The following is a 56,880-nucleotide window of genomic DNA, read 5'->3' as shown; positions in this document are numbered from 1 at the left end:
GCGGCAGACCCGTGGGCTCGGGCCCCGGGAGATGACCCGGATGTACGAGCACCACGACGCGGTGCTGCACGCGGTCCGCGAGGGCGTCCTCATCATGGGGCCCGGTCACCGGCTGACACTCGCCAACGACGAGGCCCGCAGGCTGCTCGGCCTTCCTCCCGACGCCGAGGGCCGGGCGGTGACGGACCTCGGACTGGAGCCCGTCATCGCCGAACTGCTCGCCTCCGGCCGGACCGTCACGGACGAGGTATTGCGCAGTGGCAACCGCCTGCTGGCCGTCAACCTCAGACCGACGGACGCGCGCGGCGGGCCGCCCGGCACCGTGGCCACCCTGCGGGACACCACCGAGCTGCGCAAGATCACGGGCCGGGCGGAACTCGTCCACGAACGCCTGCTGCTGCTCTACGAGGCCGGTACCCGCATCGGCACCACCCTCGATGTGACCCGGACGGCCCAGGAGCTGGCGGAGGTGGCGACGCCCGGATTCGCCGACGTGACCACCGTCGACCTCGCCGATCCCGCGTCACCCGGGGAGGAACCGACCGCCCAGTCCGACACCCCGCTGGACATGCGCCGTACCGCCGTCGCCGCCACGGACCCGGATCAGCCCCTGTACCCGGTCGGCCGACTGGTCGGATTCGTTCCCTCCAGGATCCGCGCCATGCGGGTGAACAGCGCGGAGACCGGACTGGGGCCCGAGGTGATCACCCAGCTCGGCTGGCGCTACTGGGATCCCGAGCGGGCCGCCGACATCCTCGACTACGGCTTCCACTCGGTGCTGTCCGTACCGCTGCACGCACGCGGCGTCATCCTGGGCCTGGCCAACTTCTGGCGCGCGGGTGATTCCGAGCCGTTCGACGACGACGACCAGTCCTTCGCCGAGGAACTGGTGGCGCGGGCGGCCGTCAGCGTGGACAACGCCCGCAGGTACACACGCGAACACGAGATGGCCGTGACACTGCAGCGCAGCCTGCTGCCCAGCGACCTGCCCGAGCAGAACGCCCTCGACATCGCCCACCGCTACCTGCCGGCGCGGGCCGAGGTGGGCGGAGACTGGTTCGACGTGATCCCGCTGTCCGGCGCCCGGGTCGCCCTGGTCGTCGGCGACGTGGTCGGGCACGGGCTGCACGCGGCGGCCACCATGGGACGGCTGCGCACCAGCATCCACAACTTCTCCGCGCTGGATTTCGCGCCCGACGAACTCCTCGGACATCTGGACGAAGCGGTCAGCCGGATCGACCAGGGCGAAACCACCGCCGACGGCAGCAGTGCCGAGATCACCGGCGCCACCTGTCTGTACGCCATCTACGACGCGGTCTCCGGCAACTGCTCGGTGGCCCGAGCCGGCCATCCCGCTCCCGCGCTGGTACTCCCCGACGGCACCGTCGAGTTCCCCGAGGTCCCGGCCGGCCTGCCTCTGGGCATCGGCGGCATGCCTTTCGAGGCGGCCGAGTTCCACGTACCCGAAGGGAGCCGGCTGGTCCTGTACACGGACGGTCTCATCGAACCCCGTGACCGCGACATCGACGCCGGACTGGAGCTGCTGCGCGCCACCCTCGCCGGTCGTGACCGGACACCGGAGGAGACCTGTGACGACCTGCTCGACACGATGCTGATCGAGCAGCCGTCCGACGATGTCGCGCTCCTCGTGGCACGTACCCACATGCTCGATCCCGACCAGGTCGCCCAGTGGGACGTCGCCATCGACCCGGCGGCCGTGGCCGGAGTCCGCAAGAACGTCGCCGAGTGGCTCGCCGAGCGGGGTCTGGACGAGGAGGCGTTCACCACCGAGCTGATCCTGAGCGAACTGGTCACCAACGCGGTGCGCTACGGCAGCGGACCGATCGAAGTCCGCCTCCTGTACGACCGCAACCTGATCTGCGAGGTGTCCGACACCAGCAACACCTCGCCGCACCTGCGCTACGCGGCGACGACGGACGAGGGCGGCCGGGGCCTGTTCCTCGTCGCCCAGATCGCCGAACGCTGGGGCACGCGGTACACCGAGACGGGCAAGGTGATCTGGTCCGAGCAGACGGTCGGCGAACCGGAGGAGGAGGACGGGGGGAACGGGAAGAACGGCTGAAGCGTGCTGCGGAAGGCCGTGGGCGTTGTCGCCCGGAGTGCCGACGCGCAGCCGCCGTGACACGCTGAAACGAAGAGGAATGGGGATCTCGCTGACAGGGGGGACGGGGATCCCGTCGGTCCCGGCATTGCCGCCGGAACGACGGTTCTGCCATCCAAGGAGATCGACATGGCCGGTGACACGACCGGGACCGCGGCAAGCCACACGTACCCGAGCCCCACGCACGCGCCCACATCCGGTACCACCGTCCTGGCAGCAGTCCTGATGGTCATCGGTGGAGCCATGGCGATCTTCGAGGGGATCGCGGCCCTTACGAAGGACCGTCTGTTCGTCTTCACGCGCCACTACGTGTTCGAGTTCAGCCTGGCGGGCTGGGGCTGGGTGCACCTCATCCTGGGCATCGTTCTCGTCCTCGCCGGCTGTGCCGTGTTCGGCGGAGCCCTGTGGGCGCGCTTCTTCGGTGTCGCCGTCGCCGGTCTGGGCGTGATCGCCAACTTCCTGTGGCTGCCGTACTACCCCTTGTGGGCCATGGTGCTGATCGCCGTCAACATCCTCGCCGTCTGGGCGCTGTGCATGGGCATGCACCGAGAAGCGCACGCGGGCCCGACCGGCTGACCGGCACGTATCAGGTCCAGGCAGGCCGCAGCATCGCCCGGACGCCGAGCGCCCGCCTTCCGTCCCTGGCGGGGGAGGGGAAGGCGGGCGCGCTCGGGTTCGGGCGTGAGGCGGCGGGACGCGTCAGGCCTGCGGCGCTGCGGCCTTGATCGCGGAGATGTCGAAGTTGAGCTTGACCTTGTCGCTGACCATCACGCCGCCGGTCTCCAGCGCCGCGTTCCAGGTCAGGCCCCACTCGGAGCGCAGGATGTCGGCGCTGCCCTCGAAGCCGACGCGCTCGTTGCCGTAGACGTCGGTGGCCGAGCCGTTGAACTCCAGGTCGATGGAGAGGGGGCGCGTGACGTCCTTGATCGTGAGGTCGCCGGTGATGCGGTAGGCGTCGCCGCCGAGCTGCTCGGCCTGCGTGGAACGGAACGTCATGAGGGGGAACTTCTCGGCGTCGAAGAAGTCGCCGCTGACCAGGTGGCCGTCGCGGTCGGCGATTCCGGTGTCGACGCTGGCGATCTTGACGTCGATCGACGCGGTGGAGTTGGCGGGGTCGTGACCGTCGAGCTTCAGGCTGCCCTCGTGCTCGCCGAAGGAGCCGCGCACATTGGTGACCATGGCGTGGCGGACGGTGAAGCCGATGCTGCTGTGCGCCGGGTCGATCGTGTAGTCGCCGGTGAGGGCGGCCAGAGCCGGGTCCACGGTGGTGGCGATGGTGGCGGACGGGGCGTTGTTGTTCTTGCGGTTGAACAGAGCCATGGCTCCTCCTCGGGGACGTGATCGAGCGGCGGTGAAGTTGTTGTTTAACCTTCAACGAGATTGACTGTAGCGCTACCTAGTTCAAAGTTCAACATCAGGCGTGTGAATTGTTGCGGGAAGGGCCTCGGGTTTCGCCACCCCCTGGCGACGCGCGTAGAACTCGGGCAGTATCTCCCTGCCCCTTACTTGTCATGAGCAGGAGGATCCCCTCATGGTGTCCCGTATGACACTGCGCCCCGTCCTGACCGCCCTCGCCCTCGTCCTCGGCGTCCTCTTCGCCCCCGGCGTCGGCGTCCTCGGCGGCGGTGCCACCCAGGCCCACGCCGACACGAAGCTCACCCACGCCCAGGCCACCGCCCGGTTCAGCTCGTCCGGGATCACCTGGTCGTCCTCCGGCAACTGCTCCAACCGCAACGTGTCCACCTGCACCTCGTTCGACCAGCTCAACCTGGCCACCGCCCAGGGCGCCCAGACCCTCAAGAGCGCCACGGGCTGCGCGCTGAACATCACCGGCGGCACCGAGACCGGGCACGCCAGTGGGACGTACTCGCACTGGAACGGCTACAAGCTCGACTTCGGCAAGTCCACCTGCCTCACGAACTACGTCCACGGCGTCTTCACCTACATAGGGCTGCGCGGCGACGGCGCACCCCAGTACAAGGCCGGTTCCGGCAACATCTACGCGGACGAGGGCAACCACTGGGACGTGACGTACTACAACTGCGGCGGCTGCTGACCGCGTCGTATCCGCTCGCACGGGGTGCCTCGTTCCGCCACGGACGCCGTTGGCCGATTCGGGGTCCGCGTGACCTCGGCCTCCATGACCTGCTCGCGGTCGTGGAGGCCGACGTCGTTGCACGGGAGGAACGGCGAGGTGCAACTCGACACGGACGCGGGGGCGTTCGTCGTGGTCGGCCACGGCGAACGGGCCGGCCGGTCGGCCGGCGGAGAGCCTGTGCCGTCGCCGTCGCCGTCGCCGTCGCCGTCGCCGTCCCTGGCCCGGAGCATGCGATAAAACACTGTGCACGGGGGCCCGAGGCAAGCTAAGGTCCCCGGCATGCACTTCCATCAGATCTACGGCTGACACGAGCGGGCGGAGCCACCGGCTCCTCTCCCGTACGCCCGTGCGTCCCGACGGCAGGACCTCCTCCCGGACGGTGGCGCACCGGTTCGTCGTGTCCGTTTCGCCGTAGACCTGAAATGAGTTGATCCTCCATGACCCGTCGCCGTGCCCACATCGCGATGGTCGGCATCCCTGTCATCAGCCACATCCTGCCGAGCCTCGAAATCATTCGTGAACTGGTGGCCCGCGACCACCGGGTGACCTATGCCAACGACCCGGCGATGGCGGACGTGATCACAGCCACCGGCGCGGAATTCGTCCCCTACGGCTCTGTTCTGCCGGTCGCCGACAACAGCTGGCCGGACGACCCCATGGATGCGATGGGCGTCTTCCTCGACGACGCCGTCCAGGCCCTTCCGCAACTGCGCGCCGCCTACGACCACGACCGCGCGGACCTCTACCTGTACGACATCGGCGCCTACGCCGCGCGCGCCCTCGCCGAGGCACAGGGTCGCCCTCTCATGCAGCTGTCACCGACGTACGTCGCGTGGAACGGCTACGACCAGGAGGTCGCGGCACAGCTGTGGCAACTGCCGGGCGCCGACGCGTACCGAGCGCGGTTCACGCGGTGGCTCACCGACTGCGGGGCGTCCACCACCGACATGGACGCCTTCGGCGGACGCCCCGCGCATACCGTGGCCACGATCCCCCGGGCCATGCAGCCGCATGCCGATCGGGTCGACACCGACACGGTGGAGTTCGTCGGCCCCTGCTTCGGCACGCGGGCGGCCGACGGCGGCTGGACGCGTCCGGTCGATGCCGAGAACGTGCTGCTGATCTCGCTGGGCTCGGCGTTCACACACCAGCCGGAGTTCTATCGCCGGTGCCTGGCCGCCTTCGGTGACCTGCCCGGCTGGCACGTCGTACTCCAGATCGGGAAGCGTACGGACCGGAGGGAACTCGGCGACATCCCGTCCAACGTCGAGGTGCACTCCTGGGTGCCGCAACTCGCGGTGCTGGAACAGGCCGACGCCTTTGTCACTCACGCGGGGATGGGCGGCAGCAGCGAAGGGCTGTTCACCGGCGTTCCCATGATCGCCGTCCCACAGGCCGCCGACCAGTTCCAGAACGCCGACAGGCTCGTCGAACTGGGAGTGGCCCGCCGCATCGACACCGCGGAAGCGACCGCGGCGAACCTGCGGGCCGCTCTCATCGGACTCGTCACCGATACGGCCGTCACGCGGCGTTCGGCACTGCTGCGAGCCGAGGTACGGGGCGAGGGTGGCGCCGCACGGGCCGCCGACCTGATCGAGAACATGCTGGTCCCGCCGGCGTCCCACCAGTAGAACGGGACTGTGTGTGCTGCGCTCGCGGGTTTCCCGCGGGCGCAGCACACGCGTCTGTGGCCCACGGCGGCCGGCCGGTCCTCGTCGTGGGGGACTCAGGCCCCCACGCTCACCGTGAACCGCCGCGGGTTGCCGTCGTTCGCGGCGCCCGAGACGTCCGGCTGCCCGTCGGGGCGCACGTCGTCGTACGGGAAGGCGTAGCCGATCGGGGTGTTGGCGTGGACGACGCGCGACCAGTGGTTGGTCGCCACGCCCTGGTAGTAGTCCGCGGCCGAGGTGCCGTTCGGCTGGTCGGGGTGGGTGAGCATCAGGGAGCGGTTGAAGCCGGCCGCGAGCCGGGCCAGCAGCGCCTTCTTGTCGTCGGGGTCGCCCGGGTTGTTGGCGAACGGGCCGTGGTTGCAGGTGAAGACGTCCTTGGAGGCCGGCCTGGTGAAGGAGTGCCCGCCGTCGAAGGTCAGGAGGTCGCCGCTCACCCGGCCGGTGCGGACACCGCGACCGCCCTGCAGATCGATCCGCAGATCGGTGGAGCGGTACTTCTCCCAGACCTGGTCGATGTAGGCCGTGAACACATCGCGGAACGGCATCTCGTCCGGCCGGTCGAAGAACGGCGCCATCAGGTTCTGCGGCGAGATCACCCGCAGCACACCGCCGTCCGCACCGCGGATCACCAGCTTGTCCCACGGCTGTCCGTCGGCGGCGGCCTGGGCGGTGAGACCGTCGGCGATCCGCTGGACCGCACCGTCCGGGAGCGGGGCCACGGTGTGCGTGCTGTCGCCCTCCAGGGTCAGACCGATCGGCAGAGCGGTGACGAGGTCGACGTAACTGATGTTCGCGTACAGCTGCTGAGGATTGAAGGTGAACTCGCAGAACGACCAGGTCCGACCGTAATTGGCGTCCGTGGACGTGGCGAACGCCGGCTCGACGAGGGCGGGGCCGGGGTTGAGATAGAAGGTGAGGGTGTCGTCGCGCACGAAGTAGACGCGAGCCCCGTACATCTGAGGGAGCGTCAGCACGACCGGTGCGCCGCCCGCCGCGGTCAACGGGATCGCGCAGTCGACCGGCAGTGGCGTCTGCGGCGCGGCGGGGGAGTCGGGACGGTAGACACCGCCGTCGGCACGCAGCAGCACCCAGCGGCCGGTGCCCTGCTCATGGCCGGTGACGTAGGCGTTGACCCTGCCCGGCAACGAGCGGTTCTGCAGGGCGAGTTCGCAGGTCGCGGGGGCGGCGGAGGCGTGGGGGCTCAGGGCGGTTCCCCAGAGGGGGTAGGTGAGAGCGGTCGCCGAGGCTGCGGCGCCACCCGTCAGGAACAGTCTGCGCGAAATCACGAGAGGACTCCCGAGGTGTGTGGGGGGCCACGGACGGGGCGATCGTGCGGGAACGGGGCGGGGCGTCCGCGGTGCGCACCACTCTCGTGTTGGCCGGGACGGGCGTCAAGACTTGTGCTTGAGAGCGCTCTCAAAAATTGGAAGTCTTCACAACTCGACGCTTTGATGCCCCTGGCTGGGCTGCACCGAGTCCAGGGAAGACTCGGGGGGCGGAGGGGCAACCCCTGGGACGCCACCCGGAGGACAACCCCGATCACGTCCCGGTGCCTTCCCTGATTCGCGTCTCACGCGGTTGTGGCCCGGTTGCCACGCTGTCACGTTCGACCAGGGGGCAACCCCCTGTTCCCCTGTGCAGGACCATGGAAAGGACTTCATGCAACCGCTCTTCAGGGCGCTCACCGGAGTGCTCGCCGCTGGAGTACTCGCCGGAGCATCGATGCCGGGCGCGGAGGCGGCGGATGCCGGCCCTCCCGGCAGAAGCCCGGCGACACAGAATGCCATCGACTGGAAACCGTGCCCCAAGGACGCCGCAGCGGAATGCGGGACCCTGCGCCTGCCCGTCGACTGGGCACGCCCGTCGGCGGAGAAGTTCGATCTCGCGGTGGCCCGCCGCAAGGCGACCGATCCGGATCGACGGATCGGCGTGCTGCTGGTCAACATGGGTGGACCGGGCGATTCGGGGGTGGACTTCGTCGTACGGCGTGCCACGTCCCACTTCAGCACGGACGTCCAGGAGAGGTTCGACATCGTCGGGTTCGACCCACGGGGTGTCGGAGGCAGCCAACCGGTCAAGTGCTCAACGAAGTTGCTGGACCAAGCGCCGTCGTCCTACCCCCGCGACCAGGCGGAGTTCGATCAACTCGCCGAGTACAACCGGGCATTACGCCAGGACTGCCGACGGCACAGCGGCCCGGTCTTCGACCACGCCGACACCCTGAGCGTCGTCCGGGACATGGACGCGATCCGCAGGTCGCTGGGCGAGAAGAAGATCAACTACTTCGGCCACTCCTATGGCACGCTGATCGGCGAGCAGTACGCGGAGCAGTACGGCGGCCGGATCCGGACCATGGCCCTCACCGCGAACATCGACCACAGCCTCGGCGCCCGGGAGTTTCTCGTCTCCTCGGCGGCCACGGCGGAGGACTCGTTCCACCAGTTCGTGAAGTGGTGTGATTCCACCAGCTCGTGCGCCCTGAACGGCCGGGACGTCACCGCCGTATGGGACGACCTGCTCGCCAGGGCGGACCGAGGGGAGATACACGATCCGCGGAGCCCCGACCAGGCTCTCACCGCGACCGCGATCGCATTCAAGGCCTTCAAGGAGTACTTCTACGGCCCCCACTGGGACGAGCTGGCCACTTATGTGGCCGGGCTCGACGCACAGGAACGGGAACCGAAGGAAAGGCGGCCGACTCAGCAGCCTCGACCACGGACACCGCAGGGAGCAGAGGAGCAGACCCGCGCGGAACCGTTCTCCGCGGTGTTCTGCCAGGACTGGCGGTTCCGGCCGAAGGACTACAGGGAGTACGCCGGTCTGACCGAAGCCGAACTACGGGCCGCACCGCACCTGCGCGGCTCGCCACGCGTACACCCGGCGGTGGCCGGATGCGTCGGCTGGCCGAACGAGGTGAACAACCCGCAGCACCGTCTGCGCGTCACCGAGGCACCCGAGATCCTCATGCTGCATTCGCTGCACGATCCCGCGAACAACTACGCGTGGGCGACCAATGTGCACCGGCAGACGCGCGGGACGACCGTCCTGCTGCCGTACGAGGGCGCGGGTCACAGCGTCTACGGGCGCAGCGACTGCACACGCGGCGCCGTGGACGACTACCTCATGGAGCGGAAACTCCCGGGCGCCGGGAGCCGCTGTGCCCCCGCCGCGCAGAACTGATCGCGAAGGGACGGGCCACCGGCCGACGACGGCCGAAGGCGGGCGCCTGTGAGCCAGGCGGCTCCCGCGTACCAGTTCGTGAGGGGCGCCTGGAGCCGACCATGTCGGCCCCAGGCGTGTCGATATCGGCTGTCGCCGGATGGCTGCTCAGGTGTGCGTGCCCGAGGACGCGGCCGCCGACGTTCCGTGCGACGATCGCTTCTCCGAGCCTGACGCCCAGCACGGCCGCGGGCTCCATGCACGGATCGATGCAGGTGATCAGGTACAGCTGCTTGAAGGGGATGAACGGGATCCGGGGGACGTCGGCCTGGGCACCGGAGGCCGCGAAAGCCTGGTTGCGCTCCAGGTACGGGGTGAAGTTCGACATGGCCGATTCCTTCAGGGGGCGGTGGCAGCCTGGGCTTGTGGGGCCGGCACCGCGTGCGTGGCGTCGATCTCCGCGATGCGCGAGCCGGCCCGTTCGGCGATGAACCGCAGGCGGGCGGCAGCAAGCCCCCAGGCGCCACCATCGCCCACGAGGGGATCACGTGCCAGGCGGGATGGCCCGGCAAGGGAGAGATGAGCGTCGTGCGCCGGCGGACTTGCCATCAGTGACCGAGTCCCCGGCAAGCGGCTGGACGGCGAGCGACGTGCTCCGCCGGTGGCCCCAGCTACCCTCCGGTCATGGAGCCGCTCGCCGCGTGTTCGGGTGCGGAGGACTCCGGCGACTCCGCGCGGCTGATCGTCGAGGTCGGCCGGTCGAGCCGCCTGGCGATCTCCGCGTGGGTGAGCCCGTCGACGAGTCCGGCCGCGATGCGCTGACGGTCCCGCTGGGTCAGCCGCCCACTGGCATGCCGCCAGTATTGCCTTTGCTTTCACTCATTGCAACGAATCATTGCGTTCGATCGCCGCTCATTGCATCAATTTACTGCACTCTATCTGCGCAAACGCATTTCGAATGATTGACGATTTTCCGAATGCAACGTAGCTTTCGACTTCTGTCAAACACGTGACGTCGCGAGATGAGGCACAGTCATGAGCGAATCCCTCCACACCGTCACGACGCTGCCGACGGAGCGTCAGCCCGGCTGCCCCTTCGACCCGCCGGCAGAGCTGATCGACGCACGTCGGCACGGCCCCATCAGCCGTTGCACCCACCCCGGCGGAAAGCCCGGCTGGCTGATCACTGGATACGACCTGGTCAGGTCGGTCCTGGCCGACTCGCGGTTCAGCTCGCGCAAAGAGCTCCTGAACGTGGTCGACTTCGAGATCCCTCCGGCGCCACCCGGCGAGTTCCTCCTCATGGACGAACCACAGCACGGGCGCTACCGGAAACCACTGGCGGGCAAGTTCACCGCACGGCGGATGCGCGTGCTCACCGAACGCATCGAGCAGATCACCACCGATTGCCTGGATGCCATGGAGAAGGCCGGGCCGCCGACGGACCTGGTGACCGCGTTCGCCAAGCCGATCCCCACCATCATCATCTGTGAGCTGCTGGGGGTGCCGTATCGGGACCGGGACTCCTTCCAGGAACAGATCGACAAGTTCATGAGCGGGGAGACGACCGACGAGGACCTGATAGCGGCCTACACGGCGACCCAGGACTACCTCGCACAGCTGGTGGCCGCCAAGCGTGCGAACCCCACCGACGACGTGCTCAGCGAACTCGCCGACAGCGACCTGACCGACGAGGAACTGCAGGGGATCGGCCTGATCCTGCTGGCGGCCGGGTTCGACACCACAGCGAACATGCTGTCCCTCGGCACCTTCGCGCTGCTGCGGAACCCGGCGCAACTGGCCGCACTGCGCGCCGACCCCGCGCTCACCGACCAGGCCGTGGAAGAGCTGCTGCGGTATCTGAGCGTCGCCAAGACGTTCATGAGGACGGCGCTGGTGGACGTCGAGGTGGGCGGCCAGACCATCGAGGCCGGAACAACGGTCGTCCTGTCGTACAGCACCGCCAACCGTGACCCCGAGCGCTTCACCGATCCCCACCTGCTCGACCTCCGCCGGCAGGACGGCGGCCACCTGGCCTTCGGCCACGGCATCCACCTGTGCCTGGGCCAGCAGCTGGCCCGCGTCGAGATGCGGGTCGCGTTCTCCGCACTGCTCAACCGCTTCCCCACGCTGCGCCTGGCCGTACCGGCTGAAGAAGTCGGCCTGCGCCCGGAGACCGCGGACATCTACGGGGTCAAGAGCCTTCCGGTCACCTGGGACGCATGACCGCGAGAGCCGGTGACGGTCGAGGCCGCTTACGATCGCCCGCCGCCGCTGTGGTTGCTCGCCTGCGGTGATCGACGATGGCTGCGCTCACGTCCGCACCGGCCTCGCCGATATGGCCACGCGATGCGGTGCGGTAGGGGGTCAGCCGGGCCTGCGCCAAGGCGTGAGGTCGAGCCCCGGATACCGCAGCGCCGTCCCGGCCAGCGTCTCCGGTGTCCAGTAGGGATGCCCAGGCGGCGGGAACCCGAATGCCTGGAGCTGGCGCGGGGTGGCCCGCTCGACGAACGTGAACCAGTCCCGCTGTGCGGCGGTGTAGGCCCAGCCCCGGCGCTGACCCCAATGGACCCCGGAGGGACGGAAGTTCAGATGCATGGTGTAGCGGGCGCCGCGCGGCGCGGTCATGGCCGTTGCGCGATGGACGGTGCCGATCTCGAAGGCGACGACTGTCCCGGCCGGACCGGCCGCGGACACCTGCGCTCCGTACAGGTGCGGGCTTCCGCTGCCGTCATGGAAGCGGGTCTTGCTTTCGAGGCCGGGCCGCAGATGCCTGTCGGGCACGGCAGGGAGGTCGGCCGTGTGCTTCCGGGAGACAAGGTGTGCCGGGCCGAATTCCTCGGGCACGTCCGCCAGGTACACGAACATTTCCAGCTGGCGGAAGCCGGGTGCGGTGCTGGGCACCAGGAGGGTGTGGCCCAGGTAGTCGCGGTGCAGGTCCTGGTCGTAGTCGCTGGCGCCGGCGTACTTCGCCCAGGCCTCCGCCCCGTAGATCTGGAAGCCGTCGTCTTCCAGCAGCGTCTCGGCGAGCGTCAGGATCCGGTGGTTCACAGCCAGCAGGCTGATCTCCGTGCCGGCGAACGGGAAGTAGTCGATCCCGGCGAACTGGTCGCCGATGAAGCGCTCGCGTCGCGCATCGGTTGCGTCGTGGAACCCCTCAGCGGACGGGAAGAGCAAGTCCAGTTCGCCCGTCGCGGGCTCCAGCTCATCGGCTGGGATGAAGCCGGGGAGGATGACGAAGCCGTCTTCACGCCACGCTTGTGCCGCTTCTTCGAGGTCCATCGGGCCAGAATCATCGGGTGGGTTGACGCGGGCAAGCGGTTTACCGTCCGAAGTGCCCATCTCTATCGGCCGGTTGGCCAGTCCGCACCTGAGTCGGAATCACTGACGGGTGGGGCGGGTGTCCACCTCAGGGCGTGGCACCGAGGAAGGCGGCCCAGGCGGCAGGGGGAACGGTGAGGACGGGGCCGGTGTGCTGCGCGTCGAGGTCCACGACAGCGGCGACGGGGAGGTGCGCCCCGTCGCCGCGGACCCGGCTCCCGATGCGGAGGGCGGGTGCGGGCTGCTGCTGGTGGCGGCGCTCGCCGACAAGTGGGGTGTGGGGGGACGGGATACCGGCAAGGTGGTGTGGTGCGAGTTCGTGGTGCGTGGACCGGACCCGTGCCCGGAGCCGTACGGGCTCGCCGATGTGCTCTCCGGATGAGGTGACACGGTCACCCCCGAGACCTCCGGCGGTCGGCCGGTCTCTCGCCGCAGGTGGAGGATTCCTGCTGTCCGACCTATTCGGCCGACAGTTGCTGCAATAGGGGATTAATGCCGACCGGGCCGAAGTGGCTGTCGTCGCACAATGAATACCTCACTGTCTCTCTCGGCCCGGCTTGTCTTCCTTGTCGCGTACCGATATCGGGCATCCCGGGCCGACGGTGCCGAAGGCCGGAAGATTTCCCTGCCGCGCGGTTTGCCGCCGGGCCGGGCGGTGTACTACTGGGTTGTTCGACGCGCCACAAGATCGATCACGACCTGTCCACCGCCGTTCATTTCTTGTAATGTTCCTGCCAGTCACCGCGCGTAGAATTCCTGTTGGACACCGAGTCCTGACAGGTAGTCGTTCCGCACCTCCGCGCCCGGACTGCCGCCAGTGCTGGACGGTCGTGGTGTTAGCAGTTGTTCCTGACCTGATCCGGTTGTCAGGGGGCACCCGTACGGCCGGCCGAGAGTATGAGGCACGTTCTGTGAAGGTTCGTACGAGGTGGTCGAGCATCCTCATCGCCGGGGGATTAGCAATGGCGCTGCTGACAGGCTGCGGCTCCGACGATCAGATCTTTGCATTCGACAGCAAGGAGAAGATGGTCGTCGGGATGTCCGACGGCATTCTTGCGACAGATCCGGCCGCGGGGTACGACCCCGGGTCCTGGCTGTTGTTCAACAATGTCTTCCAGTCCTTGTTGAGCTTCCCGCCCGGGGCTTCCATACCTGTGCCGGAGGCCGCCAAGAACTGCGGCTTCTCGGACGGCAGCAGGACCTACACCTGCACTTTGCGTGACGGGTTGAAGTTCAGCAACGGCCACAGCCTCACATCGGAGGACGTCAAATACTCCTTCGACCGGGCAATCGAAATCAATGACCCGGCGGGCCCGGCGCCGTTGCTCTCCACCATTTCGGCGATCAGTGCCCCGGACGAAAAGACCGTCGTCTTCCGTCTCAAGGTGCCCGACGCCATCTTTCCCAGCAAGATCGCATCGGGTGCCGGGTCCATCGTGGACCATAGGGTCTACCCCAAGGACAGGCTGCTTCAGGGCGGCAAGGCGGTTGGTTCCGGTCCCTACATGCTGGATTCGATCGACAAGTCGAAGGCCGAATTCTCGGTCTATTCCGGCTACCACGGCACGGCCGAGGTGAAGAACAGCGGCGTGACGCTGAAACTCTTCCGCGGTGACCAGCAGGCCCTCAAGTCATCCCTGGAGAAGGGCGATGTCGACATCGCCTACCGTGGCCTCACCGCCAAGGCCATAGCCGCCCTGGACATGTCGCCCACCGCGGAGAAGAACGGCATCGAGGTCGTCCAGGGCGACAGCGCCGAGGTCCAGCACATGGTCTTCAACATGGCCGACCCCGTGGTCGGCAAGCTCGGTGTGCGCAAGGCCATCGCCTATCTCGTCGACCGCAACTCCCTGGTCAGCAAGGTCTACCAGTCCACGGCGGCGCCGCTCTACTCGATCATCCCGGCCGGCATCACCGGCCACGGCACGTCCTTCTTCGACACCTACGGCGACAGCGCGCAGCCTCAACGCGCGAAGGATGCCCTGGAGGCCGCCGGGATCACCGACAAGGTGAAACTCACCCTGTGGTCCACGCCGAGCCGTTACGGGCCCGCCACCGACGACGAGTTGCAGACCATCGCCGATCAGCTCAACAAGAGCGGTCTCTTCGAGGCGAAGATGAAGTCCGTCCCGTTCGACCGGTACGAGAAGGACATCGCCGACGGAAAGTACGGGATCTACGTCAAGGGATGGGTGCCGGACTATCCCGACCCCGACAATTTCACTCAGCCGTTCTTCGGCAAGGGCAATGTCCTGTCGAACAATTACGAGAACAGCGAGATAATCAAGCGGATCATCCCGCAGACTTCGTCCGTGACCGACCGCTCGAACACCCGGGAGGAGTTCGGCAAACTGCAGGACATCGTGGCGGAGCAACTGCCGCTCCTGCCGCTGTGGCAGGGAAAGCAGTACGCGGTCGCCCACGAGAACGTCCGGGGCCTGCAGAACTGCCTGGACACGTCGACCGTCTTCCGGTTCTGGGAGCTCGGCACGGCACCGTGAGTCCGGCTGTCCCGCAGGGCTGACGCCAAGCCTGTCGGGTCGGTGATCTCGCCGGTGAGAGGGGCGTGCCCGCGGGGGCGGCGGTTCTCGTCGGTAGCGCGTCAGTGGCTACCCACGTCGTCGCCCTCGTGAGCGGGTTGGTGATCGGCCCCGGCCTGCGTTCTCAGTCCCCACGCCCGGAGATTCTTGCGCCGGGATTCGCCGGGCGTGCCGCCCCGGTCCTCGTGCGGTAGGCCCGTGGTGTGGTGCCCGTCAGCCGGGAGAAGTGGTGGCGCAGGCTCGCTGGGGAGGCGAAGCCGGACAGTGCCGCCACCCGATCCACCTGGCTCGGTCGTGGACGCGGACCCGTTCCACACCGCGGCCGGAGTGCTCGGCGGCCTCGACCTCTGTCTGCACCTGATCACTCTGGACCATGGCGCACCGGTCGCCATCGAGACGGAGCAGGTCTTCATGCAGCTCCACGCACCCGCCGGCGCCGAGGCCGGCCCGGCACCCCGCGACGGGCCGGGCAGCGCCGCCGACCGCCGTGCCGCGAACCGCCCCGCCTGACGGCCGTCCCGTTCCCCGACGGCCCGCCACCACACCGCGGGCGGCGGACACTTACGGCCTGGTGCACGAGAGAGCGGACCAGGCCGTCACCGTCCACTTGGACTTACGCACGGCGGTTGTTGGACTGGAGCGGCCCGAGCCGCCACACGTCGTTGACGGTGTCCGGCCACGGGCACTACGCAGAGCACATGTCACGAAGATTCACTTCGGCGGGCGCTGTCGCCGCCGCCTCAGCCGCCGTCCTGGCGCTGGTGGGGACCGCGCTCCCCGCCGACGCCGCCGCCCCGTCACCCGCCGCAGTCGAGTCGGCCGTGCCCGCGGACGCCACCGTCATCCAGTCCGCGCAGCTTTCGGTCGCCGTCGCCGACGACTTCCCCCGCGTCCTGGCGTACACCGACAGGGCGAGTGGCGGCCGACTGCTCGGCAGCACGCAGCCGGTCACCGCCGTCACCCTGAACGGCACCGCGCACCCCGTGAAGCTCAAGGGCTCGCCCACGGTCACCGGCTCGGTCGTCCGCTACACGCTGACCTTCACCGACCTGCCCGGCATCGAGATCGACGCCTCGCTCTCCGTCTCCGGACGCGCCACCACCTTCAAGGTCACGGCCGTCCGCGACACCGAGGCGTTCCGCGTCGGCACCATCGACATACCCGGACACGACCTGGTCTCCGTCGGCTCCACGGACACCGGCGCCGCCACCGCCTTCACCCGGCTGGACAACGACTCGACGAAGACCGCCGACGTCTTCGCCCCGGTCACCGCGGACACCGCGCCCGACAAGGCACCGGCCGGCGCCTCGTACGCGATCGTCAACACCGGCTCCCTCGCGGCGGCCGTCGAGTCCAACTCCTCGTACGACAAGCCCTCCGGTGCCACCGGCGGCGACGACGCCCGGTTCTGGCACCAGGCGCGCAAGGCGGACGACGGCAGTGTCCGGGTCGGGGTCTGGTCCGGACAGTGGACCTACCGCGGCGACGGCGCGCCGAAGCCCGAGAGCGGGGACGACCTCCCCTGGGCGAAGGTCGTCGTCACCCCCGACGCCAACGGCGACAAGAAGGTCGACTGGCAGGACGGAGCCGTCGCGTTCCGCTCCATCGGCATCAAGGCGCCCGGCAGCGAGGACACCCCGGACCGGGTCATCACCCACATCCCGTTCAACTTCGCCAGCCAGGCCACCCATCCCTTCCTGCGGACCCTGGACGACGTCAAGCGGATCTCGCAGTCCACGGACGGCCTCGGGCAGCTGGCCCTCCTCAAGGGGTACGCCTCCGAGGGGCACGACTCCGCCCACCCCGACTACGGCGGCGACTACAACAAGCGCGCCGGCGGGCTGAAGGACCTCAACGAGCTCCTCAAGGACGGCAAGAAGTGGGGCGCCACCTTCGGCGTCCACGTCAACGCCACCGAGGCGTACCCGGAGGCCAGGGCGTTCGACGAGCAGCTCGTCGACAAGACCAGGCCGGGCTGGAACTGGCTGGGCCAGAGCTACTACATCGACCAGCGCCGCGACATCAACAGCGGCGACCTGGCCAAGCGCTTCCAGCAGTTGCGCGACGAGACCGACCGCAATCTGAGCTTTCTCTACATCGACGTCTACTACACGCACGGCTGGATCGCCGACAAGACCCTCCAGGCCGTGCAGAAGCAGGGCTGGAACGTCGGCAGCGAATGGTCCGACAAATTCGAGCGCGGCACCCTGTGGTCGCACTGGGCCAATGACCTCGACTACGGCGGGGCCACCAACAAGGGCCTCAACTCGAAGATCATCCGCTTCATCCGCAACGGCGAGCGGGACACCTGGAACAACGACCCGGTCCTCGGCCAGACCGCCATCGACGAGTTCGAGGGCTGGACCGGCGAGACCGACTGGAACGTCTTCTACGACAACATCTGGCAGCGCGACCTGCCCGCCAAGTACGCCCAGCAGCAGAAGATCATCCGCTGGGACGGCAACGACATCACCTTCACCGGAGACGTCCGGGGCACGGTCGAGGACGGCAAGCGGACCTTCTACGACCACGGCCGCAAGGTCCTCAGCGGCACCGACTACCTGCTGCCGTGGGACGGCGGCAAGAAGCTCTACCACTACAGCAGGTCCGGTGGCACCAGCACGTGGGCCGTGCCGTCCAAGGGCGCGTACACCGTCTACGAGCTCACCGACAACGGGCGCGTCAAAACCGGCACGGTCAAGCCCGTCGACGGGAAGATCACGCTGACCGCCGAGGCCGGACAGCCCTACGTCCTCTATCCGGACCGGGCGCCGAAGGCCGTCGACGTCCAGTGGGGCCAGGGCACCCCGGTCGACGACCCCGGCTTCAACGACAACGGGCTGAGGGCCTGGTCGAAGACCGGAACCGTCGCCCGTGACACCGACGACAAGGGCCGCAACAGCGCCGAGCTCTCCGGCGGTTCCACCGCGGCGCTCTCGCAGCGCATCGACGGCCTCAAGCCCGGCAAGCGCTACACCGCGTCCGCGCTCATCGAGGTCCAGCCCGGAAGGACCCGGCACACGACGCTCTCGATCGGCGGAGGGTCCGTCGCCGTGGACCGCTCCACCGCGAAGGACCACGTCGCCGCGTCCGACTGGCACGGCACGTACTTCCAGCGCGCCGAGGTCAACTTCACCGCCCCGGCGAACGGCCGCGCCACGCTCCGTATCGAGGCGGCGGCGGGCAGCACGGCGACGGTACGCGCCGACGACGTACGGATCGTCGCCAATGCCCCGGCGACCAGGAAGAACACGGTCGTGTACGAGGACTTCGAGGACGTCGACCAGGGCTGGGGCCCCTTCCTCAAGGGCGACGCGGGCGGCTCCACCGACCCCCGGACCGTCATCTCCCAGCTGCACGCCCCGTACACCCAGGCAGGCTGGAACGGAAAGCTCGTCGACGACGTGATCGGCGGCAAGGAGTCCCTCAAGGCCCACGAGGAGAACGGCGGACTCGTCTACCGCACCGCGCCCTGGACCGTGCCGATGACCGACGGCCACCGGTACAAGGTGGAGTACGACTACCAGTCCAGCCACGCCGGGGCGTACGAGTGGGTCGACGGCTACGACCGGATCACCGCCGAAGGCAAGCCGAGCTCGGTCGAGACCCGCGCCACCCCCATCGGACAGCAGCGCACCACCGGCCACTTCTCCGAGACCGTCACCGCGGGCTGCGGCGACACCTGGACCGGGCTGCGCAAGCGCGGCGACGCGCCCGACGGCGCCGACTTCGTCCTCGACGCGTTCACCGTGACCGACCTCGGCCCGGCCCCGGCCGGTGAGATCGCCGCCTGCGGCACGCTGGCCGTCGACGCGGGCGCCGAGACCCTGGAGCCGGGCGCGGCCAACACCGTCAAGGCGAGCTTCACCAACTACGAGGCCACCGCGGCCACCGGCGTCGCGCTGAGCCTGACCGTCCCCCAGGGCTGGAAGGCGGAGCCCGCGGGCGCCGTCGCCTTCGACTCGGTCGCGGCGGGCGCCCAGGTCACCGGCAGCTGGCGGGTCACCCCGCCGGTGGACGCCAAGTACCAGACCTACGGCCTGAGTTCCGAGGCGTCGTACACGGTCGCCGACGCACGCCGCACGCTCGGCGCGCAGACCTCCGTACGGACCCTGCCGCCGCCGCCCACCACCGACAGCTGGGCCAGCGACCTCGACTGGACGGCCGCCGAGAACGGCTGGGGCCCCGTCGAGCGGGACCTCTCCAACGGTGAGCAGGGCAGCGGCGACGGGACCCCGCTGACCATCGGCGGAACCGTCTACACCAAGGGCCTCGGCAGCCATGCCCCGGCGAGGATCCGCTACTACCTGGGCGGCCGGTGCACCAGCTTCACCGCCCAGGTGGGCGTGGACGACGTACAGACGTCACGCGGCAGCGTGCAGTTCGGCGTCACGGCCGACGGCACCGAGAAGGTGAAGTCACCGGTCCTGAAGGCGGCCGACAACGCCTGGCCGCTGACGGCGGACGTCACCGGTGCCAAGTACGTCGAACTCGTCGTCGGCGACGGCGGGGACGGCAACGGCAACGACCACGCGGACTGGGGTGACGCCCGCTTCCATTGCGGTGGTTGAGATCGCAGGATGCGGGGTGGGTACGCACCGTGCGCACCCACCCCGCATCCCGCGTGCGATGGCGTACCCCCCCGACGACCTGGAGCCGCACATGCCGAACCCGCCCGTATGGCCGCGCCGTACCCTGCTCACCCTCTCGGCCGCCACCGCCGTGGCGCTCTCCCTGCCCGGATCCGGGACGGTCGCCACCGCCGCCGAGGCCGACGAGTTCGACGTCCTGCGCCGACGCTGGGCCGACATCGCGCTCGGCTCGGGCTACGACGCGGCCGCCGAACCCTTCGCCTCCCGCCTCACCGGGACCGGCACGCTCGCCCGGGGATTCCGGACGACGATGAGCCCGGCCACCGGCTCGCTGTGGCCCGGCATCCCGTACGACCCGCCGTCCGGCATCACCCAGAGCTACGGGCGCCTGTGGACGATGACCCAGGCGTACGCCCAGCCCGGCACCGGATCGACCGGCGACGCCGCTCTCCTCGCCGACATCGTCCGCGGCTACGACCACCTGGCGCAGACCGCTTACCACGCCTCCGTCACGCCCTACGGCAACTGGTGGGAGTGGCAGATCGGCAGCCCGCGCATCCTCATGGACATCACGTCCGTCCTGTACGAGCAGCTCGGCACGGCCCGCGTCGAGGCAGCCTGCGCCGCCGTCGACCACTTCGTCCCCGACACCGTGCTCCACGACTACAGCGGCACCTCCACCGGCGCCAACCGCGTCGACCTGTGCCGCTCCGTCGCCCTGCGCGGCGTCCTCGGCAGGGCCCCCGCCAAGATCGCACTGGCCCGGGACGCGCTGTCACCCGTCTTCCCGTACGTCACCGGGGGAGACGGCCTGTACGCGGACGGATCGTTCATCCAGCACACCACCATCGCCTACTCGGGCACCTACGGCCAGGTCATGCTCGACGGCCTCGGCCGCCTGTTCGCGCTGCTCGCCGGATCGAGCTGGGCCGTCACCGACCCGGCCCGTCAGGTCATCCTCGACAGCGTCGAGCGGGCGTACGCGCCGCTGATCTACAACGGCCTGGTCATGGACAGCGTCAACGGCCGTGCCGTCAGCCGCGGACTCCTGAAGAGCGACGAACTCAGGGTGATGCGCGGCGACCACTTCCACGGGCAGGGGATCATCGCCGGGATCGCGCTCCTCGCCGCGGGCGCCTCGGCCGCCGAGCGCGACCGGTGGCACGGACTGATCAAGGGCTGGATCGCCCGCGACCGGACCAGCCCGGTCCTCACCGCCCGCCAGTTCGGCATCGCGGACCTGGCCCGGCTGCACGCCGTCCAGGCCACCGCCGTACCGGCCGCGCGCGAACGGGTGGGCCACCACCTCTTCGCCGGCATGGCCCGCGCCGTGCACCGGCGCCCGCACTGGGCCGCGGGCATCTCCATGGCCTCGGAGCGGATCTCGCACTACGAGTGCGGCAACGGCGAGAATCCGCGCGGCTGGCACACCGGCGCCGGGATGCTCTACTGGTGGCCGGGCGAGAACGAGAACGACCAGTACACCGACTGGTTCTGGCCGACCGTCGACTTCTACCGGCTGCCCGGAACGACCGTGTCCACCAAGCGGCTCGCCGACCGGGCGGGCGGCGAATGGGGCGCGCCCAAGCCCGCGGTGACCTGGGTCGGCGGCGCCACGGACGGCGAATTCGGCGCGGTGGGCCAGCACCTCAAGGGCCTCGGCTCGACCCTGGAGGCCCGCAAGTCGTGGTTCTGCGCCGCCGATACGGTCATCTGCCTCGGCGCCGGCATCACCGCCACCGACCAGGTCCCCGTCGAGACGATCGTCGACAACCGCATGCTCGGCGAGGGCGGCACGCAACCGCTCACCGTCGACGCCTCCACCACCCCCCGCTGGGCCCATCTGGAGGGCCACGGTGGCTGGGTCCTGCCCGGCGGTGCCGAGCTGCGCACCCTGCGCGAGGACCGCACCGGAGCCTGGTCCGACATCAACACCACCAGCTCCACCGAGCGCCGCACCCGCCGCTACCAGACGCTCTGGCTCGACCACGGCACCGACCCCGTCGACGCCGACTACGTCTACCTGCTGATGCCCGGCGCCTCCCGGCGCGCCGTCACCGCCCGCGCGGCCGACCGGAAGTGGCTGACGGTGCACGCCAACACCGCAGCCGCGCAGGCGGTCGCCGTCCCCTCGCTGGGGCTGACCGCCGCCAACTTCTGGCAGCCGGGCGCGGCCGGTCCGCTCTCCGTCACGGCCGCGGCGAGCGTGCTCGTGCGGGAGGGGCGGCGCACCACCACGGTGTGCGTCAGCGGGCCGGACCGTACCGGTGCGCCGGTGGACGTGGTCTGGGACCGGCCGGTGCACGAGGTCGTCACGGCGGACCCGGGTATCGAGGTGCGCGCCACCGGCCGACGGCTGGTGCTGAGGATCCGCCCGGGGACCGAGGGAGGCACCCTGCGGTGTGACGTCCGGTAGACACCGGGTGACCGGAGTGTGTCCGGGGGCTGGGAGCGGTGCTCTGTCCGGCCGGTCCGCACCGGCCCGCGACCCGCTCAAGGGGCTCGCCTCCCGCGGGGCCCAGGAGGAATGGGGCCGCACGGCCGGGGTATTCTCGCCGGATTCCGCCGTGCACGCCGAGGGCGGGGCGGTCGAGAGGCGGATCGGCAGTCGGCTCACCGATCAGCGGGTGCCGCTCCGCCCGGACGTCTCCGACGTCATGCCGGCCGCTGTCCGGGAGGCCTTCCGCGAGGCGGTGCCGCCGACCGTCGCTCACCCCGGCGACCCGGTGCGGCACCGGCTCGAAGGCGTTCGGAAGGTCCCGGACGCCCATCCGGCCGACACCCCGAGGCTGACAGGAATGTGCAGCAGACCACAGTGGGCCTTTGTCGGACCCGGACAAAGACGGACCCGCAGGGGCTGGTACTTCGCGTGCATGTCGCCATGATTCTGTCCGGCTCCACCAGGAAACGGGTCAGGAGACTGTACGGAGTCGACGGCAGGATTTGCTTGCCGGGCTTCGTAGGGTCGGTACATGACCGTTGTGGACGAAACCCCGGGCGAGCCGAGTGACACCCGTGGCCGTGTGGCCGAACTGCTGGCACTGCGCGAGCAGGCCCGCCGCGGACCGAGTGACCGCGCGACCGAGGCGCAGCACGCCAAGGGCAAGCTGACGGCGCGTGAGCGCATCGAGCTGCTGGTCGATCCGGGTTCGTTCAAGGAGGTCGAGCAGCTCCGCCGGCACCGGGCGACCGGCTTCGGCCTGGAGGCGAAGAAGCCGTACACCGATGGTGTCATCACCGGCTGGGGCACGGTCGACGGCCGTACGGTCTTCGTCTACGCGCACGACTTCCGGATCTTCGGCGGCGCCCTGGGCGAGGCCCACGCCACCAAGATCCACAAGATCATGGACATGGCCATCTCCGCCGGTGCCCCGCTGGTCTCGCTGAACGACGGCGCGGGCGCCCGTATCCAGGAGGGCGTGTCCGCGCTCGCCGGATACGGCGGGATCTTCCAGCGCAACACCCGGGCCTCCGGTGTCATCCCGCAGATCAGCGTGATGCTCGGCCCGTGCGCGGGCGGCGCGGCCTATTCCCCGGCGCTCACCGACTTCGTGTTCATGGTCCGTGAGACCTCCCAGATGTTCATCACCGGACCGGACGTCGTGAAGGCGGTCACCGGCGAGGAGATCACCCAGAACGGCCTCGGCGGTGCCGATGTGCACGCCGAGACCTCGGGCGTCGCGCACTTCGCGTACGACGACGAGGAGACCTGCATCGCCGAGGTCCGCTACCTGATCGGGATGCTGCCGTCCAACAACCGGGAGAACCCGCCCACCGTGGCGAGCGACGACCCCGCCGACCGGCGCGGCGACGTCCTGCTGGACCTGGTGCCGGCCGACGGCAACCGCCCCTACGACATGCACAAGGTCATCGAGGAGCTCGTCGACGACGGCGACTACCTGGAGATCCACGAGCGCTGGGCCCGCAACATCGTCTGTGCCCTGGCCCGGCTCGACGGCCAGGTCGTCGGCATCGTCGCCAACCAGCCGCAGACCCTCGCCGGCGTCCTGGACATCGAGGCCTCCGAGAAGGCCGCCCGCTTCGTCCAGATGTGTGATGCATTCAACATCCCGATCGTCACCCTTTTGGACGTACCCGGCTTTCTGCCCGGGGTCGATCAGGAGCACGGTGGAATCATCAGGCACGGTGCGAAGCTGCTCTACGCCTACTGCAACGCCACCGTGCCGAGGATCTCGCTGATCCTGCGCAAGGCGTACGGCGGTGCGTACATCGTGATGGACAGCCAGTCCATCGGTGCCGACCTGACCTACGCCTGGCCGACCAACGAGATCGCGGTGATGGGCGCCGAAGGTGCCGCCAACGTCATCTTCCGTCGGCAGATCGCCGACGCCGAGGACCCGGAAGCCATGCGGACGCGCATGGTCAAGGAGTACAAGGCCGAACTGATGCACCCGTACTACGCGGCGGAGCGTGGCCTGGTCGACGACGTCATCGACCCCGCCGAGACGCGCGAGGTACTGATCGCCTCGCTGGCCATGCTCCGCTCCAAGCACGCCGACCTGCCGTCCCGCAAGCACGGCAACCCGCCGCAGTAGCCCGCCGCCCCCGCGGCGGCCCTGCCGAGCCTGCGAAGACCTGCCGAGAAGACGGAGAAACCACCCATGAGCACTGCCAGCGAGTCCGTGCTACGCGTCGAGAAGGGTCTTGCCGACCCCGAGGAGCTGGCCGCGATAACCGCGGTCCTGCTCGCCCGCGCCGCCGCCAAGCCCGCCGCGCCCCCCGCCCATCGCGGTCGCAGCACCGCCGGATGGCGCCGCCTGGAGCGCACCCCGGGCTTCCGCGCCCCGCACTCCTGGCAGGGCTGAGCCCGCCCGGTCCCAGGACGCAGCGCAACCGGAAGGCCCCGCACTCCCGAAGGAGCGCGGGGCCTTCCGCATGTCCGCCGGGCCCTACCGCAGCCGCGCCATCAGCGCGTGCTCCACGAGCGTGATCAGCGCGCTCTTGGCGTCCGCCCGGTGCCGCGCGTCCGTGGTCAGAATCGGGGTGTCGGGTCCGATCTGGAGGGCTTCGCGGACTTCGTCGGGGGTGTAGGGCTGGTGTCCGTCGAAGCCGTTGAGGGCGATGACGAAGGGGAGTCCGCTGTTCTCGAAGTAGTCGACCGCGGGGAAGCAGTCGGCGAGGCGGCGGGTGTCGACGAGGACGACGGCGCCGATGGCGCCGCGGACCAGGTCGTCCCACATGAACCAGAAGCGGTCCTGTCCGGGCGTACCGAAGAGGTACAGGATCAGGTCCTGGTCCAGGGTGATGCGGCCGAAGTCCATCGCCACCGTCGTGGTGGTTTTGTCCCCGGTGTGCGTCAGGTCGTCGATGCCCGCGGACGCGGACGTCATCACGGCTTCGGTGCGCAGCGGATTGATCTCCGAAACGGCACCGACGAACGTGGTCTTACCCACGCCGAAGCCCCCTGCCACCACGATCTTCGCGGAGGTAGTGGAGCGGGCTGCTCCGCCGCTAGAGCTTGCGAAGTCCACTGAGCACCCTTTCGAGCAGTGTCACATCTGGCTGGCCGCCGGCGGACTCGTCGCCGCCGGGCTGATGGATAGCGACGAGTCCGGCCTCTGCCAGGTCGGCTACGAGGATTCGGGCAACGCCGAGCGGGATCGAGAGCAGTGCCGAAATCTCGGCGACCGACTTGATCTCGAAGCACAGCCGGCAGATCCGCTGGTGCTCGGGCAACTGCCCTTGCAACCGGGACGGATCGGCCGTGGTACTGACCAACGCCTCAATGGCGAGTTGGTAGCGCGGTCGGGTCCGGCCGCCGGTCATGGCGTACGGACGGACCAGCGGATTGTGCGCGGCCGGAGCGGTCGGCTCGGGGGCCTGCCGCGGCTGCACGGGCTGAATGCGGGGCGACGGGGGCGAGTCGTAGTGGTGCGGCCGCTGCGGAGGCCATCCGGGGCCCTGGGGGGAGCCCGGCTGCTGCGGCTGCTGATAGGACTGGTACGGCTGCTGGGCGCCCTGTCCGCTGGGTGCGGAGGGGAAGTTGAAACGGTTGTCCCCGTGCTCACCCGTTACGTTCCGGTCACCGTCGTACCGGTGTCCGCCTGGGGGTGTTGTCACGATTCCTCCTCCGCCTGCCGGTCCCGATTCCAGTAGGTCCGCGCCACCGCACCTTATGGCGCGGTGGCGCGAAACGCACTGTCTGTCTACTAGTTAAGAAGACTTCCCTGAAGTTCGGCACGGAGGTCCGGGGTGAGGACGGTGCCCGCGCGGTCGACGAGAAGGGCCATTTCGTACCCGACCAGACCGATGTCGGCGTCCGGGTGGGCGAGAACGGCCAGCGACGATCCGTCGGAGATGGACATGATGAAGAGGAATCCGCGTTCCATCTCCACAACCGTCTGATTGACGGCGCCGCCCTCGAAGATCCGCGAGGCGCCCGCGGTCAGCGAGGTCAGGCCGGAGGCGACAGCCGCCAGCTGGTCGGCGCGGTCGCGCGGAAATCCTTCGGACATGGCCAGCAGGAGTCCGTCGGCGGAGACCACCACCGTGTGCGACACCCCGGGGGTGTTGTCCACGAAGTTGGTGATCAACCAGTTGAGATTCTGCGCCGCCTGGCTCATCGGGCTCACACTAACGCTCCTGGTTGTAGGTATTACTTGCGTCCGAACCCGCGTTACGTCCCCGCAGCACGCCCCGCCGCAGGTTGCTCAACCTGCCGCGGACGTCCTCGGGGGCGCGGGAGACCTGAGGGCCGTCCTGCAGGGTCTGCTCCGCCGTACCCTCGACCAGGTTGGCCTTGGGCACCCGCCGGGGAAGTCCGGACGGGGTGATCCCGCCCGCCTTCGGCTCCCGGAGCTTCTCGGCCCGCTCCCAGCGCTCGTCGTTCGTCGAGCGCCAGTCGTCGGAGCCGTTTCCGTCCTGCTGCGCGGGCGACTGCTGCTGCGGCAGCTCCTCCTGCTGCGGCTGTGGCTGCTGCGCGGCGACGGGCCGGTTGTTGCCACGGCCGGTGGGCTGCCAGTGCTGCTGACCGCCCCGACGCGGCAGACCGGCTTCGGTCAGCTCGTGGCCGGAGTTCGGGGTGGGTCCCGGACGGTCGAAGCCTACGCGCTCCTGCGGCTCGGCGGGGGTGCTCGGGACAGATTCCGCTTCGACCTGTGCCGACGGCTCGTACACACCCTGGTAGGTGTCTTGATTTGGCCACTCTTCCTGGTGGGACTGGGAAGCGAACTGCTCCTCGTACAACGGCTGCGCGGTCTCGCCGACCCCGTATGCCGCCTCCGCATAGCCACTCTGCGGGGCGTGGCCGGCTGGCTCGGCGAAGCCCTTGTCACCGCGGTGGGCGTCGTAGCCGCCCCCGTACGGCGCCTGCCCGTACGACTGCTGCCCCGGCTCCTGGGCGTACCCGGCCCCGGCATACGGACCGTCGACGGCCTGGTTCCCGGCGTACGGCTCCTGCGTGAACTGCGGGCGCTCGCCGGCCGTCTGGGCCTCCAGCGCCGCCCGGCGCTCCTCACGGACCAGCGAGCGGCCCACCGGGTCCAGCTGCGCGGCGTCCGCCGACCGCTGCTCGTAGCGCGAGTCGTCGAAGCCCAGCTCCGCCGCCGTGCGCATGAGGGGCTGGGGCGCCGGCTGTTCGAAGGTCTGCTGCTGCGGAATGATCGAGGAGACGGTGAAGTCGTCCTGCGCGGAAGCCGGTTCGCCACCGCCACCGTGGGTGATGGCGTCCGGCAGCATGACCAGCGAGGTGGTTCCGGCCTGCTCGCCCGAGGGGCGCAGCTGGACCCGGATGCCGTGCCGGTCGGAGAGGCGGCCGACCACGAACAGACCCATCCGCTGCGAGACCGCGGCGTCCACGGTCGGCGGGTTGGCCAGCCTGTGGTTGATGTCGGCGAAGTCCTCGGCGGTGAGACCGATGCCCTTGTCGTGGATCTCGATCATCACGCGGCTGTCGGGCAGCCGGGTCGCCGTGACCCGCACCTTGGTCTGCGGCGACGAGAAGGTGGTGGCGTTCTCCAGCAACTCGGCCAGCAGATGCACGAGGTCGGTGACGGACTGGCCGTGGATCTCGGTCTCCGGCACCCCGGAGAGCTCGATGCGCTCGTACGACTCCACCTCGGAGGCGGCGGCACGGAGCACGTCGACCAGCGGGACCGGCTGGTTCCAGCGGCGGCCCGGCTCCTCGCCCGCGAGGACGAGGAGGTTCTCGCCGTTACGGCGCATACGAGTGGCCAGGTGGTCGAGCTTGAAGAGGCTGTCCAGCTGGTCCGGGTCGGCCTCGTTGTTCTCCAGGTCGGTGATGAGGGTCAGCTGACCCTCGATCAGCGACTGGTTGCGGCGCGACAGGTTGGTGAAGATCGCGTTGACGTTGCCCCGCAGCATGGCCTGCTCGGCCGCCAGCCGGACCGCCTCGCGGTGCACCTGGTCGAAGGCGCGGGCGACCTCGCCGATCTCGTCCCGGCTGGTGATCGGGAGTGGCTGGACTCGGGTGTCGACCCGTCCCGGATCGGTCCGGGACAGCTGGTCGACCAGCATCGGCAGGCGCTGCTCGGCTATCTGGAAGGCGGCGGTGCGCAGCCGGCGCATCGAGCGGCTCATCTGCCGGGCCATCAGCCCGGCCAGGACGAAGGCGGCCAGCAGCGCGACGACCACGACGGCGGCGTTGACGATGGCGTCCTTCTTGGCACCGGACGAGATGTTCGCGGCGTCGGTCACCGCCTTGTCGACCAGCTCGTTCTCGACCGTGGTGTAGCCGTCGAACTTGGCGGTGGCGGCCGCCATCCAGGTCTCGGGGGTGATGCCCTTGGCGGCCAGCTTCTCGGGGGACTGGCCCTGCCCGATCTGCTGGGCCATGCCGTCGAAGACCGAGCCGTCGACACTGGGCGGCTCGACGAACGGGACGCCCGCCGCGTCGGCCTGCTCCTTGGCCTTCTTCAGCTTCTTCGACCCCTCGGCCGCCTTGGCGGTCAGGACCTCCTTCAGCCGGGCCGCGTCGGCGTCCGTGCCACCGGAGGTGAACTCGCGGAGGGCGATCTGCTCCAGGTAGTTGTACGAGCCGAAGGCCTTGACCTGGGCGTCGAACTTGGCGCTCTGTCGGCTCGGACGCACCAGCAGGTGCATGCCGATGGAGCGCTGAAGCGATTCTGCAGCTTTGGCGAGCTCGATCGCGTAGACCGTACGGCCGTAACTGGTGATGTTGCCGGTGCCCAGACCGAGCTCGTTGCAGAACTCCATCAGGGAGTGCTGCACCTGGACGTAGCCCTCTTCCGTCTTCACCGGGTCCATGGCCTCGGCGAATGCGGCCTTGCGCAGCTCGGGGAGTTTGGGCTCCTCCAGCCGGAACAGCCGGAGCCGCCGCTCCAGACCCTGCTTCTCGGGCAGGTCCTTCACGGCCGTGTCGAACTTCTCCGCGGCGGCGTCGGTGGTGGCCCGGACCTGGTCGACCACGGCGGCGTCGCGCTTGTTCGAGAGGATGGGCTGAGCGGAGAGGTCGCGCTCGTCGAGGAGGGCCTGTCCGTACTCGGAGGCCGCGCGCACGATCAGCGCGGTCTTCTCGGCGTCCTGCGCCTCTCCCCAGGTGTCGATCGACCCCTTCACCTGGAAGCCGCCCATGACCAGGCCGACCAGCACGGGGATCAGGAGGATCGCGTTCAGACGAGTGGGTACGCGCCAGTTGCGCGGGGCCAGCCGGCTGGCGCTGCCGACGGACACCACCTCGCCGGGCGCATCGGCAGGCGACCCCGCGGCGCGCGGCGGCGGGGTGAAGTTGCCCCGCTCCGGCCGCGCCGCGGAGCCCTCGTTGTTTCGCCTCACTCGACCAACAACCTCTCGGCGTCGGCACCTACGTTGTGCCGTGTTTCGTTCAGGGCCGTACTACTCGGGAGTTCGTCGAATTCCAGCACGGGGACCGGCCGCGTTCCAAACAGTCGGAACCAGCCATTCCGAGTGGTCCAAGCCTCAGATAAAACGGGCATAAAGAGCGAGCCCCGTCAAAAGGCGGGGCTCATGTGAGCGCAGTGGCACCGATCGAACGCATCGGGTGTTGAACGCGGGACAATTCTCTGTCGAAACGTTATGAACACGGGGGCGGATCGTGTCAAAGGACACAGTCCACCCCCGTTTGAATACGGTAACTGCCGTATGTCAATACAGACTTGTCGCTACTTCAGCCGCGCCATCAGCGCGTGCTCCACGAGCGTGATGAGGCCGCTCTTGGCGTCCGCCCGGTGCCGCGCGTCCGTAGTGATGATCGGGGTGTCGGGTCCGATCTGGAGGGCTTCGCGGACTTCGTCGGGGGTGTAGGGCTGGTGTCCGTCGAAGCCGTTGAGGGCGATGACGAAGGGGAGTCCGCTGTTCTCGAAGTAGTCGACCGCGGGGAAGCAGTCGGCGAGGCGGCGGGTGTCGACGAGGACGACGGCGCCGATGGCGCCGCGGACCAGGTCGTCCCACATGAACCAGAAGCGGTCCTGTCCGGGCGTACCGAAGAGGTACAGGATCAGGTCCTGGTCCAGGGTGATGCGGCCGAAGTCCATCGCCACCGTCGTGGTGGTCTTGCCGCCGGTGTGCGTCAGGTCGTCGATGCCCGCGGACGCGGACGTCATCACGGCTTCCGTACGCAACGGGTTGATCTCCGAAACGGCACCGACGAACGTGGTCTTACCCACGCCGAAGCCCCCTGCCACCACGATCTTCGCCGAGGTGGTGGCCCGGGCCGCACCGCCGCTAGAGCTTGCGAAGTCCACTGAGCACCCTTTCGAGCAGTGTCACATCCGGCGCGCCGCCGGCCTCTCCATTGCCCGGCTGGTGAATGGCCACCATGCCGGCTTCCGCCAGGTCCGCGACAAGAATCCGGGCCACACCGAGCGGCATCGACAGCAGCGCCGAGACCTCGGCCACCGACTTGACCTCACGGCAGAGGTGGCAGATCCGCTGGTGCTCGGGGAGCAGCGTCGCCAGATGCGCGGGGTCGGCCGTGGTGGAGACCAGCGCCTCTATGGCGAGCTGGTAGCGGGGCCGGGTCCGGCCGCCGGTCATGGCATACGGGCGGACCAGCGGCTGGTCGCCTTCACCGTCGTACGACGCGTGGTGCAGTGCGCCGTACGGATCGGGTGAGGCGGGTGGCGGGGTCATGGAATCCTCCGGGCGTGACGGCAGGTTGTCTGCTTGCCGTCGGAAGGAGCCGGTGGGGGCTCTGAACGGCCTGTCGGGTGAGGGATGAGGGCGTTGCCTGGGTCAATCGGGTCTGTCATCGATCCATGGCCGCCTAATGGAGCAGGCTGCCTTGGAGCTCGGCACGGAGGTCCGGGGTGAGGACGGTGCCCGCGCGGTCGACCAGGAGGGCCATTTCGTACCCGACCAGACCGATGTCGGCGTCCGGGTGGGCGAGTACGGCCAGCGACGATCCGTCGGAGATGGACATCAGGAAGAGGAACCCGCGTTCCATCTCCACAACCGTCTGGCTGACGGCGCCGCCCTCGAAGATCCGCGAGGCGCCCGCGGTCAGCGAGGTCAGGCCGGAGGCGACAGCCGCCAGCTGGTCGGCGCGGTCGCGCGGAAATCCTTCGGACATGGCCAGCAGGAGTCCGTCGGCGGAGACCACCACCGTGTGCGACACCCCGGGGGTGTTGTCCACGAAGTTGGTGATCAACCAGTTCAGATTCTGCGCGGCCTGACTCATCGGGCTCAACTAACGCTCCTGCTGGTGAGTGGGGCCGAGTGGAAAACTGCCGGTCGACTGGCCATTGGCCTGCCGCCCCTGCTGGATGCCCCGGCGGAGATTGGTCAACCGCCCGCGCACATCGTCGGGCGCACGCGACACCTGAGGACCGGACTGGTGGTTCTGCTGCTGCGCGGTGCCCGGCACCAGATTGGCGCGCGGTACCCGGCGAGGCAGTCCGGAGGTGGTGACTCCGCCTGCCGCGGGCTTCTTGACCCGCTCCGCCTGCCGTACGAGTTCGTCGTTCGGCGAGGGGCGCCAGGTGCTTGTGGTGCCGCCCGGGTCGCCTCCGCCGCGGCGCTGCCCGTCGGGAGCGGGACGCTCCTGGGCCGGCTGCTGCGGGAAGGCGGGCGACTGCGGCTCGGCCGCGGGCGGCTGCTGGCCACCCTGCTGCGGGCCGTGGAACCAGTTCGTCTCCAGGGTGTCGTACAGCGGCGTACGACCGTCCCCGGGGCCGGCCGCGGGCGGCAGCGCCTCGGGCTGCGGCTGCGGCGGCAGAACCGGACGGTACTGCGCGTCACCGTCGGGCGCGGCGGGCGGACGCGGGGCATCGAAGTCCCCGTTGTCCCGGCCGCGCTGTCGCGGAGCGGGCAGCGCCTGGTCCCGCGACGGGGCGGGCAGCGGCTGTCCGAAGTCGGGGCGGGCGAACTGCGCGGTGCTCGCCGGGTCCTGCGCCGGTCCGTCCTGCGGGAACTGGGTCTGCGGTGCCGGAGCCGAGAAGTCGGGACGGGCGAACTCGGCGGTGGAAGCGGGTCCCTGCCGGTCGTCCACGGGCGGCCGCGGAGTGAGCGGCGGGCTCATCGGCCGCTGGAACCGACCGGTGGTCTCGGGCTCCTCGTGACCGCGCGGGGCGTCCAGCGGGGTGTGCCGCGACGCGGACGGGTCCTGGGCACCCCAACTGGTGGTCTGCGGGCGCTGCGGTACGGGGTTGCCGCCGGGCAGCTCCGCACGCGGACCACCGACCGGGGGCAGCTGGCGGCCGGGCTCGGCCGGACCGCCGGGCTGCTGGAAGCCGCCCTGACCGGGCTGGTTCTGCCGGTCCTGCTGCGGCTGCCACGGGGCGGGGCCGTTGGACCGGCCCTGCTGGTCGTTGCGGTCCTGGCGGTTGCGTCCCGGGCTGAACAGGTCCGGCTGACCCGAGTCCGTACGTCCCGTTCCGTCGCCCTGGCCGCGAGCACCGAGCCTGGCACCGTTGCCGAACGCACCGGCGAGGCCGCCGCCCTGACGCTGCGGCTCCTGGCGCCCGAAGTCCTGCGCACCGGTGCCGGCCGGCCCGGAGGGCGGGAAGCCGGGGGTCTGCTGTCCGGGCTGACCCGGCTGTCCGGGCTGGTTCTGCGACTGGCGGGGACCGCCGTCACGCGAGGGCAGCGCGGCGCGCGGACCCGATCCCGCACCGACCTGACCACGCGAAGGGCCCGACCCCGAGGCGAGCCGGCCGGCCGGGGCCGACGGGGCGCCGCCGAGGCCCGGACGGGCGCCGTTGCCCGGGGCGGTACCGCTGCCACCACCGAGCAGACCACCGGGGGCGGCGGACTGCTGACCCGGTGCCTGCTTGGCGGGCGGCTGCTTGCCGCCGTGCGCGACGTCGACCGGCAGCATGACCAGCGCGGTCGTACCGCCGGAGTCGGAGGGCCGCAGCTGGATCCGGATGCCGTGACGCAGGGACAGCCGGCCGACCACGAACAGACCCATGCGGCGGGAGACCGAGACGTCCACGGTGGGCGGTGAGGCGAGCCGCTCGTTGATCGCCGCGAGGTCCTCGGGGGAGAGGCCGATGCCGGTGTCGTGGATCTCGACGAGCACCCGCCCGTCGGGCAGGGCGTGACCGGTGACCCGGACCTTCGTCTGGGGCGAGGAGAACGACGTGGCGTTCTCCAGCAGCTCGGCGAGCAGGTGCACGAGGTCGTTGACGACACGGCCGGCGACCTCGGTGGCGGGCACCGCGGCCAGCTCGATGCGCTCGTACTGCTCCACCTCGGAGGCGGCGGCACGGAGCACGTCGACCAGCGGCACGGGGCGGGTCCACCGGCGGCCCGGCTCCTCGCCCGCGAGGACGAGGAGGTTCTCGCCGTTACGGCGCATACGGGTCGCGAGGTGGTCGAGCTTGAAGAGCGAGGACAGCTGGTCCGGATCGGCCTCGCGCGACTCCAGTTCGGAGATGAGCGAGAGCTGACGCTGGATGAGGCCCTGGCTGCGGCGCGAGAGGTTGGTGAACATCGCGTTGACGTTGCCCCGGAGGAGGGCCTGCTCGGCGGCGAGACGGACGGCCTCGCGGTGCACGTCGTCGAAGGCCGCGGCCACCTGGCCGATCTCGTCCCGGGAGTGCACACCGACGGACTCGACCGAGGTGTCGACGTCCTGCGGGTCGGCCTCGGAGAGCTGCTTGACGAGCTCCGGCAGCCGGTCCTGGGCGACGCGCGTAGCCGTGTCCTGCAGCCGTCGCAGCGAGCGGATCATCGACCTGGCGACGACGAAGGCACCGACCAGCGAGACGCCCAGCACCAGCAGGATGAGCGCACCGCTGATGATCGCTTCGCGCTTCGACTCGTCGCGGAGCTCGCGGGCCTTGCCCTCCATGTCGCTGAGGAGGGTCTCCTCGATGGTCTTCATCGCCTGGATCTTGGTGGAGCTCTGGTCGTACCAGTCCATGTACGAGCGCCGCGCCGTGCCCGTCATGCCCGAGGGGCTGTCCAGCACCTTCTTCGCGTAGGTGTTGGCGGCCTTGATCTCCGGGTTGCCGTCGTCCAGCGTGGCGGTCAGCTCTTCGGCGTTGTTGCCGGTGGCCGCGTAGACCGCGGCGAAGGAGCGGCGAGCCGTGTTCTCCTTGCGCAGCGCGGCGCGGCCGAACTGCTGGTCGTTGTCGTTGAGGTGCGGCTGCTTGTCGTTGCCGCCGGGCAGCGCCGCGGCGATGATCGCCCGCTGGACCGAGGCGTACTCCTTGGCGGAGGAGAAGGCCGCCAGGGCCCGGGTCCGCTTGATCATCTCCGAGTTGCTGGTCGCCTGCGCCATGTCCTGGGAGAGGCTCAGCAGCGAGGTGATCAGCTGGCTGTACTGGTCGACGGTCTGGAGGCTCGGGGTGCCGTGCGCGTACGCCGTCTTGCGGATCTCGCGGATCCCGGTCAGCTGGCTGGCGATCTGCTGAACGCTCGAATAGATGCCCTCAAGGGCCTCGTCGCCGGAGGGGTCGCCGATCGAGTTCGTCGCGTCCAGGAAGGCCGTCTTCGCCCGGTCGGTCTTCTTGCGGGGCTCGGTGACCTTGAAGTCGTCGGCCTTCACGCCGTTGGACAGCGGACCGGCCGAGCGGTCGCGCTCCTCCTGGAGCGCCTGGGCGAGCGTGGTCGCCTGCTTGGTCATCTTGGTCAGCAGCTGCATGTGGTCCAGCTGCTGCATGTCGTTCATCGAGTCGTTGATCCGCAGACCGCCCAGCGTGGTCGCGGCGACTACGGGAAGGGCGAGCAGGGAGACCAGGCGCGTGCTGATGCGCCAGTTGCGAAGAGCCACGCGCGAGCCCGTGCTGACGGTGCCCCGGGGCTTGAGCGACGAGATCGGATCGGTGCCGCTGCTCGCCGTGGCACCGGGGCGCCGGTCGCGGTCGCCGCTGTCACCGGCCGCGGCCGGTCCGGGGTTCTGGGCGTGCGGGGCCGAGGAGCCGCGGTCGGTCCCGCCGTGCGGCTCCTGCTCCGCCGCAGCGCTGCCATCCCTCTTGAAACGTCCCTGCACTAGCGTCGCAACCTCTGGACCAGGCGTCCCTCCGTGCGAGACGGGTGGGACGGTGTCGGCGTCGTGGGGCGTCGTAGCCGCCCCATGGTGGTCGTGAGTGACCGGCGCTCTTCCCCTTCCCGCCGTCACTCGGCGCTGCGTTGCGCCCCCTGCGCGCCGGCCTGAAAGCCCGGCGGCGGTGCGTGGAATTCCAGCACAGTGCCGGATCTCCAACAAGGGCCCCGTGCCGGGCCGTGACCTGGGTGACACGTTGTGATGACTGAGTAACAAGCCGTGGATCGCGTTCGCGGGCAAATTGGATCAATCGGTGTCAATCAGCGAAGGGTGAAGGGTGTCCCAGTCGACATGATCAGGAGCGGAATGGCTGATTCAGTGACGCAATGTCCGTTTCTTGCGAGGGGATCGGGCGCCCGGAATGGGGTAATTGTCGATGCATTCGTGAGCAAACTCACATGATGATCGCCGTCTCATCCGGGCTTCCGAAGGGAATCGGATGTTTAGCCTGGCGCTTTACAGGGATGGCAAATCCGACAACCGGCGCCCCTCCGGGCGGCGCCCGAAACCGACAGGGTCCGAACGGCAGATGAAGACGACGATGATGTTCCGCAACATTGCCAACCCCCGGCGCACCACGCTGGCGCACCTCAAGGACGCCGACGAGTTGCTGACGCCGGATGCTCCGGAGCACGCGGTCGACCTGCCCACCCAGACGGCCAACCCCCGGCGCACCATCCTCATGGAAGCCCCGGTCTCCGCCGCAGCCGCGGAGTGAGGAGTGCGGGCGGCGTCCCGCCCGCCCGTGTTCGGCGCCTCGCTCCGGGGGCTGTCCCGTCCGTCGCCCGCCCCGCGTCCCCGCCGCGTCGTCCGACCCGTGTCCCCCGCAGCATCGCCCTCGGAGCCCCCGGCGGCTCCCTCCCGGCCCTGCGAGCTCCGTCCGGGCAGGGCGGACGCACGTCCTCGAAGGTTGGCGGGCACCTTTCGGGCACCTCGCGGGCGCACGCACCGGACGGCGTTCCTTTCGGGCAAATCCCGCAGAGCGAGGCGTTAGCCTGGAGCGTCAGTCTTCAGCCAGCCAGCAAGTGAGGGGCGACAGCAACCCGTGCGCATCGCCAGGTTCTCCATCGACGGCAATGTCGCCTTCGGCGCTGTCGAGGGCGACGGGCCCGATGGTCTCGTCCTCGACATCATCAAGGGCATTCCGTACGCCGAGTTCGAGCTCTCCGGCACCAAGGTCCCGCTGAGCAAGGTCCGCCTCCTGCCGCCCGTGCTTCCCAACAAGGTGGTGGCCATCGGCCGCAACTACGCGGAGCACGCCGCGGAACTCGGCAACGAGGTACCGGACGTCCCCGTCGCCTTCTTCAAGCCCACCACCTCGGTGATCGGCTCCGGCGACGCCATCGAGTACCCCTCCTTCTCCAACGAGCTCCACTACGAGGCCGAACTGGCCGTGGTCATCGGCCGGATGTGCCGTGAAGTGCCGCGTGAGCGCGTGAAGGACGTCATCTTCGGCTACACCTGCGCCAATGACGTCACCGCCCGTGATGCCCAGAAGCGCGAGAAGCAGTGGGCCAGGGCCAAGGGCTTCGACACGTCGTGCCCGCTCGGCCCCTGGGTGGAGACCGACCTCGACCCCGGCGACCTGACCATTCAGGCCACGGTCAACGGCGAGCAACGCCAACTGGGCCGTACGAGCGACATGATCCGCTCGATCGAGGATCTGGTCGTCCACATCACGGAAGCCATGACGTTGCTCCCGGGCGATGTGATCCTCACCGGCACTCCCGCAGGGGTCGGACCCCTCCATGTCGGCGACGAGGTCGCCGTCACCATCGAAGGCATCGGCACTCTCACCAACAAGGTGATCAAGCGTGGTTAACGCACCAGTCCGCGTACGTTTCTGTCCCTCACCGACCGGCAACCCCCATGTGGGCCTGGTCCGCACCGCCCTCTTCAACTGGGCCTTCGCCCGGCACCACGGCGGCACCCTGGTCTTCCGCATCGAGGACACCGACGCGGCCCGCGACTCCGAGGACTCCTACAACCAGCTCCTGGAGTCGATGCGCTGGCTCGGCTTCGACTGGGACGAGGGCCCCGAGGTCGGCGGCCCGCACGCCCCGTACCGCCAGTCGCAGCGCATGGACATCTACAAGGATGTCGCCGAGAAGCTTCTGACGGGCGGGTACGCCTACCACTGCTACTGCACCACCGAGGAGCTCGACACCCGCCGCGACGCCGCCCGCGCCGCCGGCAAGCCGTCCGGCTACGACGGCCACTGCCGCGAGCTGAGCGCCGAGCAGATCGCCGCGTACGAGGCCGAGGGCCGCACCTCCATCGTCCGTTTCCGGATGCCCGACGAGGCGCTCACCTTCACCGACCTGGTCCGCGGCGAGCTGACCTTCCAGCCGGAGAACGTGCCGGACTACGGCATCGTCCGCGCCAACGGCGCCCCGCTCTACACGTTGGTCAACCCGGTCGACGACGCGCTGATGGGGATCACCCACGTCCTGCGCGGCGAGGACCTGCTCTCCTCCACCCCGCGTCAGCTCGCCCTCTACAAGGCGCTCATCGAGCTGGGCATCGCCAAGGGCACCCCTGCCTTCGGTCACCTCCCGTACGTCATGGGCGAGGGCAACAAGAAGCTCTCCAAGCGCGACCCGCAGGCCTCGCTCAACCTCTACCGCGAGCGCGGCTTCCTGCCCGAGGGCCTGCTCAACTACCTCTCCCTGCTCGGCTGGTCCATCGCCGAGGACCGCGACATCTTCTCCGTCGAGGAGATGGTGGCCGCGTTCGACATCAAGGACGTCAACGCCAACCCGGCGCGCTTCGATCTGAAGAAGTGCGAGCACATCAACGCCGAGCACATCCGCAAGCTGGATGTGAAGACGTTCACCGAGGCGTGCGGCCCCTGGCTGAAGGCCCCGTTCGCACCGTGGGCCCCGGAGTCCTTCGACGCGGACCGGTTCGCGGCGATCGCCCCGTACGCCCAGACGCGCGTCACGGTCCTCTCGGACATCACCGCCAACGTCGACTTCCTCTTCCTCGACGAGCCGGCGACGGACGAGGCTTCCTGGGCCAAGGCGATGAAGGAGGGTTCCGACGCCCTGCTCATCACGGCCCGCGCCAATCTGGCCGCCGCCGAGTGGAACGCGGACGCCCTGAAGAACGCCATCCTCACCGCCGGCGAGGAGCACGGCCTGAAGCTCGGCAAGGCCCAGGCCCCGGTCCGCGTCGCGGTCACCGGCCGCACGATCGGCCTGCCGCTCTTCGAGTCCCTGGAGATCCTGGGCCGCGAGAAGACGATCGCCCGCATCGACGCCGCGCTGGCCAGGCTGGCCGCCGCGTAGTCGTCACCGCCGTACCCGAAGGGGCGGCCCCGGTTCAACCCCGTGGCCGCCCTTTCGCGTACCTGCGGGATGAACGCCTGCTGTTCCTCCGGAACGAGCGGCGCGGTGCCGCCGCCCGTCCGCCGACGGTGCAGGCCGTCGGATCGTTCGAACTCATAGGCTGAGGAGAGGGACGACAGGCGCGGGAGAGACCGCCTGATCACCTGAAACGCAGTCGTCCCAGCAGAACTCGTCCACGACCACCGCACAGTGGTGGACGCCGGGCCCACACGACCGTCGTGGGCGCATGACTGACGCAACCGCGCATCCGGGGGGAACGAATGACACGGCTGAGACTGTCCCTGTGCGTCGGAGGGCTGCTCCTCGCGCTGGTCGCCGGCGGGCTGACCTGGGCCGTCTGGCCCCGGGACACCGACGGCGATGACCTCGCAGACCGGTGCCAGGGCTCCCTCGCGGTCGAGGAGGCAAGGGAGTTCTTCTACGGCGCCCGACTCAAGGCGCGCGGTTACACGAGCGACCGGGACGGTCACGACACCCAGTGGTGCTCGGTCTCGGCCGAGCACGACGACGGCGGCCCGGTGCTCAGGCTCCGGGTATCGCCGCGGGCCGCCTACCGGGCGAGCGGCCCCGCCGCGGAAGCCTCGGCAACGCCGATCGGGTACGGCTGGACCGGGTCCTTCGCCAGCGGGTACTCACCAGGAGCCGCTGTCCTGGTCGACTGCAGGACGAAGGCGGGCGCCGGCCTGCTCGTCACGGCCGAGACGAGCACGAAGTCGGAGGATCTCACCGCCCGGCAGGTACTCCAAGTGGCACGTGTCGCGACCGAGTCGGCGCGTCATGCGGCCGGCCACGCCAAGTGCGAGGGAGCACTCGGTGAACGCCCGGGAACCGTCGACCGTACGGCGTGGCGGACGAAGCCCGTCGACCGGTCGACGGGCACGTGCCGCGACGTGATGACCGGGCGTGAAGCCGCCCGGCTGCACGTGACCGACGTCAGCGAGAAGCCTGCGGGACGGGCGCTGACGGAAGAATGCGAAATGAGCCGGGGCAAGGCGCACCTGTTCCACATGACCGCCTACTACGGGCCGTCGGCGGAGGAGGAGATGTACCTCGACGGCAAGTACCCGGGAACGGTGAAGGGTGCGTACACCCGGACCGTCGCATGCGGGGGCGCCATCGGGACCGCCTACTTCAAGCTTGAGCGCGCCAAGGGCAAGGCGGCGGACGGCGCCACCGGAACGCAAGGAACGATCGACTCCACGGCGCTGAACCGGATTCTGACGTCGTACGCCACCGCCTCCGGCAAACGGCACGGCTGCCCCATCCCCTGACAGCCCCCGCCGGGCCTGGATTCCCCCGGTAGCCGCTCCTTCGGGCGTCCGGGCCAGGAGGCGGGTTTCAGCCGCGGCGAGGTATGTGATCCAGACGAATTCCAGCGTTCGCTTCCGGGAACTCCTGTTATGGCTAGGCTCGGTTGCCATCACCCGACAGTTGTGCGTGACGCAGGGATGAAGAGCAGATGGCAGAGGATCTCAATGTCTCCGCGACCGACTTATACGCCTCGGCAGGCGCGGCGGACATGCTCGTGACAGATTTGCAGGGACCTTTGCGGAAGGCGGTCGATGACACGGCTGCGGCCGCAGCCTCGTTCCGGGCGTGGGATGGCAAGGGCCGTATCGAGGCCGCCGGTACCGGTTGGGGAGACGCTCTGACCACACTGAAGGATCGCCTTGCGGAGCACGCGAACGGTCTGCGGCTGGTGGCAGACGGCCACAGCATCAATGACACGGACGTCGGCGACTGCTTCAAGGGCTGGTGAGCGGAGTGCCGGAGCTCTTCGCGCAACTCTTCCGCCAGGACTTCTCGGACCTGGAGGCCGCCGCCGGTTCGTGGCAGAAGCTGGCCAAGACCTTGGACGACACCCGGATCGGCAGCGGCAAGCGCGTCTCGGGGCCGCTGCACAAGGCGAACTGGTCGGGCGTCGCCGCTCACTACGGCTTCGGTGCGCTCGAAGCCACAGAGAGCAAGCTGAAGACCGCGCAGACGAACGCGCTACTCATTCGAACGGTCCTGGACACGCTCAGCACCCGCATGCAAGCTGCCCAGCGCAAACTGCGCCATGCAGTGGCGGATGCCGAGACGGCCGGTCATACCGTCACCGAGGACGGCTGGGTCGAACCGAAGCAGGCGGTCGATCCGCAGTATCACAACGACCCGGACTACCAGGGCGTACAGCAGCAAGCAAACTCCGGACTCGGAGGGTATCGGGCCCGTATCGACGAGACATTGGAAGAAGCGGAACGAGTCGGCAACGATGCGACCGAACTCCTTCACCAGATCGATCCGTTCGACCTCGACAAGCAGTACGGCGGTGCCAACGCCGCCGAGGACGCCGTACGGGTTGCCGCCTTCGCCGGGCTCGACGGGAAGAACATCCCGGACGGGAAGGATCCACAACGCACCGCCGACTGGTGGGCACACCTCACCTCCGACCAGCGCGACTTCTACCTGGCGGCCTTCCCCGAGCGGATCGGCGCACTGGACGGTCTTCCGACCATCACCCGCGACTCGGCGAACCGAGCGGCCCTGGACATGCGGCTCAACGACTACGCGCTGCGCGAGGGCGACCTGGGCTACCACGACCGTTACAGCTACCGCTCGCTGAGCGCCCTCAAGGAACGTCTGGACGTGGCGGACGCGGCACCCGCGCACAAACAGCTGTACCTGCTCGGATTCGACACCTCGAAGGACGGCCGCGCGATCGTCGCCGTCGGCAACCCGGACACGGCCCGGCACACCGCGGTCCAGGTCCCGGGGACGGGCAACCAGCTGGACAACGTGGGGGACCAGATCAAAAGGGCCGTCAAGCTACAGGGAGCCGCAGGCCGATGGAGCACGAACGGGTCGGAAGACGTCGCGGTTGTCTCGTGGCTCGACTACAACGCTCCTGAGGCGAACTTCGACTCACCGAGGGAAGTGGAGCTGAACCTGGGGATTGCCACGCAAGGCCGTGCTCAGAACGGGGCCGAGGATCTGCGTGACTTCACCCACGGCTTGAGAGCGGCCCACCAGGGTGAACGGAGTCACCTCACGGTCCTGGCCCACAGCTACGGCTCCACCGTCGCTGGTGCGGCCGACGCCGGCGGGCAGGGGCTGGATGCCGACGACATGGTGGTGGTCGGCAGCCCCGGGCTGACGGTCGACCGCGCCGACCAGCTGCATGTCGACCCCCAGCACTTGTACGTGGGCGCCGCGGAGAACGACTGGGTCTCCAACGTGCTCTCCGACGCCACTCTCGGTGCGGATCCCAAGAAAACGGAGTTCGGAGCAGAGCGCATGTACGTGGACACCCGGGACCATGGCGGCTACTGGAACGATGGCAGCAAGAGCCTGGAGAATCAGGGGCGCATCATTGCGGGGCAGGCACCGCAGGGTGAAGGAGCGCATTGAAGGCACTCGGCATGACCGTATCCGCCACCGTGTGGCACCGCACCGCTGCCGCTCTGGCCCTGACGCTGCTGCTGGGAGGCTGCATGTCCGACGAAGGTGTGAACGACCCGCTTCCGCGCATGAGCAGGGAAAAGGCCGAGAAATGGGCCAAGCACTGGACCGACTCCATGGTGAGTACGGCACATGCCCGGATCGACCCCAAAACGGCCCGACCCACGGCGGATTTCACCGACTGCATCGGCAAGCACGACGAGTCGGCCGACGACGGCAGGTTCACGCTGAGCTACTCGGTACGCGGAACCCTTCCCCGCTCCGAGCACCCCCGAGCCGTCACGAACATCAAGGACACCCTCAAGGACAAGGGCTTCGAGATCCAGAGTTTCGGGATCAACCAGGACCGCGAACCGGCGAATGTACTGGACGCCAAGCACCCCGAGGACCAGCAGTTCGTCTCCGTCGGGTCCGTGGGCAAGGACCTGCTGGTCTTCATCATCAGCACCCCCTGCCTCCTGCCGCCGGGAGTCGACCAGCAGCATTTCTGAGCCCTGTCTCCCGAGGAGCCGCGACGCCCGCCGCGCGAGCGGTAGCGTGGCTGTATGCCGATCCGAGCCGTGCTCTGGGACATCGATGACACGATCTTCGACTACACGGGTGCCGACCGTATCGGCATGAGCAAGCATCTCGAACAGGAGGGCCTGCCCGATGGATACGGCTCCGCCGAGCGGGCCCTGTTCGGGTGGCGGGCGATCACCGATGTGCACTGGGCACGGTTCGCCGCGGGGGAGACGGACTTCCAGGGGCAGCGCCGGGACCGTGTGCGGGAGTTCCTCTCACAGGCGCTGGACGACGAGGAGGCCGACGCCTGGTTTGCCCGGCACGTGACCCACTACGAGGCCGCCTGGTCGCTCTTTCCCGATGCGCTGCCCGCTCTGGACGTTCTGGCGAACGGATTCCGGCACGGCGTGCTGTCGAACTCCAGCATCCACAACCAGGACCGGAAGCTGCGCACGCTCGGTGTACGGGACCGGTTCGAGGCCGTCGTGTGCGCCGTGGAGCTGGGCGTCTCCAAGCCCGAGGCCGGTGCGTTCCACGCGGCCTGCGAGGCGCTGGCGCTGGAACCGGGGGAGGTCGCGTACGTGGGGGACGAGCCGGACATCGATGCCGCCGGCGCGGTCGCGGCGGGGCTGATGGGGATCTGGCTGGACCGGGGCGGACGCGGCGGGCGGCCCGAGCTCGTCAGCATCGGCGGGCTCGATCAGCTGCCCGGCCTGCTGGTCCCGGCCCGACCCTGATCCGAGGCGTGGACCCTGGCTGGCAATACCCGTTTTGGAGCGCCGGACACCTTCGGGTAATGTTCTTCCTGCGCCGCCCGAGCGGGCCGAAAGATCCGGCCGGGAAGCGCAGACAGAAATGAAACCCCCTCCAGGGGTTGCGTTTCATTGGGCTATGGTGTAATTGGCAACACTACGGTTTCTGGTACCGTCATTCTAGGTTCGAGTCCTGGTAGCCCAGCGCAGAGCTTCATCTGTAAAACACGCCCCCGTTGTGTAGCGGCCTAGCACGCTGCCCTCTCACGGCAGTAGCGCCGGTTCGAATCCGGTCGGGGGTACAGATCCTTCCCGCGAGATCATCTGGGTCGCACCCACGATCTCGATGCAGGATCGCTAGGGCCCCCGTTGTGTAGCGGCCTAGCACGCTGCCCTCTCACGGCAGTAGCGCCGGTTCGAATCCGGTCGGGGGTACTTTCACTTTGGGCTATGGTGTAATTGGCAACACTACGGTTTCTGGTACCGTCATTCTAGGTTCGAGTCCTGGTAGCCCAGCGCAGAAAATGCAAGAGCAGTACATGCCCCCGTTGTGTAGCGGCCTAGCACGCTGCCCTCTCACGGCAGTAGCGCCGGTTCGAATCCGGTCGGGGGTACAACAGAACGACAGAGAAGGGCCCTTCACTCCGGTGAGGGGTCCTTCTCTGTCGCTCCCTCAGATCCCGTACCGCCGGGCCGACTCCTCCTCCTGGGCCATTCTGCGCAGCGACATCAGCAACGGTTCGTAGAGCACGGCCGAGGCGACCGCCGTCTCCACCTGCTCCGCCTCCGTGGGGTGTGTCTCCATCATGTCCAGGTCCTGGACGGCCACTTGGTGCATGAGCCGCGCCTGCCCGGTCAGGTACTCGACATCGCAGGGATAGCCGAGGCGGATGAGGGTGGCCACCGAGGACACGAGCGCGCGATGGGCGGGGGACAGAGAGCCCAGCTCCTGGGAGGTCGCCCAGCCCAGCCGGTCCAGGAGCCGTTCGACCTCCTCGCGGGCCGCCGCCGTCTCCGGTGCCTCCTCGTCCGGGTCCGGGCCGTGAGGGAGGGACCACAGTGCGGCGCCCAGCCGGATCGTCCGGCCCAGGGACTCGTCGTCGACATGGGAGAGGACCTCGCGGGCCGTGGCCACGGGAAGACGGCCCACCTGGATCAGGGCCCGCACCAGACGCAGCCGCCGCAGATGGCTCTCGTCGTACTCGGCCTGCGTCGCGCTGACCCGGAGGCCTGGGCGCAGCAGCCCCTCGCGCAGGTAGTACTTGATCGTCGCGGTCTTGACGCCGCTCTTCTCGCTCAGTTCCGAGAGCCGCATGTGCCGTGCCTTCCCTTGCGCCACCTCTTGGGCAGTGCCACTATCCAACCATTGGATAGTGGAACTCTCCAACAAGGATCAGGGAGCATGACATGTTCGCGAAGCCGATACCGGGGCGGATGACTGCGGCAGCCGAGGGGGACGCGGTCGTCCTGCTCATCGGGATGCGCATCAACCACTTCCGGGGAGTGCACCACTGGCTGCCCGTCTTCGCGGCGATGCCGCGCATGCTGCGGGAGTTGAGCCGGGACAGGAGTCGCGGGCTGCTCGGCTACACGCTGCTGTCCGGCTCGCCCAGGACGTACTACGTCGTCCAGTACTGGGAGTCGAAGGAGAAGCTGTACGCGTACGCGAGCGCTCCCGACATGTTCCACCGCAAGGCGTGGGCGATGATCAACCGCAAGGAGAAGAAGTCCAGGCGGCATGTGGGGCTGTGGCACGAGACGTACGTGGTGCCCGAGGGCGGTTACGAATCGATCTACGCCGACATGCCGGCCCACGGACTCGCCGCGGCCACCGGCGTGCTGCCCATCGAGAGGCGCGGCCGACGGGCGGCGGACCGGCTCGCGCACCGTTCGTCCGCGGAGTGAGGTTCTGGCAGGGGCCGCCACGACGCTGGGGCGGCCAGGAGGTGTACGGGGACGTCAGCCGTTGCGGCGCAGGGCCTCGCTGAGCCGGGCGGCCGAGTCGATGACCGCCTGGGCGTGCATCCGGCCCGGGTGCCGGGTCAGTCGCTCGATCGGTCCGGAGACCGAGACGGCGGCGACCACCCGGTTCGAGGGGCCGCGCACCGGTGCCGAGACCGAGGCCACACCCGGCTCGCGCTCGCCGATCGACTGGGCCCAGCCCCGGCGCCGCACGCCCGAGAGCGCCGTCGCCGTGAAGCGGGCGCCCTGGAGGCCGCGGTGCAGCCGCTCCGGCTCCTCCCAGGCCATCAGGATCTGGGCCGAGGAGCCGGCCTTCATCGTGAGCGTGGAGCCGACCGGCACGGTGTCCCGCAGGCCGGACAGCCGCTCCGCCGCCGCCACGCAGATCCGCATGTCGCCCTGGCGCCGGTAGAGCTGCGCGCTCTCGCCCGTGATGTCGCGCAGGTGGGTGAGCACCGGTCCCGCCGTGGCCAGCAGGCGGTCCTCGCCCGCCGCCGCCGCGAGTTCCGCCAGCCGGGGGCCGAGAATGAAACGCCCCTGCATGTCCCTCGCCACCATGCGGTGGTGTTCCAGTGCCACGGCCAGCCGATGGGCCGTGGGTCGTGCGAGCCCGGTCGCCGCGACCAGCCCGGCGAGGGTGGCCGGACCGGACTCCAGGGCGCTCAATACCAGAGCTGCCTTGTCGAGAACGCCGACGCCGCTAGAGTTGTCCATACGACGATACTCCCGTCTCACTCTGTGAAACGCAAGTTCAATTTTCGGCGGAAGTTGCGAACCTGTACGGGCGGCCACACAACGGCCCGTAGCCACCGCCCCGCACGGGGGTCCGGACGGCGGCGCACCGAATCTCTAGTTGGGCCGGCGAAGACGCCGGCCGGAGGGAAAGCGATGGGTAGGACACTCGCGGAGAAGGTCTGGGACGACCATGTCGTCCGGCGCGCCGAAGGTGAGCCCGACCTCCTCTTCATCGATCTGCACCTGCTGCACGAGGTGACCAGCCCCCAGGCCTTCGACGGCCTCCGGCAGGCCGGACGCCGGGTCCGGCGCCTCGACCTCACCATCGCCACCGAGGATCACAACACCCCGACCCTCGACATCGACAAGCCGATCGCCGACCCGGTCTCCCGCGCCCAGTTGGAGACCCTGCGCAAGAACTGTGCGGAGTTCGGTGTGCGGCTGCACCCGCTGGGCGACGTCGAGCAGGGCGTCGTGCACGTGGTCGGCCCGCAACTGGGTCTGACCCAGCCCGGCACCACGGTGGTCTGCGGCGACTCCCACACCTCCACGCACGGTGCCTTCGGTGCCCTGGCGTTCGGCATCGGCACCAGCCAGGTCGAGCACGTCCTGGCCACCCAGACCCTGCCGATGGCCCGCCCGAAGACCATGGCGATCACCATCGACGGCGAACTGCCCGACGGCGTCACGGCCAAGGACCTGATCCTGGCGATCATCGCTCGCATCGGTACCGGCGGCGGCCAGGGCTACATCCTCGAATACCGCGGCTCGGCCATCGAGAAGCTCTCGATGGAAGCCCGGATGACCATCTGCAACATGTCGATCGAGGCCGGCGCCCGAGCGGGCATGATCGCCCCGGACGAGACCACCTTCGACTACCTCGAGGGCCGCGACCACGCCCCGCGGGGCGAGGACTGGGACGCCGCCGTCGCGTACTGGAAGACGCTGCGCACCGACGACGACGCGGTCTTCGACGCCGAGGTCGTCATCGACGCCGCCGAACTCGCGCCGTTCGTCACCTGGGGCACCAACCCCGGCCAGGGCGCACCCCTGTCGGCGAACGTCCCCGACCCGGCTTCGTACGAGGACGCCTCGGAGCGCAACGCCGCCGAAAAGGCCCTGGAGTACATGGGGTTGACCGCCGGACAGCCGCTGCGCGAGATCAACGTGGACACCGTCTTCGTAGGCTCCTGCACCAACGGCCGCATCGAGGACCTGCGTAACGCGGCCGCGATCCTGGACGGCCGCAAAGTCGCCGACGGCGTACGGATGCTGGTCGTCCCGGGCTCCGTCCGGGTCGCTCTGCAGGCCGTCGAGGAGGGCCTGGACAAGGTCTTCACCGCCGCGGGCGCCGAGTGGCGGCACGCGGGCTGCTCGATGTGTCTCGGCATGAACCCCGATCAGCTGGCCCCCGGCGAGCGCTCCGCCTCCACCTCGAACCGCAACTTCGAGGGCCGGCAGGGCAAGGGCGGCCGTACGCACCTGGTCTCCCCGCAGGTCGCCGCCGCCACCGCCGTGCTGGGCCACCTGGCCTCGCCGGCCGACCTGTCCGACGTCCGTACGCCCGCCGGAGTCTGAGAATCATGGAAGCTTTCACCACACACACCGGCCGGGCCGTCCCGCTGCGTCGCAGCAACGTCGACACCGACCAGATCATCCCCGCCCACTGGCTGAAGAAGGTCACCCGCGACGGCTTCGAGGACGGCCTCTTCGAGGCCTGGCGCAAGGACGGGGACTTCGTCCTCAACCGCCCCGAGCGCAGCGGCGCCACGGTGCTGGTGGCCGGCCCCGACTTCGGCACCGGCTCGTCCCGCGAACACGCCGTGTGGGCGCTGCAGAACTACGGTTTCAAGGCCGTCATCTCCTCCCGGTTCGCCGACATCTTCCGCGGCAACTCGCTGAAGAACGGGCTGTTGACCGTCGTGCTCGACCAGAAGGTCGTCGACGCGCTCTGGGAGCTGACCGAGGCCGACCCGACGGCCGGGATCACCGTCGACCTGGAGGCTCGCCAGGTCCGTGCCGAGAGCATCACCGCCGACTTCGAGCTCGACGAGAACGCCCGCTGGCGACTGCTGAACGGGCTGGACGACATCAGCCTCACCCTTCAGAACGAAGCGGACATCGCGACTTATGAGGTGGCAAGGCCGACCTTCAAGCCGCGTACAATTAACGCCTGAGCAGCGCGTTTCCAGGACTGCGCCCCCTGCCTTCTGGTAGGGGGCGCAGTCGCTTGTTGAGACCCCGTCGGGCGACAACTCGCCCCAGATGGCACAATCGGTGCATGGAACGCGACAGCCAACTCAAGCTTTACGGCCAAGTCGCCGACCGATTGAAGGAAGCGCACACAAGAGTGCGTGCACTGCAAGTCCCGGAGGGCGTAAGGATGGCGCTGTCCCGGAAGCTGTTGGTCATCACGGCCGCGGCTAAGCACGATCTCCCGGATGCGGCAAGGCGTCTGGACCGGTTGATGAAGGACCTCGATGAGGGCCGATTCCCCGAAGGTGACTGACTCTGCGGAACTGTGCAGCGGTCGACTTCGTTGCGGCACTAGGGTGATTAGCCCGTTTCGTGTTTGATTTGCGGTATATATCTGCCTAACGTGCGAAAACGCTTGAACACTTTCGTTCTGGCAATGTCTCCGAAGGGGAAGACGTGAACAAGGCGCAGCTCGTAGAAGCGATTGCCGACAAGGTTGGCGGCCGTCAGCAGGCCGCGGACGCCGTCGACGCGGTGCTCGACGCGATCGTCCGTGCGGTTGTCGCGGGGGACCGTGTCTCGGTCACCGGCTTCGGCTCGTTCGAGAAGGTCGACCGCCCCGCCCGTTACGCCCGCAACCCGCAGACGGGTGAGCGGGTGCGGGTCAAGAAGACCTCGGTGCCCCGTTTCCGTGCGGGACAGGGCTTCAAGGACCTGGTGAGCGGCTCCAAGAAGCTCCCCAAGCACGATGTGGCCGTGAAGAAGGCGCCCAAGGGCAGCCTCTCGGGCGGTGTCGCCCGTGCGACGACCAAGGCCGCGGCCAAGAAGGCCGCCGCGAAGAAGGCCGTGGCGAAGAAGGTCACCGCCAAGAAGGCCGTGACCGCGGCGAAGACCACCGCCGCCAAGAAGACCACCGCGAAGAAGACCACCGCGGCGGCCAAGAAGACCACGGCGGCGGCGAAGAAGACCACGGCGGCGGCGGCGAAGAAGACGACGGCCGCGAAGAAGGCCGTCGCCAGCAAGACCGCGCCCGCCAAGAAGGCCACGGCGAAGAAGGCGCCCGCGAAGAAGACCACGGCGCGCAAGACCACGGCGAAGAAGGCCACTGCACGGAAGAAGTGAGGCCGAGCAGCGCAGGGCCGCTCACACCGCGCCGGGCCGGGCTCCCCTCGGGGAGCCCGGCCCGCGGGCTGTTCCGGGCAGGGCGTGCGCCGCCGTTCAGAACGTCTGCAGGGTCACGAGGGTGATCCGCAGGTCCGCACCCTCGCCGACGCCCTCGATCCGCACCCGCTGCCCCGGCCGCAGCAGCCGCAGACCGCCGGCGTCGAAGGCGCGGGCGTCGAATTCCACCGGGGTGCCGTCGTCGAGCAGCACACTGCCGGTGCGGGTCTCGGGGTCGTACGTGTACGAGGTCGCCTGCATGAACGGCAGCCTATCGGTCCGGTGAGGAGACCCCTGCGGCCCAGCGTCCCGCCGTGTGCGGGCCCACGCCGAGGGCCAGTGCCGCCCGCAGGTCGTCGCCGGTGTCCACGTCCTGGCGGACCGAATCGATTCCGGCCAGGACGATTTCCACCGCGCCGGAGTCCAGATGCCGGGCCCGGGAGGAACCACCGAAAGTCGGGCGCAATTCCACGCCCGGCGCAGCCGACAGAAATGTTGTTCCGATTCCTGCCGCGTCGGTGACAAATGCGCGGGGAAATGCGGCGGAATAATCGAGTACCCGGGCCAATTCCGCGGGGCGCAACGCGGGCAGATCCGCGTTGAGGGCGGCGAGGGCGGCCCCGGGCCGCTGGGCCCGTACGGTCCGCTCACCGTGTGCCAGGGCCGCGTTGAGGCCGCTGTCCGGTTCGTCGGGCACGACGCGCGCCCCGAGGGCCGCGAGAGCCGCCCCGGCCTCCGCGTCGTCCGTGACGACCACCACATCCCGTACCGCCCGGCAGGACAGGGCGGCGGTCACGGTGTCCCGGGCGAACGCGAGGGCGAGACGCGGGCGCAGCGCGGCGCCCGCCACCGGCGCGAGCCTGCTCTTGGCCCGTGCCAAGGGCTTCAACGGGACGACCAGGGTCCAGGGACCGGCCGGGGCGGTGTTCGTGGCGTTCTCCCCCTCGATGCGCTTCGCCGCCTATTCTCGCCTGCCGGTGCGAGAACCCGGAGGGTCGGTCCCGAAAGCGGGGCGTACGGTGTTCTCGACAGAGCAGGGGCCTGGGGCGAGACTTGACCGTCGGTAGCCAGGCAGAGTTCAGGTCCTTAGAGGAAGGTGTCCGAGTGTCCCGCCGCAGAATCGGCTTCTGGTACCGCCTGGCGGCGGTCATCGCAAAACCGCCGTTGGTGGTTCTGTTCAAGCGTGACTGGCGGGGAATGGAGCACATTCCGACCGACGGCGGATTCATTACTGCGGTCAATCACAACTCGTATCTGGACCCGCTCTCCTACGGTCACTTCCAGTACAACACCGGACGGGTGCCCCGGCTTCTCGCCAAGGCGGGCCTCTTCAAGACCCCCTTTGTCGGAATGATGCTGCGCGGCACCGGACAGATCCCCGTGTACCGCGAGACGACCAACGCGCTGGACGCCTTCCGGGCCGCCGTGGGCGCCATCGAGCGCGGCGAGTGCGTCGCCTTCTACCCCGAGGGCACCCTCACCCGCGACCCCGACATGTGGCCGATGGCCGGCAAGACCGGCGCCGCCCGCGTCGCGTTGATGACGAAGGCGCCGGTCATCCCGGTCGCCCAGTGGGGCGCCAACCTGGTGATGCCGCCGTACGCCAAGGAGAACAAGCTCCGGCTCTTCCCCCGCAAGACCCTCCAGGTGCAGGCCGGACCGCCCGTCGACCTCTCCCGGTTCTACGACAAGGAACCGACGCCCGACATCCTGCGCGAGGCGACCGAGGTCATCATGGCCGCGGTGACCGCGCAGCTGGAGATCGTACGGGGCGAACCGGCCCCCGCGGAGCCGTACGACCACCGCAAGGCCCGTGCAGAACAGCGGCGCAAGGCCGAAGGGAAGGGACCCAAGTGACGCACCCCGCAAAGGCGGCCGTCTTCGGAACCGGCTCATGGGGTACGGCCTTCGGCGTGGTTCTCGCCGACGCCGGCTGCGAGGTCACCCTCTGGGGCCGCCGCGCCGAGGTCGCCGAGGCCGTCAACACGACCCGTACCAACCCGTACTACCTGCCGGGCATCGAACTCCCCGCGTCGGTCCGGGCCACCACCGACGCCGCTCGGGCGCTGGACGGCGCCGACTTCGCCGTCCTCGTGGTGCCCTCGCAGACGCTGCGCGCCAACCTCGCCGACTGGGCCCCGCACATCGGCTCCGACACCGTCCTCGTCTCGATGATGAAGGGCGTCGAACTCGGCACCGCGAAGCGGATGAGCGAGGTCATCGAGGACGTCACCAAGGTCTCCGCGGACCGCATCGCCGTCATCACCGGCCCCAATCTGGCCAAGGAGATCGCCGAACGCCGCCCCGCCGCGGCCGTCGTCGCCTGCCAGGACGAGTCCGTGGCCCAGCGTCTCCAGACCGCCTGCCACACCTCGTACTTCCGCCCGTACACCAACACCGATGTGGTCGGCTGCGAACTCGGCGGCGCGGTCAAGAACGTCATCGGCCTCGCCGTGGGCATCGCCGACGGCATGGGCCTCGGCGACAACGCCAAGGGCTCGCTCATCACCCGGGGCCTCGCGGAGACGACCCGACTCGGCCTCGCCATGGGCGCCGACCCGCTCACCTTCTCCGGACTCGCGGGCCTCGGCGACCTGGTGGCCACCTGCTCCTCGCCGCTCTCGCGCAACCACACCTTCGGCACCAACCTCGGCCGCGGCATGACGCTCCAGGAGACTATCGCGGTCACCAAGCAGACCGCGGAGGGCGTCAAGTCCTGTGAATCGGTGCTCGATCTGGCCCGCAGGCACGGCGTCGACATGCCCATCACCGAGACGGTCGTCGGCATCGTCCACGAGGGCAAGCCGCCGATGGTCGCGCTGAGCGAGCTGATGTCGCGCAGCGCGAAGCCCGAGCGGCGCTGACGACAGACACGGGGGTGCGCAGGGCGGTGAACGTTCGCGGACGCCGCTCCAGCGGCCCCGGCCACGCTGACGCGAGGGGTACCAGCAGGTACGCTCAACGCGATATGAGCAGCGAGAACCTCCCCCAGAGCCCGGAGCAGCAGCTCCGCAAGCCGCGCGTGGCCGTCGTGTTCGGCGGCCGCAGCTCCGAACACGGCATCTCGGTCGTCACGGCCGGCGCCGTCCTGAACGCCATCGACCGGACCAAGTACGACGTCCTGCCGATCGGCATCACGACGGACGGCCGCTGGGCGCTCACCGCCGACGAACCCGAACGCATGGCCATCAAGGACCGGCAGATGCCGGACGTGGCCCAACTGGCCGAGTCCGCCGAGGGCAGTGTGGTGCTCTCGGCCGACCCCGGCAGCCGCGAAGTGGTGTACAGCGAGCCCGGCTCGGTCCCCAAGGCGCTGGGCGAGGTCGACGTCGTCTTCCCCGTGCTGCACGGCCCCTACGGCGAGGACGGCACCCTCCAGGGACTCCTGGAGCTCTCGGGCGTGCCGTACGTCGGCGCCGGGGTGCTCGCCTCGGCGGTCGGCCAGGACAAGGAGTACATGAAGCGGGTCTTCACCTCGTTCGGGCTGCCGGTCGGCCCGTACCTCGTGGTACGCCCCCGCGAATGGGACACGGACCCCTCCGGTGCCCGCAAGCGCATCGTGGACTTCGCCGGCGACCACGGCTGGCCGCTCTTCGTCAAGCCCGCCCGAGCCGGTTCGTCCTTCGGCATCACCAAGGTCGACGACCTGTCCGGTCTCGACGAGGCGATCGAGGAAGCCCGCCGCCACGACCCCAAGTTCCTGGTCGAGTCGCTGCTGCGGGGCCGCGAGATCGAGTGCGGGGTGCTGGAGTTCGAGGAGGGCCCGCGCGCCAGCGTGCCCGCCGAGATCCCGCCGGTCACCTCGCACGACTTCTACGACTTCGAGGCCAAGTACATCGACTCGGCCGCCGGGATCCTGCCCGCCCCGCTCACCGAGGAGCAGACGGCGGAGGTCCAGCGCCTCGCGGTCGAGGCCTTCGAGGCCGCGTCCTGCGAGGGCCTGGTGCGCGCCGACTTCTTCCTCACCGAGGACGGCGGCTTCGTGATCAACGAGATCAACACGCTGCCGGGCTTCACCCCGATCTCCATGTATCCGCGGATGTGGCAGGAGAGCGGCGTGAGCTACCAGGAGCTGGTGGACCGGCTCATCCAGGCCGCCTTGAACCGGCCGACCGGCCTGCGCTGAGACGGCTTCGCACCGTAGGGCGTGCACTCGCGACGCGGGGGTGCACGCCCTACGGGCTGCTGGGCACCGTCTTCTTGACGGCAGGGGCGAACGCGGCCAACGGGCTCGCGTCATGGGCGTACGCCGTCGAGAGGCTCACCTCGACGTACGCCTTGCGATAGGTCGTCGTGAAGCGCGGGCCGGCGTCCTGCGGCTGCTCCAGCAGCCAGTTGACGCCGTCCGCCTCGGTCCCCTTCGCCATCGGGTCGTCCATCTTCGCGGGCCGGGGGACGCCGCAGCGCAGTACGATCGCTCCGTCCCCCCACTCGGCGGTCAGTTCGGACTTCGTCCCGGTGTCACCACGGTCGAGACCGGCAACGGTCCTCGGCAGTTCCTTGTGCAGCGCACGACAGTAGGCTGCGGCTTCCGGAGACGGAGTGGGAACCGTGACCGACGCCGTGGCGTCCGTCGAGGAGCAGCCCGCCGCGGCCAGCAGCAGCGCGGCAACGGACGGACCGAGAAACAGTGGGTGGCCGAACCGGCGGCGCAGTGATGTCACCGGCCCAGCGTAGACGGGGACTACAGATGAACGACCGGGCAGGTCAGGGTTCGGGTGATGCCTTCCACCTGCTGGACCTTGGCGACCACCATGCGGCCGAGTTCATCGACCGTGTCGGCCTGGGCACGCACGATCACGTCGTAGGGGCCGGTGACGTCCTCTGCCTGGATCACTCCCGGAACTTTGGCGATGGTCTCGGCGACGGTCGACGCCTTGCCCACCTCGGTCTGAATAAGGATGTACGCCTGTACCACGGAACCTCCAGGGCGGCCACGAGGATCATGTGGGGGAAAGGGACGCCACGGTATCGCGTTGCCGCGGGCCGCGGGGAGACCTACGGGCCGGTTGACGTCCACAGCGTGGCGTACGCGAGACACAGGTTGACGTATCTCTTGACAGTACCGACAGCAGCGACGGCCCGCGACCGTGGACGCAGCGGTGCGAACGGGGGGCGGGCATGCCGATGAGAACCGGTGCAGACTGCTCCCTGCGACGGCGGCCGGTCCACGATCCGGACCCCCGGTCGCTGAAGCAGCCCGGACGATCGTCCGGCGCGATAGATGAGAGGTGAGACTCGGTGAAGGGAACCGTGGGCGAGTTGGGGGAGTTCGGGCTCATCAGGGAGCTGACTTCCCGGCTCACCACCACTCCGGCGGTACGGCTCGGTCCCGGCGACGACGCTGCGGTCGTGTCGGCCCCCGACCGCAGGGTCGTGGCCAGTACGGACATCCTGTTGGAGGGACGGCACTTCCGCCGCGACTGGTCGACGGCGTACGACGTCGGCCGCAAGGCCGCCGCCCAGAATCTCGCCGACATCGCCGCCATGGGCGCCGTGCCCACCGCGCTGCTGCTCGGCCTGGTCGTCCCCGCCGAACTCCCGGTCACCTGGGCCGGCGAGCTGATGGACGGCATCCGTGACGAGTGCCAGGTCGCCGGCGCGGCCGTGGTCGGCGGGGACGTGGTGCGCGGCGAGACGATCACCGTCTCGATCACCGCACTCGGTGATCTGCGCAACCACGAACCGGTCACCAGGTCCGGTGCCCAGCCCGGCGACGTCGTCGCCGTCACCGGCTGGCTCGGCTGGTCCGCAGCCGGGTACGCCGTGCTCTCCCGCGGTTTCCGCTCGCCCCGCGCCTTCGTCGAGGCCCACCGCCGCCCCGAACCGCCGTACCACGCGGGCCCCGCGGCCGCCGGGCTCGGCGCCACCGCGATGACGGACGTGAGCGACGGACTCGTCGCCGACCTCGGGCACATCGCCGAGGCCAGCAAGGTCCGGATCGATCTGCGCTCCGGACTGATCGACATCCCCTCGCAGATGTCCGACATCGGACAGGCCGTCGGCGTGGATCCGCTGCAGTGGGTGCTGACCGGGGGAGAGGACCACGCGATCGTCGCCACCTTCCCGCCGGACGTGAAGCTGCCCGCCCGCTGGAAGGTGATCGGCGAAGTCCTCAACCCCTCGGCGCTGCCGCAGGTGACGGTCGACGGAGCGCCCTGGACCAGCAAGAGCGGCTGGGACCATTTCGGGGACATCGAGGACGCCCAGTAGATTCAGGCACATGCCCTCGACTGCTGCCGTACCCGCCCGTGTGCTCACCGTCGCCGGATCCGACTCCGGCGGCGGCGCGGGCATTCAGGCCGATCTGAAGACGATGCTGGCGCTCGGCGTGCACGGCATGAGCGTGCTGACCGCCGTCACGGCCCAGAACTCGCTGGGGGTGCAGGGCGCCTGGGAGTTGCCCGTCGAGGCCGTACGCGCCCAGTACCGCAGTGTGGTGGACGACATCGGTGTGCGGGCGGTGAAGACCGGCATGCTGTCGTCGGCCGCGCTCGTGGAGACCGTGGCCGAACTCCTCGCGGACACCGACGCCCCGGTCGTCGTGGACCCGGTCGGGGTCTCCAAGCACGGGGACCCGCTGCTGGCCGCCGAGGCACTCGATTCGGTGCGGACGAAACTGCTTCCGGTCGCCACGGTCGCCACCCCGAACCTGGACGAAGTGGCGCAGCTCACCGGTGTGAACGTCACGGACGAGACCGGAATGCGACAGGCCGCCACCGAGATGCTCGGGTTCGGGCCGCGCTGGGTCGTCATCAAGGGCGGGCACCTGTCCGGCGAACCCGTGGATCTGGTGACGGACGGCGCGCAGGAGCACTGGTTGCGCGCGCTGCGGCACCTCAACCGGCACACGCACGGCACCGGCTGCACACTCGCCTCCGCCATCGCCTGCGGACTGGCCCTGGGACAGGACGTACCGACAGCGGTGCGGGGCGCGAAGGACTATGTCACCGGGGCGATCGCGGCGGGCTTCCCGCTGGGCGCCGGGATCGGCCCCGTCGACCACGGCTGGCAAACGCGCACCGTGTGAGCACGCTGGGCACAGCAAAAAGCCGGTCCACCGAGGCGGACCGGCTTTTTGGGCAACCGGAAGGCTGCGCTACGACGGGAACGTCAGCGCGCGACCTTGCCGGCCTTGATGCACGAGGTGCAGACGTTGAGCCGCTTCGGCGTCCGACCGACCACGGCACGCACGCGCTGGATGTTGGGATTCCAGCGACGGGACGTACGGCGGTGCGAGTGCGAAATGTTGTTGCCGAAGCCCGGCCCCTTGCCGCAGACGTCGCAGTTGGCAGCCACGGGTCACTCCAAAGACTTCAGGTGCACTTACAGTGAATTCCGGCGCGCCGGATTCATTTGACTGAAGTGGCGGTACCGGAGGAATGGCCCGACTCTCGTCGGGCAACCGAAGCAGCATACAACGGCCGCGTCGGTAGAACGAAACTACCATGGGTTCCGCCGCCCCCCGCCCGCCCCTGTCTCCGCCGGACCCGGCGCTCGGGGACTACTCTGCGGTGCAGCCGGCCACGTACGGCCGATTCCGAGGAGGACCGACAGGTGCTGCAGACCGCCGACGACATGGACGCCGTCGCGGTGCGTACCTGGTGCTCACTGGCCCTGGAGGCGCTGGGCCGGGAGCGCGCGGCGATCGACGCGATCAATGTGTACCCGGTCGCGGACGGGGACACCGGCACGAACCTCTATCTGACCGTGGAGTCCGCGACCCAGGCCGTCGAAGCGGTCTTCGCCGCACACGAGACCGGCACGACGGCCCCCGTCGCCGCCGACGCGGTACGGGCCATGGCGCACGGGGCGCTGATCGGCGC

At 69.3% G+C, this 56,880-nt stretch carries 51 protein-coding genes, 5 tRNA genes and 2 pseudogenes (2 of these 58 cut by a window edge); 38 read left to right on the top strand and 20 right to left on the bottom strand.

Features of this window, described 5'->3' with window-relative positions; all coding sequences use genetic code 11:
* On the top strand, positions 1–2,083 hold the 3' portion of the coding sequence (locus tag ACIOHC_RS28100) for a SpoIIE family protein phosphatase (protein WP_365693709.1). It extends 527 nt beyond the left edge of the window; 2,083 of the gene's 2,610 nt are visible here — the last part of the coding sequence; the start codon falls outside the window, past its left edge; it ends in the stop codon at positions 2,081–2,083.
* A 168-nt stretch (positions 2,084–2,251) separates the two neighbouring features.
* Positions 2,252–2,698 (top strand): hypothetical protein, encoded by a 447-nt coding sequence (locus ACIOHC_RS28095; RefSeq protein WP_401844420.1) that lies wholly within the window; start codon positions 2,252–2,254, stop codon positions 2,696–2,698.
* 123 nt (positions 2,699–2,821) lie between these two features.
* Here the strand turns inward: ACIOHC_RS28095 and ACIOHC_RS28090 are convergent, their stop codons facing one another.
* The gene (locus tag ACIOHC_RS28090) at positions 2,822–3,442 is read right to left on the bottom strand and encodes a YceI family protein (protein ID WP_351080768.1); all 621 of its coding nucleotides are present in this window, start codon (positions 3,440–3,442) and stop codon (positions 2,822–2,824) included.
* Positions 3,443–3,653: 211 nt separating this feature from the next.
* Between ACIOHC_RS28090 and ACIOHC_RS28085 the strand changes: the two genes are divergently transcribed.
* Entirely contained in the window at positions 3,654–4,178 is a 525-nt protein-coding gene (locus ACIOHC_RS28085; protein ID WP_351080766.1) for a hypothetical protein, read from the top strand.
* A 479-nt stretch (positions 4,179–4,657) separates the two neighbouring features.
* Complete coding sequence (locus tag ACIOHC_RS28080; protein WP_401844416.1) at positions 4,658–5,851, top strand: macrolide family glycosyltransferase; 1,194 nt, start codon at positions 4,658–4,660, stop codon at positions 5,849–5,851.
* Positions 5,852–5,946: 95 nt separating this feature from the next.
* On the opposite strand, the gene ACIOHC_RS28075 is transcribed toward ACIOHC_RS28080, so the two are convergent.
* Complete coding sequence (locus ACIOHC_RS28075) at positions 5,947–7,176, bottom strand: glycoside hydrolase family 64 protein (RefSeq protein WP_401844414.1); 1,230 nt, start codon at positions 7,174–7,176, stop codon at positions 5,947–5,949.
* Positions 7,177–7,549: 373 nt separating this feature from the next.
* Between ACIOHC_RS28075 and ACIOHC_RS28070 the strand changes: the two genes are divergently transcribed.
* On the top strand, positions 7,550–9,070 hold the full coding sequence (locus ACIOHC_RS28070) for an alpha/beta fold hydrolase (protein ID WP_401844412.1): 1,521 nt from the start codon (positions 7,550–7,552) through the stop codon (positions 9,068–9,070).
* A 378-nt stretch (positions 9,071–9,448) separates the two neighbouring features.
* Here ACIOHC_RS28070 and ACIOHC_RS28065 read toward each other — a convergent pair whose 3' ends face one another.
* Positions 9,449–9,586 (bottom strand): hypothetical protein, encoded by a 138-nt coding sequence (locus ACIOHC_RS28065; RefSeq protein WP_401844410.1) that lies wholly within the window; start codon positions 9,584–9,586, stop codon positions 9,449–9,451.
* A gap of 197 nt (positions 9,587–9,783) precedes the next feature.
* Positions 9,784–9,888: pseudogene (locus ACIOHC_RS28060) on the bottom strand (helix-turn-helix domain-containing protein); the annotation flags it as partial.
* Positions 9,889–10,084: 196 nt separating this feature from the next.
* On the opposite strand from ACIOHC_RS28060, the gene ACIOHC_RS28055 reads away from it, so the two are divergent.
* Complete coding sequence (locus tag ACIOHC_RS28055) at positions 10,085–11,275, top strand: cytochrome P450 (RefSeq protein WP_365693702.1); 1,191 nt, start codon at positions 10,085–10,087, stop codon at positions 11,273–11,275.
* 141 nt (positions 11,276–11,416) lie between these two features.
* On the opposite strand, the gene ACIOHC_RS28050 is transcribed toward ACIOHC_RS28055, so the two are convergent.
* Positions 11,417–12,331, bottom strand: a complete 915-nt coding sequence (locus ACIOHC_RS28050; protein WP_351080754.1) for a phytanoyl-CoA dioxygenase family protein — start codon at positions 12,329–12,331, stop codon at positions 11,417–11,419.
* A 187-nt stretch (positions 12,332–12,518) separates the two neighbouring features.
* Here ACIOHC_RS28050 and ACIOHC_RS28045 point away from each other — a divergent pair.
* The 8 genes and pseudogenes from ACIOHC_RS28045 to ACIOHC_RS28010 form a co-directional block, all read left to right on the top strand.
* Positions 12,519–12,752, top strand: a pseudogene (locus ACIOHC_RS28045) (ATP-binding protein); the annotation flags it as partial.
* Between the two features lie 529 nt (positions 12,753–13,281).
* Complete coding sequence (locus ACIOHC_RS28040; RefSeq protein WP_351080752.1) at positions 13,282–14,871, top strand: ABC transporter substrate-binding protein; 1,590 nt, start codon at positions 13,282–13,284, stop codon at positions 14,869–14,871.
* 333 nt (positions 14,872–15,204) lie between these two features.
* Complete coding sequence (locus ACIOHC_RS28035; RefSeq protein ID WP_401844407.1) at positions 15,205–15,420, top strand: hypothetical protein; 216 nt, start codon at positions 15,205–15,207, stop codon at positions 15,418–15,420.
* A gap of 188 nt (positions 15,421–15,608) precedes the next feature.
* Positions 15,609–19,481: an endo-alpha-N-acetylgalactosaminidase family protein gene (locus tag ACIOHC_RS28030; protein ID WP_401844404.1), complete on the top strand. Its 3,873-nt coding sequence runs from the start codon at positions 15,609–15,611 to the stop codon at positions 19,479–19,481.
* A gap of 58 nt (positions 19,482–19,539) precedes the next feature.
* Positions 19,540–21,918, top strand: coding sequence for a polysaccharide lyase 8 family protein (locus ACIOHC_RS28025; protein WP_351080747.1), 2,379 nt, complete (start codon positions 19,540–19,542; stop codon positions 21,916–21,918).
* Positions 21,905–22,387, top strand: coding sequence for a hypothetical protein (locus tag ACIOHC_RS28020; RefSeq protein ID WP_351080745.1), 483 nt, complete (start codon positions 21,905–21,907; stop codon positions 22,385–22,387). Before ACIOHC_RS28025 ends, ACIOHC_RS28020 begins: the two co-directional genes overlap by 14 nt.
* Positions 22,388–22,474: 87 nt before the next feature.
* Positions 22,475–24,058, top strand: a complete 1,584-nt coding sequence (locus ACIOHC_RS28015; protein ID WP_376208557.1) for an acyl-CoA carboxylase subunit beta — start codon at positions 22,475–22,477, stop codon at positions 24,056–24,058.
* Positions 24,059–24,124: 66 nt separating this feature from the next.
* The gene (locus tag ACIOHC_RS28010) at positions 24,125–24,328 is read left to right on the top strand and encodes an acyl-CoA carboxylase subunit epsilon (protein WP_351087362.1); all 204 of its coding nucleotides are present in this window, start codon (positions 24,125–24,127) and stop codon (positions 24,326–24,328) included.
* Positions 24,329–24,412: 84 nt separating this feature from the next.
* Here ACIOHC_RS28010 and ACIOHC_RS28005 read toward each other — a convergent pair whose 3' ends face one another.
* The 8 genes from ACIOHC_RS28005 to ACIOHC_RS27970 form a co-directional block, all read right to left on the bottom strand.
* Entirely contained in the window at positions 24,413–24,994 is a 582-nt protein-coding gene (locus tag ACIOHC_RS28005) for an ATP/GTP-binding protein (RefSeq protein WP_014048542.1), read from the bottom strand.
* Positions 24,975–25,583: a DUF742 domain-containing protein gene (locus tag ACIOHC_RS28000; RefSeq protein WP_376208560.1), complete on the bottom strand. Its 609-nt coding sequence runs from the start codon at positions 25,581–25,583 to the stop codon at positions 24,975–24,977. Before ACIOHC_RS28000 ends, ACIOHC_RS28005 begins: the two co-directional genes overlap by 20 nt.
* Before the next feature lie 89 nt (positions 25,584–25,672).
* The gene (locus ACIOHC_RS27995; RefSeq protein ID WP_030980891.1) at positions 25,673–26,086 is read right to left on the bottom strand and encodes a roadblock/LC7 domain-containing protein; all 414 of its coding nucleotides are present in this window, start codon (positions 26,084–26,086) and stop codon (positions 25,673–25,675) included.
* A gap of 10 nt (positions 26,087–26,096) precedes the next feature.
* On the bottom strand, positions 26,097–29,276 hold the full coding sequence (locus tag ACIOHC_RS27990; RefSeq protein ID WP_401844401.1) for a nitrate- and nitrite sensing domain-containing protein: 3,180 nt from the start codon (positions 29,274–29,276) through the stop codon (positions 26,097–26,099).
* Between the two features lie 347 nt (positions 29,277–29,623).
* Complete coding sequence (locus ACIOHC_RS27985) at positions 29,624–30,205, bottom strand: ATP/GTP-binding protein (protein ID WP_072487286.1); 582 nt, start codon at positions 30,203–30,205, stop codon at positions 29,624–29,626.
* On the bottom strand, positions 30,186–30,593 hold the full coding sequence (locus ACIOHC_RS27980) for a DUF742 domain-containing protein (protein ID WP_037689955.1): 408 nt from the start codon (positions 30,591–30,593) through the stop codon (positions 30,186–30,188). The genes ACIOHC_RS27985 and ACIOHC_RS27980 overlap by 20 nt, the downstream gene beginning before the upstream one ends.
* A gap of 133 nt (positions 30,594–30,726) precedes the next feature.
* On the bottom strand, positions 30,727–31,149 hold the full coding sequence (locus ACIOHC_RS27975) for a roadblock/LC7 domain-containing protein (protein ID WP_003966009.1): 423 nt from the start codon (positions 31,147–31,149) through the stop codon (positions 30,727–30,729).
* Positions 31,150–34,899 carry a nitrate- and nitrite sensing domain-containing protein gene (locus ACIOHC_RS27970; protein ID WP_351074075.1) on the bottom strand — a complete coding sequence of 1,250 codons (3,750 nt, stop codon included), beginning with the start codon at positions 34,897–34,899 and terminating at the stop codon, positions 31,150–31,152.
* Positions 34,900–35,482: 583 nt separating this feature from the next.
* Between ACIOHC_RS27970 and ACIOHC_RS27965 the strand changes: the two genes are divergently transcribed.
* The 13 genes from ACIOHC_RS27965 to ACIOHC_RS27905 all read left to right on the top strand — a co-directional run bounded on the left by ACIOHC_RS27965 (position 35,483) and on the right by ACIOHC_RS27905 (position 43,614).
* Positions 35,483–35,671 (top strand): hypothetical protein, encoded by a 189-nt coding sequence (locus tag ACIOHC_RS27965; protein WP_351074076.1) that lies wholly within the window; start codon positions 35,483–35,485, stop codon positions 35,669–35,671.
* Between the two features lie 327 nt (positions 35,672–35,998).
* A complete protein-coding gene (locus ACIOHC_RS27960; RefSeq protein WP_351074077.1) occupies positions 35,999–36,775 on the top strand; it encodes a fumarylacetoacetate hydrolase family protein in 777 nt (258 codons plus the stop codon).
* Positions 36,768–38,243 (top strand): glutamate--tRNA ligase, encoded by a 1,476-nt coding sequence (gltX, locus tag ACIOHC_RS27955; RefSeq protein WP_351074078.1) that lies wholly within the window; start codon positions 36,768–36,770, stop codon positions 38,241–38,243. Before ACIOHC_RS27960 ends, gltX begins: the two co-directional genes overlap by 8 nt.
* A 320-nt stretch (positions 38,244–38,563) precedes the next feature.
* Positions 38,564–39,574 carry a hypothetical protein gene (locus tag ACIOHC_RS27950; protein WP_365691428.1) on the top strand — a complete coding sequence of 337 codons (1,011 nt, stop codon included), beginning with the start codon at positions 38,564–38,566 and terminating at the stop codon, positions 39,572–39,574.
* Between the two features lie 188 nt (positions 39,575–39,762).
* A complete protein-coding gene (locus ACIOHC_RS27945) occupies positions 39,763–40,062 on the top strand; it encodes a hypothetical protein (RefSeq protein ID WP_401844397.1) in 300 nt (99 codons plus the stop codon).
* Positions 40,059–41,693, top strand: coding sequence for an alpha/beta hydrolase (locus ACIOHC_RS27940; protein WP_365691427.1), 1,635 nt, complete (start codon positions 40,059–40,061; stop codon positions 41,691–41,693). Before ACIOHC_RS27945 ends, ACIOHC_RS27940 begins: the two co-directional genes overlap by 4 nt.
* Positions 41,694–41,704: 11 nt before the next feature.
* On the top strand, positions 41,705–42,235 hold the full coding sequence (locus ACIOHC_RS27935; protein ID WP_365691425.1) for a hypothetical protein: 531 nt from the start codon (positions 41,705–41,707) through the stop codon (positions 42,233–42,235).
* Between the two features lie 54 nt (positions 42,236–42,289).
* Complete coding sequence (locus ACIOHC_RS27930; protein ID WP_401844393.1) at positions 42,290–42,985, top strand: HAD family hydrolase; 696 nt, start codon at positions 42,290–42,292, stop codon at positions 42,983–42,985.
* Positions 42,986–43,133: 148 nt separating this feature from the next.
* Positions 43,134–43,205 (top strand) — tRNA-Gln (locus tag ACIOHC_RS27925).
* 24 nt (positions 43,206–43,229) lie between these two features.
* Positions 43,230–43,302, top strand: a tRNA-Glu gene (locus ACIOHC_RS27920).
* Positions 43,303–43,362: 60 nt separating this feature from the next.
* Positions 43,363–43,435, top strand: a tRNA-Glu gene (locus tag ACIOHC_RS27915).
* A 9-nt stretch (positions 43,436–43,444) separates the two neighbouring features.
* Positions 43,445–43,516, top strand: a tRNA-Gln gene (locus ACIOHC_RS27910).
* 25 nt (positions 43,517–43,541) lie between these two features.
* Positions 43,542–43,614, top strand: a tRNA-Glu gene (locus ACIOHC_RS27905).
* A 59-nt stretch (positions 43,615–43,673) separates the two neighbouring features.
* Here ACIOHC_RS27905 and ACIOHC_RS27900 read toward each other — a convergent pair.
* Positions 43,674–44,315 carry a MerR family transcriptional regulator gene (locus tag ACIOHC_RS27900; protein WP_351074084.1) on the bottom strand — a complete coding sequence of 214 codons (642 nt, stop codon included), beginning with the start codon at positions 44,313–44,315 and terminating at the stop codon, positions 43,674–43,676.
* Between the two features lie 92 nt (positions 44,316–44,407).
* Between ACIOHC_RS27900 and ACIOHC_RS27895 the strand changes: the two genes are divergently transcribed.
* Positions 44,408–44,905 carry a DUF4188 domain-containing protein gene (locus tag ACIOHC_RS27895; RefSeq protein WP_351074085.1) on the top strand — a complete coding sequence of 166 codons (498 nt, stop codon included), beginning with the start codon at positions 44,408–44,410 and terminating at the stop codon, positions 44,903–44,905.
* A gap of 54 nt (positions 44,906–44,959) precedes the next feature.
* On the opposite strand, the gene ndgR is transcribed toward ACIOHC_RS27895, so the two are convergent.
* The gene (gene ndgR, locus ACIOHC_RS27890; RefSeq protein WP_030928691.1) at positions 44,960–45,676 is read right to left on the bottom strand and encodes an IclR family transcriptional regulator NdgR; all 717 of its coding nucleotides are present in this window, start codon (positions 45,674–45,676) and stop codon (positions 44,960–44,962) included.
* Between the two features lie 174 nt (positions 45,677–45,850).
* On the opposite strand from ndgR, the gene leuC reads away from it, so the two are divergent.
* The 4 genes from leuC (at position 45,851) to ACIOHC_RS27870 (ending at position 49,015) form a co-directional block, all read left to right on the top strand.
* A complete protein-coding gene (gene leuC / locus ACIOHC_RS27885) occupies positions 45,851–47,275 on the top strand; it encodes a 3-isopropylmalate dehydratase large subunit (RefSeq protein WP_351074086.1) in 1,425 nt (474 codons plus the stop codon).
* Positions 47,276–47,280: 5 nt separating this feature from the next.
* Positions 47,281–47,874: a 3-isopropylmalate dehydratase small subunit gene (leuD, locus tag ACIOHC_RS27880; RefSeq protein WP_401844391.1), complete on the top strand. Its 594-nt coding sequence runs from the start codon at positions 47,281–47,283 to the stop codon at positions 47,872–47,874.
* Between the two features lie 104 nt (positions 47,875–47,978).
* Positions 47,979–48,206 carry a hypothetical protein gene (locus ACIOHC_RS27875; RefSeq protein ID WP_072487271.1) on the top strand — a complete coding sequence of 76 codons (228 nt, stop codon included), beginning with the start codon at positions 47,979–47,981 and terminating at the stop codon, positions 48,204–48,206.
* 143 nt (positions 48,207–48,349) lie between these two features.
* Positions 48,350–49,015, top strand: a complete 666-nt coding sequence (locus ACIOHC_RS27870; RefSeq protein WP_351074088.1) for an HU family DNA-binding protein — start codon at positions 48,350–48,352, stop codon at positions 49,013–49,015.
* Positions 49,016–49,111: 96 nt separating this feature from the next.
* Here the strand turns inward: ACIOHC_RS27870 and ACIOHC_RS27865 are convergent, their stop codons facing one another.
* Positions 49,112–49,315 carry a hypothetical protein gene (locus tag ACIOHC_RS27865; RefSeq protein ID WP_351074089.1) on the bottom strand — a complete coding sequence of 68 codons (204 nt, stop codon included), beginning with the start codon at positions 49,313–49,315 and terminating at the stop codon, positions 49,112–49,114.
* 10 nt (positions 49,316–49,325) lie between these two features.
* The gene (gene cofC / locus ACIOHC_RS27860) at positions 49,326–50,003 is read right to left on the bottom strand and encodes a 2-phospho-L-lactate guanylyltransferase (protein ID WP_351074200.1); all 678 of its coding nucleotides are present in this window, start codon (positions 50,001–50,003) and stop codon (positions 49,326–49,328) included.
* A gap of 155 nt (positions 50,004–50,158) precedes the next feature.
* Between cofC and ACIOHC_RS27855 the strand changes: the two genes are divergently transcribed.
* The 3 genes from ACIOHC_RS27855 to ACIOHC_RS27845 all read left to right on the top strand — a co-directional run bounded on the left by ACIOHC_RS27855 (position 50,159) and on the right by ACIOHC_RS27845 (position 53,180).
* Complete coding sequence (locus tag ACIOHC_RS27855) at positions 50,159–50,911, top strand: lysophospholipid acyltransferase family protein (RefSeq protein ID WP_351074090.1); 753 nt, start codon at positions 50,159–50,161, stop codon at positions 50,909–50,911.
* The gene (locus ACIOHC_RS27850) at positions 50,908–51,918 is read left to right on the top strand and encodes an NAD(P)H-dependent glycerol-3-phosphate dehydrogenase (RefSeq protein WP_351074091.1); all 1,011 of its coding nucleotides are present in this window, start codon (positions 50,908–50,910) and stop codon (positions 51,916–51,918) included. Before ACIOHC_RS27855 ends, ACIOHC_RS27850 begins: the two co-directional genes overlap by 4 nt.
* A gap of 104 nt (positions 51,919–52,022) precedes the next feature.
* Positions 52,023–53,180 carry a D-alanine--D-alanine ligase family protein gene (locus ACIOHC_RS27845; protein ID WP_401844388.1) on the top strand — a complete coding sequence of 386 codons (1,158 nt, stop codon included), beginning with the start codon at positions 52,023–52,025 and terminating at the stop codon, positions 53,178–53,180.
* Between the two features lie 49 nt (positions 53,181–53,229).
* Here ACIOHC_RS27845 and ACIOHC_RS27840 read toward each other — a convergent pair whose 3' ends face one another.
* Together ACIOHC_RS27840 and ACIOHC_RS27835 are read right to left on the bottom strand one after the other, a co-directional pair.
* Positions 53,230–53,718: a DUF3515 domain-containing protein gene (locus ACIOHC_RS27840; protein WP_389636667.1), complete on the bottom strand. Its 489-nt coding sequence runs from the start codon at positions 53,716–53,718 to the stop codon at positions 53,230–53,232.
* A gap of 20 nt (positions 53,719–53,738) precedes the next feature.
* Positions 53,739–53,972: an Lrp/AsnC family transcriptional regulator gene (locus tag ACIOHC_RS27835; RefSeq protein ID WP_093899132.1), complete on the bottom strand. Its 234-nt coding sequence runs from the start codon at positions 53,970–53,972 to the stop codon at positions 53,739–53,741.
* Positions 53,973–54,295: 323 nt separating this feature from the next.
* On the opposite strand from ACIOHC_RS27835, the gene ACIOHC_RS27830 reads away from it, so the two are divergent.
* Positions 54,296–55,267, top strand: coding sequence for a thiamine-phosphate kinase (locus ACIOHC_RS27830; RefSeq protein ID WP_093545137.1), 972 nt, complete (start codon positions 54,296–54,298; stop codon positions 55,265–55,267).
* Between the two features lie 10 nt (positions 55,268–55,277).
* Positions 55,278–56,084 (top strand): bifunctional hydroxymethylpyrimidine kinase/phosphomethylpyrimidine kinase, encoded by an 807-nt coding sequence (gene thiD, locus ACIOHC_RS27825; RefSeq protein WP_389636666.1) that lies wholly within the window; start codon positions 55,278–55,280, stop codon positions 56,082–56,084.
* Between the two features lie 83 nt (positions 56,085–56,167).
* On the opposite strand, the gene rpmB is transcribed toward thiD, so the two are convergent.
* On the bottom strand, positions 56,168–56,353 hold the full coding sequence (gene rpmB / locus ACIOHC_RS27820) for a 50S ribosomal protein L28 (RefSeq protein WP_030928661.1): 186 nt from the start codon (positions 56,351–56,353) through the stop codon (positions 56,168–56,170).
* A 258-nt stretch (positions 56,354–56,611) separates the two neighbouring features.
* Between rpmB and ACIOHC_RS27815 the strand changes: the two genes are divergently transcribed.
* Positions 56,612–56,880, top strand: the 5' end (the start) of a protein-coding gene (locus ACIOHC_RS27815) for a DAK2 domain-containing protein (RefSeq protein ID WP_351074094.1). The gene runs 1,345 nt beyond the window's last position; the window shows 269 of its 1,614 coding nt (coding positions 1–269); it begins with the start codon at positions 56,612–56,614; its stop codon lies beyond the right edge, outside the window.

Origin of the sequence: Streptomyces sp. NPDC088252, assembly GCF_044740965.1 — a bacterium.
Taxonomy (GTDB): Bacteria; Actinomycetota; Actinomycetes; order Streptomycetales; family Streptomycetaceae; genus Streptomyces.
Note: the sequence above shows the minus strand (reverse complement) of the source record. Positions and strands in the feature narration are given on the sequence as shown.

Bases quoted from the DNA above. Each gene is read 5' to 3' on its own strand.
- ACIOHC_RS28095 (WP_401844420.1), top strand. From the start codon at position 2,252: ATGGCCGGTGACACGACCGGGACCGCGGCAAGCCACACGTACCCGAGC.
- ACIOHC_RS28090 (WP_351080768.1), bottom strand. From the start codon at position 3,442: ATGGCTCTGTTCAACCGCAAGAACAACAACGCCCCGTCCGCCACCATC.
- ACIOHC_RS28085 (WP_351080766.1), top strand. From the start codon at position 3,654: ATGGTGTCCCGTATGACACTGCGCCCCGTCCTGACCGCCCTCGCCCTC.
- ACIOHC_RS28080 (WP_401844416.1), top strand. From the start codon at position 4,658: ATGACCCGTCGCCGTGCCCACATCGCGATGGTCGGCATCCCTGTCATC.
- ACIOHC_RS28070 (WP_401844412.1), top strand. From the start codon at position 7,550: ATGCAACCGCTCTTCAGGGCGCTCACCGGAGTGCTCGCCGCTGGAGTA.
- ACIOHC_RS28055 (WP_365693702.1), top strand. From the start codon at position 10,085: ATGAGCGAATCCCTCCACACCGTCACGACGCTGCCGACGGAGCGTCAG.
- ACIOHC_RS28050 (WP_351080754.1), bottom strand. From the start codon at position 12,331: ATGGACCTCGAAGAAGCGGCACAAGCGTGGCGTGAAGACGGCTTCGTC.
- ACIOHC_RS28030 (WP_401844404.1), top strand. From the start codon at position 15,609: ATGTCACGAAGATTCACTTCGGCGGGCGCTGTCGCCGCCGCCTCAGCC.
- ACIOHC_RS28025 (WP_351080747.1), top strand. From the start codon at position 19,540: ATGGCGTACCCCCCCGACGACCTGGAGCCGCACATGCCGAACCCGCCC.
- ACIOHC_RS28015 (WP_376208557.1), top strand. From the start codon at position 22,475: ATGACCGTTGTGGACGAAACCCCGGGCGAGCCGAGTGACACCCGTGGC.
- ACIOHC_RS28010 (WP_351087362.1), top strand. From the start codon at position 24,125: ATGAGCACTGCCAGCGAGTCCGTGCTACGCGTCGAGAAGGGTCTTGCC.
- ACIOHC_RS27995 (WP_030980891.1), bottom strand. From the start codon at position 26,086: ATGAGCCAGGCGGCGCAGAATCTCAACTGGTTGATCACCAACTTCGTG.
- ACIOHC_RS27980 (WP_037689955.1), bottom strand. From the start codon at position 30,593: ATGACCCCGCCACCCGCCTCACCCGATCCGTACGGCGCACTGCACCAC.
- ACIOHC_RS27965 (WP_351074076.1), top strand. From the start codon at position 35,483: ATGAAGACGACGATGATGTTCCGCAACATTGCCAACCCCCGGCGCACC.
- ACIOHC_RS27950 (WP_365691428.1), top strand. From the start codon at position 38,564: ATGACACGGCTGAGACTGTCCCTGTGCGTCGGAGGGCTGCTCCTCGCG.
- ACIOHC_RS27945 (WP_401844397.1), top strand. From the start codon at position 39,763: ATGGCAGAGGATCTCAATGTCTCCGCGACCGACTTATACGCCTCGGCA.
- ACIOHC_RS27935 (WP_365691425.1), top strand. From the start codon at position 41,705: ATGACCGTATCCGCCACCGTGTGGCACCGCACCGCTGCCGCTCTGGCC.
- ACIOHC_RS27930 (WP_401844393.1), top strand. From the start codon at position 42,290: ATGCCGATCCGAGCCGTGCTCTGGGACATCGATGACACGATCTTCGAC.
- ACIOHC_RS27900 (WP_351074084.1), bottom strand. From the start codon at position 44,315: ATGCGGCTCTCGGAACTGAGCGAGAAGAGCGGCGTCAAGACCGCGACG.
- ACIOHC_RS27895 (WP_351074085.1), top strand. From the start codon at position 44,408: ATGTTCGCGAAGCCGATACCGGGGCGGATGACTGCGGCAGCCGAGGGG.
- ndgR (WP_030928691.1), bottom strand. From the start codon at position 45,676: ATGGACAACTCTAGCGGCGTCGGCGTTCTCGACAAGGCAGCTCTGGTA.
- leuC (WP_351074086.1), top strand. From the start codon at position 45,851: ATGGGTAGGACACTCGCGGAGAAGGTCTGGGACGACCATGTCGTCCGG.
- leuD (WP_401844391.1), top strand. From the start codon at position 47,281: ATGGAAGCTTTCACCACACACACCGGCCGGGCCGTCCCGCTGCGTCGC.
- ACIOHC_RS27875 (WP_072487271.1), top strand. From the start codon at position 47,979: ATGGAACGCGACAGCCAACTCAAGCTTTACGGCCAAGTCGCCGACCGA.
- ACIOHC_RS27865 (WP_351074089.1), bottom strand. From the start codon at position 49,315: ATGCAGGCGACCTCGTACACGTACGACCCCGAGACCCGCACCGGCAGT.
- ACIOHC_RS27845 (WP_401844388.1), top strand. From the start codon at position 52,023: ATGAGCAGCGAGAACCTCCCCCAGAGCCCGGAGCAGCAGCTCCGCAAG.
- thiD (WP_389636666.1), top strand. From the start codon at position 55,278: ATGCCCTCGACTGCTGCCGTACCCGCCCGTGTGCTCACCGTCGCCGGA.